Annotated in this window: 46 protein-coding genes and 1 riboswitch (1 of these 47 running past the window's edge); of the genes, 29 read left to right on the top strand and 17 right to left on the bottom strand. The window is 66.1% G+C overall.

What is annotated here, in order from left to right; genetic code table 11:
• A protein-coding gene (locus J8I26_RS10155; RefSeq protein WP_209606740.1) for a YggT family protein crosses the window boundary here: on the top strand, positions 1 to 165 show its 3' portion. 375 nt of this gene lie to the left of the window's left edge; 165 of the gene's 540 nt are visible here — the last part of the coding sequence; its start codon lies beyond the left edge, outside the window; its stop codon occupies positions 163 to 165.
• 113 nt (positions 166 to 278) lie between these two features.
• On the opposite strand, the gene J8I26_RS10150 is transcribed toward J8I26_RS10155, so the two are convergent.
• The 9 genes from J8I26_RS10150 to J8I26_RS10110 all read right to left on the bottom strand — a co-directional run bounded on the left by J8I26_RS10150 (position 279) and on the right by J8I26_RS10110 (position 8,121).
• Entirely contained in the window at positions 279 to 860 is a 582-nt protein-coding gene (locus tag J8I26_RS10150) for a peroxiredoxin (RefSeq protein ID WP_209606738.1), read from the bottom strand.
• 72 nt (positions 861 to 932) lie between these two features.
• Positions 933 to 1,868 carry a carbohydrate kinase family protein gene (locus J8I26_RS10145; RefSeq protein WP_209606736.1) on the bottom strand — a complete coding sequence of 312 codons (936 nt, stop codon included), beginning with the start codon at positions 1,866 to 1,868 and terminating at the stop codon, positions 933 to 935.
• A 107-nt stretch (positions 1,869 to 1,975) separates the two neighbouring features.
• The gene (locus tag J8I26_RS10140; protein ID WP_209606734.1) at positions 1,976 to 3,310 is read right to left on the bottom strand and encodes a DUF3426 domain-containing protein; all 1,335 of its coding nucleotides are present in this window, start codon (positions 3,308 to 3,310) and stop codon (positions 1,976 to 1,978) included.
• 5 nt (positions 3,311 to 3,315) lie between these two features.
• Positions 3,316 to 4,239, bottom strand: coding sequence for a 50S ribosomal protein L11 methyltransferase (gene prmA, locus J8I26_RS10135; RefSeq protein ID WP_209606732.1), 924 nt, complete (start codon positions 4,237 to 4,239; stop codon positions 3,316 to 3,318).
• Between the two features lie 16 nt (positions 4,240 to 4,255).
• Positions 4,256 to 5,632, bottom strand: coding sequence for an acetyl-CoA carboxylase biotin carboxylase subunit (gene accC / locus J8I26_RS10130; RefSeq protein WP_209606730.1), 1,377 nt, complete (start codon positions 5,630 to 5,632; stop codon positions 4,256 to 4,258).
• 186 nt (positions 5,633 to 5,818) lie between these two features.
• Entirely contained in the window at positions 5,819 to 6,289 is a 471-nt protein-coding gene (gene accB / locus J8I26_RS10125; RefSeq protein ID WP_209606728.1) for an acetyl-CoA carboxylase biotin carboxyl carrier protein, read from the bottom strand.
• A gap of 130 nt (positions 6,290 to 6,419) precedes the next feature.
• Entirely contained in the window at positions 6,420 to 6,857 is a 438-nt protein-coding gene (aroQ, locus tag J8I26_RS10120) for a type II 3-dehydroquinate dehydratase (protein WP_209606726.1), read from the bottom strand.
• A 98-nt stretch (positions 6,858 to 6,955) separates the two neighbouring features.
• Positions 6,956 to 7,477, bottom strand: a complete 522-nt coding sequence (locus J8I26_RS10115) for a TlpA disulfide reductase family protein (protein ID WP_209606724.1) — start codon at positions 7,475 to 7,477, stop codon at positions 6,956 to 6,958.
• On the bottom strand, positions 7,474 to 8,121 hold the full coding sequence (locus tag J8I26_RS10110; protein WP_209607000.1) for a hypothetical protein: 648 nt from the start codon (positions 8,119 to 8,121) through the stop codon (positions 7,474 to 7,476). The genes J8I26_RS10115 and J8I26_RS10110 overlap by 4 nt, the downstream gene beginning before the upstream one ends.
• A 98-nt stretch (positions 8,122 to 8,219) precedes the next feature.
• Between J8I26_RS10110 and mpl the strand changes: the two genes are divergently transcribed.
• The 9 genes from mpl (at position 8,220) to J8I26_RS10065 (ending at position 17,273) form a co-directional block, all read left to right on the top strand.
• On the top strand, positions 8,220 to 9,599 hold the full coding sequence (mpl, locus tag J8I26_RS10105; RefSeq protein ID WP_209606722.1) for a UDP-N-acetylmuramate:L-alanyl-gamma-D-glutamyl-meso-diaminopimelate ligase: 1,380 nt from the start codon (positions 8,220 to 8,222) through the stop codon (positions 9,597 to 9,599).
• Positions 9,596 to 10,195, top strand: coding sequence for a YqiA/YcfP family alpha/beta fold hydrolase (locus tag J8I26_RS10100; RefSeq protein ID WP_209606720.1), 600 nt, complete (start codon positions 9,596 to 9,598; stop codon positions 10,193 to 10,195). The genes mpl and J8I26_RS10100 overlap by 4 nt, the downstream gene beginning before the upstream one ends.
• Positions 10,195 to 10,803 carry a chorismate lyase gene (locus J8I26_RS10095; RefSeq protein ID WP_209606718.1) on the top strand — a complete coding sequence of 203 codons (609 nt, stop codon included), beginning with the start codon at positions 10,195 to 10,197 and terminating at the stop codon, positions 10,801 to 10,803. Before J8I26_RS10100 ends, J8I26_RS10095 begins: the two co-directional genes overlap by 1 nt.
• 24 nt (positions 10,804 to 10,827) lie before the next feature.
• On the top strand, positions 10,828 to 12,900 hold the full coding sequence (locus J8I26_RS10090) for an RNB domain-containing ribonuclease (protein WP_209606717.1): 2,073 nt from the start codon (positions 10,828 to 10,830) through the stop codon (positions 12,898 to 12,900).
• Positions 12,901 to 12,955: 55 nt separating this feature from the next.
• The gene (locus J8I26_RS10085) at positions 12,956 to 13,837 is read left to right on the top strand and encodes a TonB C-terminal domain-containing protein (RefSeq protein WP_209606715.1); all 882 of its coding nucleotides are present in this window, start codon (positions 12,956 to 12,958) and stop codon (positions 13,835 to 13,837) included.
• Positions 13,838 to 13,890: 53 nt separating this feature from the next.
• Positions 13,891 to 14,706 carry a shikimate dehydrogenase gene (gene aroE / locus J8I26_RS10080; RefSeq protein WP_209606714.1) on the top strand — a complete coding sequence of 272 codons (816 nt, stop codon included), beginning with the start codon at positions 13,891 to 13,893 and terminating at the stop codon, positions 14,704 to 14,706.
• A 35-nt stretch (positions 14,707 to 14,741) separates the two neighbouring features.
• Entirely contained in the window at positions 14,742 to 15,449 is a 708-nt protein-coding gene (mtgA, locus tag J8I26_RS10075; RefSeq protein WP_209606998.1) for a monofunctional biosynthetic peptidoglycan transglycosylase, read from the top strand.
• Between the two features lie 189 nt (positions 15,450 to 15,638).
• A complete protein-coding gene (gene corA / locus J8I26_RS10070) occupies positions 15,639 to 16,604 on the top strand; it encodes a magnesium/cobalt transporter CorA (protein ID WP_209606712.1) in 966 nt (321 codons plus the stop codon).
• Positions 16,605 to 16,805: 201 nt separating this feature from the next.
• Positions 16,806 to 17,273, top strand: coding sequence for a glycine zipper 2TM domain-containing protein (locus J8I26_RS10065; RefSeq protein ID WP_209606710.1), 468 nt, complete (start codon positions 16,806 to 16,808; stop codon positions 17,271 to 17,273).
• Between the two features lie 86 nt (positions 17,274 to 17,359).
• Here the strand turns inward: J8I26_RS10065 and J8I26_RS10060 are convergent, their stop codons facing one another.
• Together J8I26_RS10060 and J8I26_RS10055 are read right to left on the bottom strand one after the other, a co-directional pair.
• Positions 17,360 to 18,484 (bottom strand): anhydro-N-acetylmuramic acid kinase, encoded by a 1,125-nt coding sequence (locus J8I26_RS10060; protein ID WP_209606708.1) that lies wholly within the window; start codon positions 18,482 to 18,484, stop codon positions 17,360 to 17,362.
• 67 nt (positions 18,485 to 18,551) lie between these two features.
• On the bottom strand, positions 18,552 to 19,946 hold the full coding sequence (locus J8I26_RS10055) for a peptidoglycan DD-metalloendopeptidase family protein (RefSeq protein ID WP_209606706.1): 1,395 nt from the start codon (positions 19,944 to 19,946) through the stop codon (positions 18,552 to 18,554).
• Between the two features lie 234 nt (positions 19,947 to 20,180).
• Here J8I26_RS10055 and tyrS point away from each other — a divergent pair, with 234 nt between their 5' ends.
• The 9 genes from tyrS (at position 20,181) to ruvC (ending at position 28,252) form a co-directional block, all read left to right on the top strand.
• Complete coding sequence (gene tyrS / locus J8I26_RS10050; protein ID WP_209606704.1) at positions 20,181 to 21,464, top strand: tyrosine--tRNA ligase; 1,284 nt, start codon at positions 20,181 to 20,183, stop codon at positions 21,462 to 21,464.
• 12 nt (positions 21,465 to 21,476) lie between these two features.
• Entirely contained in the window at positions 21,477 to 21,938 is a 462-nt protein-coding gene (gene dtd, locus J8I26_RS10045; RefSeq protein ID WP_209606702.1) for a D-aminoacyl-tRNA deacylase, read from the top strand.
• A gap of 102 nt (positions 21,939 to 22,040) precedes the next feature.
• Entirely contained in the window at positions 22,041 to 22,682 is a 642-nt protein-coding gene (locus tag J8I26_RS10040; protein WP_209606701.1) for a YbhB/YbcL family Raf kinase inhibitor-like protein, read from the top strand.
• A 28-nt stretch (positions 22,683 to 22,710) separates the two neighbouring features.
• Entirely contained in the window at positions 22,711 to 23,364 is a 654-nt protein-coding gene (locus J8I26_RS10035) for a histidine phosphatase family protein (RefSeq protein ID WP_209606700.1), read from the top strand.
• Between the two features lie 370 nt (positions 23,365 to 23,734).
• The gene (gene dusB / locus J8I26_RS10030; protein ID WP_209606697.1) at positions 23,735 to 24,751 is read left to right on the top strand and encodes a tRNA dihydrouridine synthase DusB; all 1,017 of its coding nucleotides are present in this window, start codon (positions 23,735 to 23,737) and stop codon (positions 24,749 to 24,751) included.
• Between the two features lie 224 nt (positions 24,752 to 24,975).
• Entirely contained in the window at positions 24,976 to 25,209 is a 234-nt protein-coding gene (locus J8I26_RS10025; protein ID WP_209606695.1) for a Fis family transcriptional regulator, read from the top strand.
• Positions 25,210 to 25,303: 94 nt separating this feature from the next.
• Positions 25,304 to 26,875, top strand: coding sequence for a bifunctional phosphoribosylaminoimidazolecarboxamide formyltransferase/IMP cyclohydrolase (purH, locus tag J8I26_RS10020; protein ID WP_209606693.1), 1,572 nt, complete (start codon positions 25,304 to 25,306; stop codon positions 26,873 to 26,875).
• Between the two features lie 145 nt (positions 26,876 to 27,020).
• Positions 27,021 to 27,671: a glutathione transferase gene (yfcF, locus tag J8I26_RS10015; protein WP_209606691.1), complete on the top strand. Its 651-nt coding sequence runs from the start codon at positions 27,021 to 27,023 to the stop codon at positions 27,669 to 27,671.
• A gap of 38 nt (positions 27,672 to 27,709) precedes the next feature.
• The gene (gene ruvC, locus J8I26_RS10010; protein ID WP_209606690.1) at positions 27,710 to 28,252 is read left to right on the top strand and encodes a crossover junction endodeoxyribonuclease RuvC; all 543 of its coding nucleotides are present in this window, start codon (positions 27,710 to 27,712) and stop codon (positions 28,250 to 28,252) included.
• Between the two features lie 45 nt (positions 28,253 to 28,297).
• On the opposite strand, the gene J8I26_RS10005 is transcribed toward ruvC, so the two are convergent.
• Positions 28,298 to 29,236 (bottom strand): DUF808 domain-containing protein, encoded by a 939-nt coding sequence (locus J8I26_RS10005; protein WP_209606689.1) that lies wholly within the window; start codon positions 29,234 to 29,236, stop codon positions 28,298 to 28,300.
• 161 nt (positions 29,237 to 29,397) lie between these two features.
• On the opposite strand from J8I26_RS10005, the gene ruvA reads away from it, so the two are divergent.
• The 4 genes from ruvA to J8I26_RS09985 all read left to right on the top strand — a co-directional run bounded on the left by ruvA (position 29,398) and on the right by J8I26_RS09985 (position 32,668).
• Entirely contained in the window at positions 29,398 to 29,976 is a 579-nt protein-coding gene (ruvA, locus tag J8I26_RS10000) for a Holliday junction branch migration protein RuvA (RefSeq protein ID WP_209606687.1), read from the top strand.
• Between the two features lie 20 nt (positions 29,977 to 29,996).
• A complete protein-coding gene (gene ruvB / locus J8I26_RS09995; RefSeq protein ID WP_209606685.1) occupies positions 29,997 to 31,052 on the top strand; it encodes a Holliday junction branch migration DNA helicase RuvB in 1,056 nt (351 codons plus the stop codon).
• 263 nt (positions 31,053 to 31,315) lie between these two features.
• Positions 31,316 to 32,158 (top strand): fumarylacetoacetate hydrolase family protein, encoded by an 843-nt coding sequence (locus J8I26_RS09990; RefSeq protein WP_209606683.1) that lies wholly within the window; start codon positions 31,316 to 31,318, stop codon positions 32,156 to 32,158.
• Positions 32,159 to 32,212: 54 nt separating this feature from the next.
• A complete protein-coding gene (locus J8I26_RS09985; RefSeq protein ID WP_209606681.1) occupies positions 32,213 to 32,668 on the top strand; it encodes a YaiI/YqxD family protein in 456 nt (151 codons plus the stop codon).
• Positions 32,669 to 32,783: 115 nt separating this feature from the next.
• Here the strand turns inward: J8I26_RS09985 and J8I26_RS09980 are convergent, their stop codons facing one another.
• The 3 genes from J8I26_RS09980 to J8I26_RS09970 all read right to left on the bottom strand — a co-directional run bounded on the left by J8I26_RS09980 (position 32,784) and on the right by J8I26_RS09970 (position 37,719).
• The gene (locus tag J8I26_RS09980; protein WP_209606679.1) at positions 32,784 to 33,239 is read right to left on the bottom strand and encodes a DUF2147 domain-containing protein; all 456 of its coding nucleotides are present in this window, start codon (positions 33,237 to 33,239) and stop codon (positions 32,784 to 32,786) included.
• A 385-nt stretch (positions 33,240 to 33,624) separates the two neighbouring features.
• The gene (locus J8I26_RS09975; protein WP_209606677.1) at positions 33,625 to 36,435 is read right to left on the bottom strand and encodes a valine--tRNA ligase; all 2,811 of its coding nucleotides are present in this window, start codon (positions 36,433 to 36,435) and stop codon (positions 33,625 to 33,627) included.
• A 144-nt stretch (positions 36,436 to 36,579) separates the two neighbouring features.
• Entirely contained in the window at positions 36,580 to 37,719 is a 1,140-nt protein-coding gene (locus tag J8I26_RS09970; protein ID WP_209606675.1) for a branched-chain amino acid ABC transporter substrate-binding protein, read from the bottom strand.
• A 281-nt stretch (positions 37,720 to 38,000) separates the two neighbouring features.
• Positions 38,001 to 38,114, top strand: a riboswitch (TPP riboswitch).
• 88 nt (positions 38,115 to 38,202) lie between these two features.
• On the opposite strand from J8I26_RS09970, the gene thiC reads away from it, so the two are divergent.
• The 5 genes from thiC to thiE all read left to right on the top strand — a co-directional run bounded on the left by thiC (position 38,203) and on the right by thiE (position 43,196).
• The gene (gene thiC / locus J8I26_RS09965; protein ID WP_209606674.1) at positions 38,203 to 40,116 is read left to right on the top strand and encodes a phosphomethylpyrimidine synthase ThiC; all 1,914 of its coding nucleotides are present in this window, start codon (positions 38,203 to 38,205) and stop codon (positions 40,114 to 40,116) included.
• 8 nt (positions 40,117 to 40,124) lie between these two features.
• Complete coding sequence (gene thiS / locus J8I26_RS09960) at positions 40,125 to 40,325, top strand: sulfur carrier protein ThiS (RefSeq protein ID WP_209606672.1); 201 nt, start codon at positions 40,125 to 40,127, stop codon at positions 40,323 to 40,325.
• Positions 40,326 to 40,886: 561 nt separating this feature from the next.
• Positions 40,887 to 41,696: a thiazole synthase gene (locus J8I26_RS09955; RefSeq protein ID WP_209606670.1), complete on the top strand. Its 810-nt coding sequence runs from the start codon at positions 40,887 to 40,889 to the stop codon at positions 41,694 to 41,696.
• Positions 41,697 to 41,707: 11 nt separating this feature from the next.
• Entirely contained in the window at positions 41,708 to 42,547 is an 840-nt protein-coding gene (locus J8I26_RS09950; protein ID WP_209606668.1) for a hydroxymethylpyrimidine/phosphomethylpyrimidine kinase, read from the top strand.
• 16 nt (positions 42,548 to 42,563) lie between these two features.
• A complete protein-coding gene (gene thiE, locus J8I26_RS09945) occupies positions 42,564 to 43,196 on the top strand; it encodes a thiamine phosphate synthase (protein WP_209606666.1) in 633 nt (210 codons plus the stop codon).
• A 59-nt stretch (positions 43,197 to 43,255) separates the two neighbouring features.
• On the opposite strand, the gene J8I26_RS09940 is transcribed toward thiE, so the two are convergent.
• A complete protein-coding gene (locus tag J8I26_RS09940) occupies positions 43,256 to 43,735 on the bottom strand; it encodes a DUF4019 domain-containing protein (protein WP_209606664.1) in 480 nt (159 codons plus the stop codon).
• Between the two features lie 79 nt (positions 43,736 to 43,814).
• The gene (locus tag J8I26_RS09935) at positions 43,815 to 57,419 is read right to left on the bottom strand and encodes a hypothetical protein (protein WP_209606662.1); all 13,605 of its coding nucleotides are present in this window, start codon (positions 57,417 to 57,419) and stop codon (positions 43,815 to 43,817) included.
• Between the two features lie 34 nt (positions 57,420 to 57,453).
• On the opposite strand from J8I26_RS09935, the gene J8I26_RS09930 reads away from it, so the two are divergent.
• Entirely contained in the window at positions 57,454 to 57,669 is a 216-nt protein-coding gene (locus J8I26_RS09930) for a hypothetical protein (RefSeq protein WP_209606660.1), read from the top strand.
• Positions 57,670 to 57,671 lie beyond the last annotated feature (2 nt).

Here is a 57,671-nt window from a genome sequence, read left to right as displayed (position 1 = left end):
GCGCCGCTGGCGCCGTTCGTGCGCGCCTTGAATGAGCCGCTGCTGCGTCCCCTGCGCAAGGTGATTCCGCTGGTCGGCGGCGTTGACCTGTCGCCGCTGGCGGCGCTGATCCTGTTGCAGATCGCGGTGCGCGTGGTGACGACGCTGCTGCTGTCGGTGGCGTGATGTCGCTTTGATGTCGCGTCACTGGCGCCTGCCTGGCAGGCGCAAAGAAAAAGCCGGACATACGTCCGGCTTTTTTCATGGGGGGCGGGTTTCTCGCCGACGCTTGGCTGCGCTTACTGCTTCTTCTTCGCCGACCACTGCTCGAGCGCATGCATGGTGTTTTCCACATGCTTCTCCGGATTCATGTCGGTGTATTCATAGATGATCGTGCGGTCCGGCGCGATCACGTAAGAGGTGCGGCTGGCGCGCTCGGCGTTCTTGCCGAGCACGGCGTCGAAGGACTTCATGATCTTCTGGTCGCCGTCTGCCGCCACCGCGAACTTGCTGCGGCACTCGCTGACCGAGAACTTGTTGAGGGTCTCGATATTGTCGGCGGAGATCCCGATCACGGTCGCGCCCAACGCCTTGTAGCGATCGGTGGCTTCGGCGAACAGGTGGGCTTCGATGGTGCAGCCGGTGGTGAAGGCCGCCGGGAAGAAGTACAGCACCACCGGCCCCTTCTTCAGCGCCGCGTTAAGCGAGAAGGTGGAAACCTGGCCGCCCAGCGACGATGGCGCGGAAAACTCGGGGGCTTTCTCGCCGGGTTTGAGCACGGCGGCAGCCGGCAGCGCCAGCATTGCGGCAGCCAGCAGCAGCGAAGCGCCGACGCCGCGATGCAGGCGGCGCAGGACGGAGGCGGACGACGGGTTCTGCATGGCATATCTCCTTATGGTTGATCCTGCACTGGCAGCCCGGCGTCCGTCATTGGACGGCGCCGGCTGCGGGCCTTAAGCGAAACGGTAGCCGAAGGCCTTGTGGAAGCGTTCCTCGATCTCGGCCTTGGACGGCGCGTGGTTCTGCGGACCCTGCGAGGCAATCTTGATCGAGCCCAGCAGGCTGGCCAGGCGGCCGGTGGTTTCCCAGTCGTAGCCTTCGGTCAGGCCATGCAGCATGCCGGCGCGGAAGGCGTCGCCGCAGCCGGTCGGGTCTTCGATCTTGTCGGCCTGCACGCAGGGGATGTCGATCTTCTTGCCGCCGGTGTAGATTTCGGCGCCCAGTTCACCGCGGGTGACGATCAGCGCCGAGACGCGCTCGGCGATCTGCGCCGGCGTCAGGCCGGAGCGGGCGGTCAGCATCTCGGCTTCGTAGTCGTTGACGGCCACGTAGGTCGCCAGGTCGATGAAGTGCTTGAGATCGTCGCCGCCGAACATCGGCATGCCCTGGCCCGGGTCGAAGATCAGCGGGATCTTCAGTTCGGCCGCCTGTTCAGCGTGCTGCAGCATGCCATCGCGACCGTCCGGCGCAACGATGGCGAACTTCACGGCGCCGGCATCGGCCACCTTGTTCTCGTGCGACCAGGTCATCGCGCCCGGGTGGAAGGCGGTGATCTGGTTGCTGTCGGCGTCGGTGGTGATGAAGCATTGCGCGGTGAAGGAGGACTCGATCTGGCGCACGCACTTGGTGGAAATGCCCAGCTCGGCGAAGCGCTCCATGTAGGGCGCGCTATCCATGCCCACGGTCGCCATGATCATCGGCTCGCCGCCCAGCAGCTTCAGGTTGTAGGCGATGTTGCCGGCGCAGCCGCCGAACTCGCGGCGCATGGTCGGCACCAGGAAGGACACGTTGACCTTGTGCAACTGGTCGGCCAGCAGGGCTTCGGCGAAGCGGCCCTCGTATTGCATGATGTTGTCGTAGGCGAGAGAACCGCAGATCAGTGAGCTCATGGGAGTAGGGAGAAATTGGAAAAATGGCGATGAAAGCCGCATTGTAGAAGAAAGCGGCCCATCGTTGTGGTGCATCGTCGCGCCGGGCGCGCCCTGTCAGGCGCGGATCAGGGGTAGAACAGGTAGATGCGGTAGCCCGAGACCAGCGCGTCGTTGAGCTCGAAGGTCAGCTTGAGCTGCTGTTCGCTCTCGCCGGCGATGCCGGCGTCGATCATCTGCGATGCTTGCGGCGAGGGCAGATATTCGCGCGGGCGGAACACCCGGCGCACCACGGCCTTCTCGTCGTCATTGTTGAGCGTGAGCTCCACGTGCGGCCAGGCCTGGGCGCTCGTGCTGCGGTTGCGCAATACCAGCGAGAGGGCGTAGATGTTCTGGTTGGGCGGTACCACCTGCAGCTCGTTGGACTCCAGCGTCAGGCGCTCGATCTCGGCCGGCAGGCCGACACTGCAGTGGAAAGTGGCGCACATGCCGTTGAGCATGGGGCGCAGCGGCGGCGCGGCCACGGCCAGCTGGTTGCGCCAGTAATAAACGGATTGCAGCAGCAGCACCGGCACCATCACGCCGGCAGCCACCATCATCACCATCCTCATCATGTGGCCGATGCGCTCCTTGCGTTCGGCGCTCTTGACGAAGGCGGGCGCGTCTTCGTCCAGGGCGTCGTCGTCGGTGCTTTCATCCGTGTTTTCATCCTCGCCTTGGGCGTCGCGCTCGCGCCGGTCTTCATCCTCGTCAATACGGCGGGAGGCATCGTCGTCTTCGGTGTGTGTCGCAGCGGCATCCTTGTCCGCGCCCGGCTCGCCATGCATGGGGCCGTAGGCGCTGAACGGCTCGCTGTCGTCCAGGCGGGGCTCGCGCTCGTCGGCGGCGTCGGCCGAGATGTGTTCCTCATCGTCGGCTGACGAGCGGCGCAACAGGGCGGCGGTGGTGATTTCGTCATCGACTTCCGGCACATCCTGCGGGCTCAGGGCTTCGGCCGAAGGGGGCGGCTGTTCCGCTTCCTTCAGCGACACGTAGCCCGGGCTGGCCGGCGAACGGAATACCTTGGGTTCGGGGATGACGGGAATGGATGCAGCGGGCGTGACGGGCGTCACTGATGGCGCCGTCGCCGCTTCGGCCGGCGCCGTGGCGATGGTCGTGTTGACCTCGGGAATGGCGTCGGAAGGCGTCGCCTTGTTCAGGGCGGAGGTTTGTGCAGCGAGGGGAGCGGGGGGAACCAGGGCCGGCGTCGATGCCGTCGTGCCCGGCGTCACGCCGAAGCGCGCCTTGCTGCCCGGTGCGGGCTGGTAGTGGCCGTCGCTGATGCTGGCCTCGACCAGGAATTCCTGGCCGTTGAAGACTTGCCGGCAGCTACCGCAGCGGACCAGGCCGCCGCGCAGTTTGAGTTGGTCGCCGGCGACCCGGAAGATGGTGAAGCAATGCGGACATTGAGTCGCCAGCGCCATGCGGCTTACTCCGGCAGACGGCCTGCCAGGGCCACCCAGCCGTCATGCGAGGCCCACACCGTCAGCGGGATGTACGGGGCGTAGGCGGCGATCACCTCGTCGGCCTGGCGATCCAGCACGCCCGACAGCACCAACGAGCCGCCGGCGCGTACGCGTCCGGCCAGCATCGGCGCCATCAGTTGCAGCGGGCCGGCCAGGATGTTGGCAGCCACCACGTCGAAACGCTCGCCTTCCGGGTGCGCCTGGGCGAACGCTTCGGGCAGGTAGTACGTGGCTTCGCACTGGTTGCGGGTGGTGTTGTAGGCGGCCGCTTCCAGCGCCTGCGGGTCGATGTCCACGCCGATCACCTGGGGCACGCCGACCTTGGCCGCCACCAGCGCCAGGATGCCGGAGCCGCAGCCGTAATCCAGCAAGGTCTGCACCTTGGCCGGATCGGCGGCATTGGTTTCCAGCCATTCCATGCACAGGCGGGTGGTGGGGTGGCTGCCGGTGCCGAAGGCCAGGCCAGGATCGAGCTCCAGCACCAGCGCGTCGGCGTCGGCGGGGGCGTCGTGCCAGCTCGGCACGACCCAGATGCGGCGACCGATGTGGATGGGCTCGAACTGCGATTGCGTCAGGCGTACCCAGTCCTGCTCTTCCACCTCGCGGGTGGAGAAGGGCAGGGCGTAGTCCAGCCCGATCGCCTTGGCCGCATCGGTGACGATGGCGGCGTGGTCGGAATCCTTCCCGGCCAGCGCCACCACGCGGCTGCGGTCCCAGGCCGCCTGTTCCGGCTCCATGCCGGGTTCGCCGAACAGCGGACGTTCGGCATCGGTGCCTTCGTCCGCGTCCTCCACCGACACCGACAGGGCGCCAGCCTCCATCAGGGCGTCGGACAATGCCTCCGCCTGGTCTCGCGCTACTTCGATGACGATTTCTATCCAGCCCATCTGTCGCTACTTTCTCTTACTTCTTGGATTTGTCGAAGTCCGACGACGCCGGACGTTCCGCCAACTTATGTTCCAGATAATGGATATTGGTTCCGCCTTCGTAGAAGCGGGCGTCCACCATCAGCTCACGGTGCAGTGGGATGTTGGTCGAAATGCCCTCGACCACCATTTCCGACAGCGCGATCTGCATGCGGCGAATCGCCTGCTCGCGGGTGGCGCCGTAGGAGATCACCTTGCCGACCATCGAGTCGTAGTTGGGCGGCACGAAATAGCCCGAGTACGCGTGCGAGTCGACGCGAATGCCGGGGCCGCCGGGCACGTGCCAGGCGGTGATGCGGCCGGGCGACGGGATGAACTTGAACGGGTCTTCGGCGTTGATGCGGCACTCGATGGCGTGGCCCTTGAGCTCGATGTCGCGCTGGCGGTAACGCAGCTTTTCGCCGGCGGCGATGCGGATCTGCTCCTGCACGATGTCCACGCCGGTGATCATCTCGGTCACCGGGTGTTCCACCTGCACGCGGGTGTTCATCTCGATGAAGTAGAACTCTTCATTTTCGTACAGGAACTCGAAGGTGCCGGCGCCGCGGTAGTTCATCTTGCGGCAGGCTTCGGCGCAGCGTTCGCCGATCTTCTCGACGATCTTGCGCGGGATGCCCGGCGCAGGCGCTTCTTCGATCACCTTCTGGTGGCGGCGCTGCATGGAGCAGTCGCGCTCGCCCAGCCAGATGGCTTGCTTGTGCTCGTCGGCCAGGATCTGGATTTCCACGTGACGCGGATTCTCCAGGAACTTCTCCATATAGACTTCCGGGTTGCCGAAGGCCGCGCCCGCTTCCGTCTTGGTCATGGTCACGGCGTTGATCAGCGCAGCTTCGGTGTGCACCACGCGCATGCCGCGTCCGCCGCCGCCGCCGGCCGCCTTGATGATGACCGGATAGCCGATCTTGCGGGCGATCTGGACGATTTCCTTCGGATTGTCCGGCAGGGCGCCGTCCGAACCCGGCACGCAGGGCACGCCGGCGCGGATCATCGCCTGCTTGGCCGACACCTTGTCGCCCATCATGCGGATGTTTTCAGGACGCGGGCCGATGAAGACGAAGCCGGACTTTTCCACGCGCTCGGCAAAGTCGGCGTTCTCCGACAGGAAGCCGTAGCCCGGGTGGATCGCCTGGGCGTCGGTCACCTCGGCGGCGCTGATGATGGCCGGCATGTTCAGGTAGGACTGCGCCGACGGTGCGGGGCCGATGCAGACCGACTCGTCGGCCAGCTTCACGTATTTGGCTTCGCGGTCGGCCTCGGAGTGCACGACCACGGTCTTGATGCCCAATTCGCGGCAGGCGCGCTGGATACGCAGGGCAATTTCGCCACGGTTGGCGATCAGGATTTTTTCAAACATAACAGGAATGAGGCGTCGCTAAGATCAAGCGTTATAGGTTCCGGATGCCGGGCCGCGCCGCGCACGGCCGGCAGGTACACCGGCGGCGCAGCGGGCGCGGCCCGCATCGACAGTACAGCATTTCCACTTCGATTGCCGCCCGCAGGCGGCGTCATCCGGCCAAGGCCGGGAAAGCTTCTTTCGCGATCAGCCCAGCACGAACAGCGGCTGGCCGAATTCGACCGGCTGGCCGTTTTCCACCAGGATCTGCTTGACCACGCCGCCCTTGTCGGCGTCGATTTCGTTCAACAGCTTCATCGCTTCGATGATGCACAGGGTATCGCCTTCCTTGACTTCCTTGCCCACTTCCACGAAGGCCGGAGCGCCCGGCGCCGAGGAGCGGTAGAAGGTGCCGACCATCGGCGACTTCACGATGTGGCCTTCCGGCACGGCGGCGGCCGGGGCGGCGGCTGCGGGAGCGGCAGCCGGAGCTGCTGCTGCGACCGGAGCGGCGACCGGCGCGTAGGCCTGCTGCTGCGGCACCATCACGACCTGGTTTTGCGCGTTCGGGGAGGATTTGACGATCCTGACTTTGCTTTCGCCTTCGGTGACTTCCAGCTCTTCGATGGCCGATTCAGCAACCAGGTCGATCAGCGTCTTGAGTTTTCGTAAATCCATTTGAATCCCTCGGAATGTAGATGAGTAGTTAAAGAATCGCCGGCGGCCATTGCGCCGACAGTATTGGGGTGCTGCTATCTAAGGTATTGCGCTTGCCTGATGCGATGCGTGATCCGATGCGGATCCGGCCTCAGGACTGACGCAGCCAGAAGTCGATCGCCAGCCGATAGCCGTCGACTCCGAAGCCGCACATGACTGCCCGGGCGATGCCGGACAGGTATGAAAAATGCCGAAATTCCTCGCGTTGATGAATATTGGAAATATGCACTTCGACGAAGGGGATCGCCACGCCGGCCAGCGCATCGCGCAGCGCCACGCTGGTGTGGGTCAGTCCGCCCGGATTGATGACGATGGCATCCACGCCCTCTTGCCGGGCCTGGTGGATGCGGTCGATCAGCGCGCCTTCGTGATTGCTTTGGAAAGACTGCAGGTGGGCGCCGGCGGCGCAGGCCTGTTCCTGGGCGCGTTTTTCAACGTCGGCCAGTGTGGTCGATCCGTAGACTTCCGGCTCCCGGGTCCCGAGCAGATTCAGGTTCGGGCCATTGAGCAGGAGAAGCTGTTTTGCCATGGAGATTGAGCTCCGTTTGACGACGATGCGCGCATTTTGCCGTCAAATGGCGTCATTTGGCAAGAAAAACTTTCTTTCACGTTTTTCTTTAAGCAGATTTACAGTCGGGAGAGGTCTTGGCGCAGCTCGTCGAACTTCAAGCGGCCGAGATAGATCTTCTTGACTTTGCCGTCCTTGCCCACGAGCGCGGTGAAGGGGAGACCGCCTGCCTGATTGCCGAATTGCCTGAGCAAATCGGTGGCGCCGGTTCCGGCAACGAAGAGAGGATAGCGGATTTGGTACTTTTGCGCAAATTGGGCGATATTTTCCTGACTATCGACGCCAATTCCCAGAATTTGCACGGGGGCGATTTCCTGCTGCAACGCGGTCAGCTCGGGCATTTCCTCCACGCAGGGGCCGCACCAGGTGGCCCAGAAATTGACCACCAGCGGCTTGCCCTTCCATTGGGCCAGCGACTGCTGCTGCCCGGAGGCGTCCGGCATCGATTGCGACAGCAGGCGGTTCAAGGCCTGGGTCTCGGGCGAGTCGGCGGGCGTGTTGCGGTGGCTTGCATACATGCCGATGCCCACGCAAATGACCGCAACCACGGCGAGGACGATGGTATTGCGCAGCTTCTTCATTGATCTTCTTCCTTCGATGTCTCTTCGATCAGGCGCGCCAGCGCTGCCGCGTCGGCACGGTCCGGGCGTTTGCCGGGCGCCGTGCGCAGACTGCCGCGCAGGTCGTCGTCTTCATACAGGGCCAGATGGGCAAGTTCCGGGTCGGCTCCCTTTTGCGGCAGCAGGAAACTCAGGGTTTCCACCGGTTGGCCGGTGCGAAAGTGCGGCGTCTCCCCGACCTCAAAATTCACGTTCTTGTTGAGCAGGAAGATTTCCACGTCCTTGGCGCTGGGCGTAAACAATTGCAGATGGATATCAGAATGCTCGCCGGCGGTGCCGTTGAGCACTGCCCCGGTGATATACGGATTATAAGATTGCAAATCCTGCATCAGTTTCAGCGCCACCCGGCGCAGGTGAGCCAGGCGCGCCGGCTGCGTGTCGGCGAAGAAGAGCTCGTTATAGATGCGCACTTCCTCTTCGATCTGCTCGTTATCGGGCATGATTTCGCCGCGTACCTTCTGGTTGCCCAGGATCTGCCTGGCAGCCTTGCGCTTGGCGCTGCCGTAGTCGGCGCCATCCTCGGCGATCATGTGCGCGGCAGCGGCGGCGATCTCGGCGCGCAGCTGTTCGGTTTCCGATGTGTAGAAATCTGGCATGGGCGACATCATACCTGCTCGTGCCGGGCGCCGCTTTTTGCCCCGGCCGGCATCGGCGGATGCGGTCGGCTCAGGTAGAATCGCACGATTACCTCAGTCGATTTGTTATGCACATTCATATTCTCGGCATTTGCGGCACCTTCATGGGCGGCCTGGCCGTCCTGGCCAAGGAGGCCGGCCACAAGGTGACCGGTTGCGACGCCAACGTCTACCCGCCGATGAGCACCCAGCTGGAAGCCCAGGGCATCGAACTGATGCAGGGCTTCGATCCCTCCCAGGTCGACCTGAAGCCGGACCTGTTTGTGATCGGCAACGTGGTTTCGCGCGGCAACCCGCTGATGGAAGAAATTCTCAACCGCGGCTTGCCCTATGTTTCCGGCCCGGAATGGATCGGCCGCCAACTCCTGCAGGACAAATGGGTGCTGTCGGTGGCCGGCACGCACGGCAAGACCACCACCTCGGCCATGCTGGCCTGGGTGCTGGAGCATGCCGGCTACAAGCCGGGTTTCCTGATCGGCGGCGTGCCGATGAACTTCGGCATCTCGGCGCGGCTGGGCAGCGATGGCCATGGCGGCCCGTCGCCCTTCTTCGTGATCGAGGCCGACGAGTACGACACCGCCTTCTTCGACAAGCGCAGCAAGTTCGTGCACTACCGTTCGCGCACCGCGATCCTGAACAACCTGGAATACGATCACGCCGACATCTTCCCCGATCTGGGCGCCATCGAAACGCAATTCCATCACCTGGTGCGCACCGTACCGGGCATCGGCCGGCTGCTGGTGAACGGCCGCGAGCCGGCGCTGCAACGTGTGATCGCGCGCGGCTGCTGGAGCGAGCGCGAGGACTTCGGCGTGGCCGAGGGCGCCGGCTGGTCGCTGGTGAACCACGACGACGGTCGTTTCGACGTGCTCTTCGACGGCCAACCGCAAGGCACCGTGCAGTGGGAGTTGACCGGCGAACACAATCGCATGAACGCACTGGCGGCCATTGCCGCGGCGCGCCACGTCGGCGTGCCGCCGACGCAGGCGATCGAGGCGCTGGGCCTGTTCCAGAGCGTCAAGCGCCGCATGGAGCTGCGCGGCACCGCCAACGGCGTGGCCGTGTACGACGACTTCGCCCACCATCCGACCGCGATTGCCACCACCGTGGCCGGCCTGCGCAAGAAGGTCGGCGGCGCACGCATCCTGGCGGTGCTGGAGCCGCGCTCCAACACCATGAAGCTGGGCACCATGAAGGAAGCGCTGTCGGCCAGCCTGGCCGATGCCGACCTGGTGTTCGGCTACGGCGCCAAGGCCGGCAAGGACGCGCTGGGCTGGAACCTGGGCGAGGCGCTGGCGCCGCTGGGGGCCAAGGCCTCGGCCCATGACGACCTGGACGCATTGGTGCAGGCGGTCAAGGCCGTTGCGCGTCCCGGCGACCAGGTGCTGGTGATGAGCAACGGCGGCTTCGGCGGCGTGCACCAGAAGCTGCTGGACGCCCTGGCATGATCCTGTATCTGCACGGTTTTCGTTCTTCGCCGCAATCGTTCAAGGCGCGCCTGATGGGGCAGCGCATGGCCGAGCTGGGCTTGCAGGATCAGTACGTTTGTCCGCAGTTGCCGGCTTCGCCGGCCGGCGCCATCGCGCTGGTCGGGTCGCTGATTGCCGGCGCCGATCCGGCGCGCCTGACGGTGGTCGGATCCTCGCTGGGCGGCTTCTATGCCACCTGGCTGGCCGAGCGGACCGGTTGCCGCGCGGTATTGCTGAACCCGGCGGTCAAGCCGCCGCGCGAGCTGGAGTCCTACGTCGGCGTAACCACGCAATACCATTCCGACGAACCCTTTGAATTCAAGCGCGAGTATGTCGATGAGCTGCGCGCGCTGATGACGGAGCGCATCACGCAGCCCGAACGTTACTTCCTGATCGCCGCCACCGGTGACGAGGTGCTGGACTGGCGCGAGATGGTGGCGCATTACCCGGGCGCGCGCCAGACCGTGATCCAAGGCAGCGACCACGGTATCGCCGAGTTCGCCGATTACCTGGGTGATGTGTTGGCCTTTTGCGGCGTCAATGTTGCCGACGCCGCTGGCAAGGCGGTGTCCTGATGCCGCATTACCCGGGCCGCGCCAACTGGATGGCGCATCCGCAGGCGCTGGCGTCGCTGCTGGCCGGCGACGGCGACTTGGCGCGTCGCACCCGCGCCTGGCTGGCCGATGCCGGGTCGATGACCTTGAAGCTGAAGGCGCGCACCGACCATTTTTCGGTGCGCCTGCTGCGCCAGCGTCCAGGCCCCATCTTGACCGACGAGTATGCTGCGCTGGGTGTGCCGGCGCGCAGCCGGGTGGTGGAGCGCGATGTGATACTGCATTGCGACGGCCGGCCGGTGGTGTTCGGCCACACCGTGCTGTCGACCTCGTCGGTGAAATCGGACTGGCCCTTTTTCAGCAAGCTGGGAACGACGCCGCTGGGCGCCAACCTGTTTTTTGACCCGCTGGTGGAGCGCAGCCCGATCCACTATGCGCGCCTGCAAGCCGACCATCCGCTGATGCGCCGCATCGCGCGGGCTTTGCCGGCCGAGGCCATGCCTTCGACCCTGTTCGCCCGCCGTTCGCTGTTCAAGCGCCGCGGCGGCGTGCTGATGGTCACCGACGTATTCCTGCCGGCCCTGGCGGCGCTGATGCGCCCCGAGGCAAAACCCCGGCAAGAGATTTAAGAAATTTGGAAACAGAAGCAGACGATGAATTTATTGTTCGAAGAATCCGGCGACTTCAAGGCCGGCTCCATCATGACCCAGCAGGGCGAGTCCTACCAGGTCGAGATGGCCTCCGGCAAGCGCGCCAAGGTCAAATCCAAGGACGCGCTGCTGCAGTTCGCCCAGCCCTCGCCGCAAGACCTGCTGCAGCAGGCGCAGGCGATCGCCGACGACGTCGACCTCGATTTCCTATGGGAAGTGGCCGGTGAAGAAGAGTTCGGCTTTGCCGAGCTGGCCGCCGAATATTTCGGCCACGCGCCCACACCGCCGGAAGCGGCCGGCATGCTGCAGCGCCTGCACAGCGCGCCGATTTATTTCTACAAGAAGGGCCGCGGCCGCTACAAGGCGGCGCCGCACGCATCGCTGCAAGCCGCGCTGGCCGGCCTGGAAAAGAAGAAGTTGCAACTGGCGGCCCAGGCTGCCTACGTCGACGAGCTCAAGGCCCACCAGCTGCCCGAGGCCTTCAAGCCCATCGCGCTGCAGTTGCTGTTCAAGCCCGACAAGAACGGCATCGAGTTCAAGGCGCTGGACGCCGCCGCCAAGGAATTGCAGACCACCCCGCAACGCCTGATGCTGGCCGCCGGCGGCGTGGCCTCGCCCAAAGAACTGCACTACGCCAAGTTCCTGTACGAGTATTTCCCGCGCGGCACCGGCTTCCCGGCCATCACCATTCCGGCGCCGACGACCAACCTGCCGACCGCCGAGGTGCAGGCCTTCTCGATCGACGACGTCACCACCACCGAGATCGACGACGCGCTGTCGGTCACGCGCATGGCCGACGGCAAGCTGCGCGTGGGCATCCACATCGCCGCGCCCGGCCTGGCCATCAAGCGCGACGATGCGATCGACGCCATCGCCCGCGCGCGCATGTCCACCGTCTACATGCCCGGCGAAAAAATCACCATGCTGCCCGACGAACTGGTCGCGGCCTATACGCTGGACGCCGGCGCCGCGCGTCCGGCGCTGTCGCTGTACGCCACGCTGGATCCGGCCAGCTGGGAAGTGCTGGGCACCGAGACCCGTGCCGAGCTGGTGCCGATCACCGCCAACCTGCGTCACAACGACCTTGACGCGCTGGTCACCGAAGAGGCGCTGGCTGCCAACACCGGCGACTATCCGCACAAGGACGAGATCGCGCTGCTGTGGCAATGGGTGCAACTGCTGGAACAAGGCCGCATGGCCAAGCGCGAGAGCTTCGGCCTGCGTCCGGAACAGAATAATCGCGTCGACTTCAACTTCTACGTCGAGGACGACGTGGTCAGCATCGTGCGCCGCAAGCGCGGCGCGCCGCTGGACAAGATCGTGGCCGAGCTGATGATCTTCGCCAACAGCACCTGGGGCAAGCTGATGGCCGACCATGGCGTGCCGGGCATCTACCGCGCGCAGGGCGGCGGTGCCGGCGGCTGGGCCGCCAAGATGCAGGTGCGCATGGTGACCCACGCGGCGCCGCACCAGGGCCTGGGCGTGGACCAGTACGCGTGGAGCACCTCGCCGCTGCGTCGTTACACCGACCTGGTCAACCAATGGCAGATACTGGCCTGCATCGAGCATGGCGTGACTGCGCCGCTGGTGGCCCCCTTCAAGCCGCGCGATGCCGACTTGTTTGCCATCGTCTCCGGCTTCGATGCCGCGTACTCGGGCTACGCCGACTTCCAGTCCACCATGGAGCGCTACTGGTGCCTGCGCTGGCTGGCGCAGAAGGAGGCGCGCCAAGTCGACGCCGTGGTGCTGAAGGACGAGATCCTGCGCTTAGTCGAGATCCCGCTGGTGCTGCGCATGCCGGGCCTGCCGTCGCTGGCGCGCGGCCTGCAGGTCAGGCTCGACCTGCTGCGCTGGGACGAGGTCGACCTCTCCGTCGAGGCGCGCTTGCTGGAAGTGCCGGCTGCGGCTGCCCAGGCGCTGGACATGGATCTGGGCGACGAAGAGGAAGAATTGCTCGAAGGCATGGCCGGCACATCCGGCGACGAGCAGGCGGAGCCGGCCGGTGACGAGGGCGAATCCCCAACTGCGGATGCGGGCGAGGACGGCGAAAGCCGGCCCGCCGATGCGGCCCAATGATGTTGGCCTGGCGTAGAATTGCTGCTTTGACCACCGTCGGACATCGGTACGCGCTGTGAATCTGTTTTCCCAACATCGTCTGCTGAGCTTCGCGCTGGGCATCTCGCTGCTGGTGCACGGCGTGTTGCTGGCCGTGCATTTCGCCGCGCCCGACGCCTTCAAGTTGAAGCCGTCCGACCCGGAGCTGGAAGTGATCCTGGTCAACGCCAAGCACGACAAGAAACCGGTCAACGCCGAGGCGCTGGCACAGGCCAATCTGGACGGTGGCGGCAACGTCGACCAGGGGCGCGCCAAGTCGCCGCTGCCGGACATGAAGCGCCAGGAAACCGGCGACAGCGTCAAGGCTGCGCAGCGTCGCGTGGCCGAGCTGGAAGAGCAGCAGCGCAAGATGCTGGCGCAGGCCAAGGCCTCGCAGCAGAATGTGGCCAGCGCCGAGCAGCAAAAGCCCAAGGAGGCGCCGCAGCTCAATGCGCGCGACATGATCGAGACCGCCAAGGCGATGGCGCGCATGGAGGCCGAGGTCGCCAAGAACATCGAGGAATACAACAAGCGCCCCAAGAAGACCCAGATCACGCCGAGCACGCGTGAGGTCGGATACGCCCAGTATTACAAGGCGCTGCAGGACAAGATCGAAAAGGTCGGCACGCTCAATTTCCCGAGCAAGGACGGCCAGAAGCTGTACGGCGAGTTGCTGGTGATCATCCCGGTGTTCCAGGACGGCACCATCTACGAGCGCGACGGCGGGGTGGTGGTCAAGACCAGTTCCGGCAACCCGGCGCTGGATCGGGCGGCAGTGGCCATCGTGCGCCGCTCGGCGCCGTTCGGCCGCTTCCCTGAGAACATGCGCAGCACCGGCAAGGATGACGTCTGGGAGATCGTGACGCGCTTTCGCTTCACGCGCGACCAAGGGCTGCAGACGCAGATCGGCGCCGGCTGATACGCCGGGCGGCCAAGGACAACAAGACAGGCACACGGAACAGGCGGACCAACATGGATGCATACGTCGTCATCGGCAATCCGATTGCCCACAGCAAATCTCCCGAGATCCACGCGCAGTTCGCCGCCCAGACCGGCCAGACGCTGAGCTATGAGCGCCTGCTGGCGCCGCTGCACGGCTTCAAGGCCAGCGTGCAGGTGTTTCAGCGTCGCGGCGGACGCGGCGCCAACGTCACCGTGCCCTTCAAGCTGGAAGCGTTCGCGCTGGCCGACCACCTGTCCGAGCGCGCGCGCCTGGCCGGCGCGGTCAACACGCTTAGGTTCGACGGCGGCCGGGTCTACGGCGACAACACCGACGGCGCCGGCCTGGTGACCGACATCACCGTCAATGCCGGCGTGGCGTTGGGCGGGCGTCGCATCCTCCTGCTGGGCGCCGGCGGCGCGTCGCGCGGCGCGCTGTTGCCGCTGCTGGAGCAACAGCCGGCCGAGCTGGTGGTGGTCAACCGCACCCAATCCAAGGCCGCCGAGCTGGCCGCACAGTTCGCCGAGTACGGCCCGGTCAGGAGCGCCGCCTACGCCGACCTGGACGGCGCCTTCGACCTGATCGTCAACGCCACCTCGGCCAGCCTCTCTGACGACTTGCCGCCGTTGCCGACCAGCGTCTACGGTCGCGATACGCTGGCCTACGACATGATGTACGGCCGCCAGCCCACGGTGTTCATGCAGAGCGCGCAGCAGCACGGCGCCGTCGCCCGCGATGGCCTGGGCATGCTGGTGGAGCAGGCGGCAGAGGCCTTCTTCATCTGGCGCGGCGTGCGGCCCGACACCTCCGAGGTGTTCGCCAATCTGCGCCGCCAGCTCTCCGAATAAGTCGCGTCACGCCACAACAAGAACAACGGCACATGATGAAATCCGCCCGCAAGCTGCTCCTCTGGATCATCCTCGTTCCCATCGCCTGCGTGCTGTTGCTGCAGGCGTATTTCTTCCTGCAGATCTGGTGGTGGAAGGATCACAACCCGGACTCCACCAGCTTCATGCGCCAGCGTCTGTCCATCCTGCAGGAGCAAAATCCCAACGCGCAGCTGCAGTTCAAATGGGTGCCCTACGCGCGCATCTCCAACAATCTGAAGCGAGCCATCATCGCCTCCGAGGATTCCAATTTCTCCGAGCATGACGGCATCGACTGGGACGCTCTGCAAAAGGCCTACGAGAAGAACGAGAAGAAGGGCAAGGTGGTGGCCGGCGGCTCCACCATCACCCAGCAGCTGGCCAAGAACCTGTTCCTCTCGGGCGAACGCAGCTATCTGCGTAAGGCGCAGGAATTCGTGATCACTTACATGCTTGAATTCCTGATGGACAAGCAGCGCATCTTCGAGATCTACCTGAACGTGGTGGAGTGGGGCAACGGCGTGTTCGGCGCCGAGGCCGCTTCCCAGCACTATTACCGCACCACGGCCGCCAACCTCGGCGCCGAGCAGGCCGCGCGCCTGGCGGTGATGCTGCCGCGTCCGCGCTTCTACGACAAGAACCGCGGTTCCGGCTACCTGGCCGCGCGCACCGGCCTGATCTTGCGCCGCATGAATGCGGCGTCGCTGCCGCCGGCGCATAAATAACCCCGTCAATTCCCGTCGGCCGGCATGCGCCGCGCATGCGCGTGACAGGCGCATGACATATCGCCCGCAGTGCGCGCCGAGCTTGCCTGCGGCTATGGTTGAACGTACACTTGCGCACGTTCCGGGGCGTGCCCGGAGCCGAGCGTTCCGGCGCCTTCACCTTCCCCGCGTTCCAGCCAGCGAGAGCCCATGATCAATGTATTCGTGTTGCAAAACGGCCGACTCAGCCAGGTCAATATCGACAGCCGCGCCGACCTGGAACAGGCAACACCGGTATGGGTCGACCTGACTGAACCGAATGACGAAGAGCGCGCCTGGGTCAAGAGCATCTATGGCGTGACGCTGCCGGACGAAGACGAATTCAGCGACATCGAAGCCTCGGCGCGTTATTTCGAAGCCGAGAACGGCGACCTGCACCTGCGCACCGATTTCCTGTTCGAAGGCGACGACGACGCCTCGTCGACCATGACAGTAGCCTTCATCCTGGCCCGCAACATCCTGTTCTCGGTGCATGCCGAGGACTTGCCGGTATTCCGGCTGGTGCGCATGCGCGCGCGCTCGCGTCCCGGCTCCATCGGCGACTATCGCGACGTACTGCTGGACCTGTATGAGACCGACGCCGAATATTCCGCCGACGCGCTCGAAGGCATCTACCAGAAACTGGAAGCGGTCAGCACCAGCGTGCTGAAGAAAAGCCTGTCCGACCAGGCCGCGGCCGAGGTGCTTAACACCATCGCTCACGAAGAAGATTTGAACGGTCGCATCCGCCGCAACATGATGGACACGCGCCGCGCGGTCAGCTTCCTGATGCGCGGCCGCCTGCTGAGCTCCGAACAGTTCGAGGACGCGCGCCAGATCCTGCGCGACATCGAATCGCTGGACGGCCACACCGCCTTCCTGTTCGACAAGATCAACTTCCTGATGGACGCCACCGTCGGCTTCATCAACATCAACCAGAACAAGATCATCAAGATCTTCTCGGTGGCCTCGGTAGCCTTCCTGCCGCCGACGCTGATCGCCAGCATCTATGGCATGAACTTCAAGTGGATGCCGGAGCTGGAGTGGGCGGTCGGTTATCCGATCGCGATCATGATGATGATCGGCTCGGCGATCGCGCCGTTCTGGTATTTCCGTCGGCGCGGCTGGCTCAATTAAGCGGCACCGGGTGAGCCAAGCGCCACGCGCTTGTCGCGCCATCCCCGCAGTCGCTGCCAGTGGAGAAATCCTCCCTCCGCACAGATGATGCCGAATGGCGTCGTCGCTGTTTATCTGACAAGCATTATGGCGCTTCTCCGATGTCGCAGGCGGCGCGCGCGCGGCACACTGCAGCCATCAGAATGGATAGAGGAGTCCGTCATGTCGAGCAGACACCATTTCACTTCGCTGGCCGTGGTCAGCCTGAGCTTCGCCGGCATCCTGTTCGGTTGCGCCAGCCCGCAGCAGCCCTACGGCGCGGCGCCGCAGTCGCAGAGTTATGACCGCGTGGCTTCCTACAACGGCACCGGCGTGGTCGAGGCCATCGAAGTCACTCACAAGGAAAGCAGCGGCGTGGCCGGCGCCGTGGTCGGCGGTGTGGCCGGCGGCCTGTTGGGCAGCACCATCGGCGGCGGCACCGGCCAGGCGGTGGCCACAGTAGCGGGCGCGGCCGGCGGCGCCTACGCCGGCAACAAGATCCAGCGCAATAATTCGGCCGGCAAGCAGATCTACAACATCCGCGTGCGCATGAGCGACGGCTCGCTGCAGACCTTCGCCCAGGAAGACAACACTGACTTCCGCGTGGGTGACCGCGTGCGCCTGGATAACGGTCGCATTTCGCGCTACTGATCGCTTCGGGATCGCCATGTCGGTCCTGCGGTCGGCGCAATAAAAATCCCCGCCTTGGCGGGGATTTTTATTGGCGCACGCGCGGATCACGCCGGATACAGCGCCCCCAGTACACGCAGGCCCCGCGCGCCGGTCACGGCCGGCAGGTTGCCCGGCAGGCGACGGTCGAAGCGGCGCGCCAGCCAGGCGAAGGCCAGCGCTTCCACCCGGTTGGGCGCTACGCCCAGCAGCGCCGTCGATTGCACCTCGGCGCGCCCGTCCAGCGCCTGGCGCAGCAGGCGCATCAGGAACTCGTTCTCGGCGCCGCCGCCGCAGATGTAGACTTTGCGCGCGTCGGGCGCATGGCCGATGATGGCGTCGGCGATGGTGCCGGCGGTCAGCATGGTCAGCGAGGCCTGCACATCGGCCGGGGCCACGGCTTCGCCGGTGCGCTGCAGCGCCGCCTGCAGCCAGTCCAGGTTGAACAGGTCGCGGCCCGAACTCTTGGGCGGCGCCAGGCGGAAGAAGGCGGCGTCGCGCAGTTGCGCCAGCAGGCCGGCGTGCACCGTGCCCGAGGCGCCCCAGTCGCCGTTGGCATCGTACGGGCGGCCCTGATGCAGCAGGACCCAGCCGTCCATCAACGCATTGCCGGGGCCGGTATCGAAGCCGGTGGTGCCCTGTCCGGCGCCGGCCGGCAGGATGCTCAGGTTGGCGATGCCGCCGATGTTGACCACCACCCGCGACTCGCTGTCGTCGCCGAACACGGCGCGGTGGAAGGCCGGCACCAGCGGCGCGCCCTGGCCGCCGGCGGCGACGTCGCGGCTGCGGAAATCGGCCGCCACGTTGATCCCGGTCAGTTCGGCCAGCAGCGCCGGATTGTTGGTCTGGCGCGTGAAGCCCAGCTCGGGGCGATGGCGGATGGTCTGGCCGTGCACGCCCACCATGCGGATATCGGCGGCGCTCTTGCCGCTTTGGTGCAGCAGCTGCGCCACGCAGTCGGCGTAATGCACGGCCAGCGCATTGGCGGCCAGCGCTTCGCGCTCGATCTCGTTGGGGCCGGCGGCCTGCAGCGCCATCAGGTCGGCGCGCAGGTGGTCGGGGAAGGGTACATAAGCCGCCGCCAGCGTGGAGGTGATGGCATCGCCGGCGCCGAAGTCGGCCAGCACGCCGTCGACGCCGTCGAGGCTGGTGCCGGACATCAGGCCGATGTAAAGAGTGGAGGTATCTGGCATGGCGCGCAAAAAGAAAAAGGGCGGTCGCTGATTCTACAGCGACCGCCCCGATACAGGTGCCGGCGAATTACCTGGACGCCAGCTTCACGTCCGGTGCGCCCGGCACGCGCAGCATGGCCATGCGGTGCTGCATGTCGTCGGCCACGGCGCGGAAGCTCTTCATCTGCGGGCCGGTCAGCGCCTGGTTGTTGGGCACATCGACCGACAGCGGATTGCGCGGCTGGTTGTTGACGCGGAACTCGTAGTGCAGGTGCGGGCCGGTGGCCCAGCCGGTCATGCCGACGAAGCCGATCACGTCGTTCTGGCTGATCTTCATGCCCTTCTTTATGCCCGAGGCGAAGCGGCTCATGTGGCCGTAGGCGGTCGAGTAGCCGCTCCAGTGCTTGATCACGACGATATTGCCGTAGCCGTTTTGCTGGCCGACGAAGTCGACCACGCCGTCGGCGGCTGCATGGATCGGGGTGCCGGTGGGCGCGGCGAAGTCGACGCCGGTGTGCTGCTTCCACTTGCCCAGGATCGGGTGCAGGCGCATCGAGAATCCGGAGGAAATCCGGGTGAAGGCCAGCGGCGACTTCAGGAAGGCTTTCTTGAGCGACTTGCCGTCGAAGGCGTAGTAACCGCCGCCGCCGGTCTTGCTGGCCGGGTCGTTGAACCACACGGCCTGGTAGCGGTTGCCGGCGTTGTCGAATTCGCCCGCCAGTACGCGGCCGGTACGCACCAGGTCGCCGTTTTGCCAGAATGTCTCGTAGACCACGTTGAAGCGGTCGCCGCGGCGCAGGTCGGAGGCGAAATTGATGTTGGTGGCGAACATGTCGACCAGTTGCATGGCCACGGTGTCGGGGATCTGCGCCGAATCGGTGGCGGCGAACAGCGAGGAGAAGATGGTGCCGGCGCGCATCTCGACGCGGCGCTCCAGCACGGCGGGCACGGCGTCGGCCTTCAGGTGGCCGCCTTCGCGCGAGACCACCAGGTTGCGCGGCGCGTCGCCGCCGTCGTCCAGGGTGGCCGACAGCTTGATCAGCTCGCCGTTCTCGTCGGTCTGGGCCACCACGCGCTTGCCGGCGCGCAGCTGCATCACCGAACGCGCCAGCGTATCGGACTTGATGAAGCTGGCGGCTTCGTCGTCGTCCACGCCCAGGCGGTTCAGCAGCGCGGCCAGGGTGTCGCCGGTGCGCACCTTCTCTTCATTGACGTAATACTGCGAATTCTCTTCCAGCGAGGCGATCTGCGACTGCAGGTCGGGCAGGGCCAGATCCTTGGAAATCGGGTTGACCGGGGCGTCCTTCATGTCCGGCTCGGCCGGCGCAAAACCCGCGGCGCCGATGGTGAACGCGGCCAGGAACAGGGCGCTCGCGCCGACGATGCGGGTCTTAGGCGAGGAGCCGGCGATTTTGTGGTGCGTGGACTGGAGGACGGAGATGCATCGGGACGTGACGCGCTTGAATTTATCTTGTGGGAACATGCAATACGTTAAAATCTGACGTTTCCGCAGCGGATGACGCGTCTATTGGCAATACGGCGTTACTGTCCCCCCGCCGTGTTGCACCCGCGAAACGTCCGCCTGGATGTGAATGCACTCTCTGCTGGTGAGCTTCTAAGGCCGCGTCCAGGCGCTCAGCAGAAAAACGAAAGTCGGAATTATAGCAACACGCATTCGCGGCACTGTCCTACAAATGCCTATTTTTTAGTTATATCGATGAACGCAGACCAGTCTTCTACCCCCGCCAACGCGGCCCCAAGCTCATCCGTTAACGCGTCGGCCAACGCGCCCTTGCCGTTGAGCGACAAAGTTCAGGAGGCGATGGCCATCGCCCGCCGCGGCGTGGATGAGCTGCTCATCGAAAGCGAATTCGCCCAGAAGCTGGCGCGCTCCGAGCAGAGCGGCCAGCCGCTGCGCATCAAGCTGGGACTGGATCCGACCGCGCCCGACCTGCATCTGGGTCACACCGTGGTGCTCAACAAGATGCGCCAGCTGCAAAACCTGGGCCATCAGGTGATCTTCCTGATCGGCGACTTCACCTCGATGATCGGCGACCCGTCCGGCCGCAACGCCACCCGTCCGCCGTTGACGCGCGAGCAGATCGAAGTCAATGCCAAGACTTACTTCGCCCAGGCCAGCCTGGTGCTGGATCCGAGCAAGACCGAGATCCGCTACAACTCCGAATGGTGCGACCCGCTGGGCAGCCGCGGCATGATCCAGCTGGCCTCGCGCTACACCGTGGCGCGCATGATGGAGCGCGACGATTTCACCAAGCGCTTCAAGGAAGGCACGCCGATCTCGGTGCATGAGTTCCTCTACCCGCTGATGCAGGGTTACGACTCGGTGGCGCTGAAGTCCGACCTGGAACTGGGCGGCACCGACCAGAAGTTCAACCTGCTGGTGGGGCGCGAACTGCAGAAGGACTGGGGCCAGGAGCCGCAGTGCATCCTGACCATGCCGCTCTTGGAAGGCCTGGACGGCGTGGAAAAGATGTCCAAGTCCAAGGGCAACTACATCGGCATCACCGAGCCGGCCAACACCATGTTCGCCAAGGTGATGAGCATTTCCGACGTGATGATGTGGCGCTACTACGACCTGCTGTCGTTCCGCTCCATCGCCGAGATCGCCGCCTTCAAGGCTGAGGTCGGGGCCGGCAAGAACCCGCGTGACATCAAGGTCGCGCTGGCGCAGGAAATCGTCGCGCGCTTCCACTCGCAGCAGGCCGCTGAGGACGCGCTGGCCGACTTTGTCAACCGCTCCAAGGGCGGCATCCCTGACGACATTCCGGAAGTTGCGCTGTCGGGCGCGCCGCTGGGCATCGGCCAGCTGCTGAAGCAGGCCAACCTGTGCGCCTCCACCTCGGAAGCGCTGCGCATGGTCGAGCAGGGCGGCGTGCGCATCGACGGCGCGGTCATCAGCGACAAGGGTCTGAAGGTCGAGGCCGGCCAGTTCGTGGTCCAGGTCGGCAAGCGCAAGTTCGCGCGCGTCACGCTGGCGTAAGCGCGTTCGGCGATGATCGCGCTGCTGCAACGAGTCAGCCATGCGGCTGTCGTAGTGGATGGGGAAACCGTCGGCGCCATCGATGCCGGCCTGATGGTGCTGGTCTGCGCCGAGCGCAACGACACCCCGGCCGACGCCGATGCGCTGCTGACCAAGCTGCTGGCCTATCGCGTGTTCGCCGATGAGGCCGGCAAGATGAACCGCAGCGTTGCCGACCTGCAAGGTGGCCTGTTGCTTGTGCCGCAATTTACGTTGGCGGCCGACACCAATTCCGGCACGCGGCCCTCGTTCACGCCGGCCGCAGCCCCCGAGCTGGGCCGCCAGCTGTTCGACCACTTCGTGGCGCAGGCGCGCGTGCGTCATGGCGACGCCTGGGTCGGCACCGGCCGCTTCGGCGCCGACATGAAGGTGTCGCTGACCAACGACGGCCCGGTCACCTTCTGGCTGCAGGTCAAGCCCAAGGTTCCGGCCTGAGGGGGCAACCGGCAGTTGAGGACGACGGTTGAAGGCGGCCCGGCCATCCCCATCTGGTTTGTCAAAGCGTTTGAATTCGGTTCATTCTTCTGAGGAGGCGACATGAAATTCTGGAGCGATTCTTTCAAGGACGGCGACACCATCCCGGGCGAGTTCGCATTCGCCGTGGCGGATCCCAAGACCCATGTCGCCTTATCTTCCAACCGCAATCCGCACTTCGCCTGGAGCGAGCTGCCGGCCGGCACCAAATCGCTGGCGCTGGTGGTGCATGACCCCGACGTGCCTTCGCGCGGCGACGACGTCAACCAGGAAGGCAAGACCGTGCCGCTGGAGCTGCCCCGCGTGGACTTCTATCACTGGGCGCTGGTGGACATCCCTCCGTCGGTATCGCAGATCAAGGCCGGCCAGTTCAGCAACGGCGTGACCGCGCGCGGCAAGCCGGGGCCGGCGGTGCTGGGCGACACCATGCCGGGCGCGCGCCAGGGCATCAACGACTACACCGGCTGGTTCGCCGGCGACGGCGACATGCGCGGCGACTATTTCGGTTACGACGGCCCTTGCCCGCCGTGGAACGACGCGCTGGTGCATCGCTACATCTTCACGCTTTACGCGCTGGACGTAGAGCAGTTGCCGGTGGTCGGTAATCTGGAAGGCTCGGTGGTGGTGACCGCCTTGCGCGACCACGTGCTGGAACACGCCGCCATCACCGGCCTATACACGCTCAATCCCAAGGCCACGCGTTGAGCGCGCGCCGACACAAGCATCGCAACGCATGACTGACATACTGCTGATTCGCCACGGCGAAACCGCCTGGAACGTGGACAAGCGCATCCAGGGCCACATCGACATCCCGCTCAACGAAGCCGGCGAGCGTCAGGTACAGGCGCTGGGCGCGGCGCTGGCCGAGGAGGGCATCGACGCCATCTTCGCCAGCGACCTGCAGCGCGCCCGCGCCACCGCGCAGGCGGTGGCCGACGCCACCGGCCTGCAGGTGGGCATCGACGCCGGCCTGCGCGAGCGCTGTTACGGCGCTTTTGAGGGTCTGCGTCACGTCGACATCGAGGCCAAATACCCCGAGGCCTTCAAGCTCTGGAAGGCGCGCGCGCCGGATGTGCGCTACCCGGCCGGCGAGGAGCGTGAAGCCGAGACCATGCGCGAGTTCTATCAGCGCTCGGTCGACGCCGTGCGGCGCGTGCTAGACGGCGGCGGCAAGAGCTACCGCAAGGTGGCCATCGTCACCCATGGCGGCGTCCTGGAGTGCCTGCACCACTGGGCCAGCGGCACCGGCTTTGAGCAGCCGCGCACCTTCGACATCTTCAACGCCAGCGTCAACCGCCTGCACTGGGACGGCGAGCGCGCGCAGATCCGCTCCTGGGGCGAGATCGGTCACCTCAACCGCGAGACCCTGGACGAAGTCGACCGCTGAGGCGATATCCAGCGCCGTTTGCTGTCATCACGAGGCCGCCGTGTTCCTGTCCGGGCACGGCGGCCTTGTTGTTTTCGATGGATTCCCGTGAAATGGGAGAGTGTTGTTGCGTGCCTAATATTTAGGCGACGTTGGACGACATTTGGAGGCCGAAAAGGGCTGTTGCCCACGTCGCCGAAAATATTCACAAAAACTTTTACGCAACGCCGCAGCCGCTTGTCTTGATACATGTGCAAGAAGTTGAATCTGCTCAATAAATAATCACTCCAAAACGCGGCACAAAGATGTAACCACGCCCGATTCTAGTTGGGCGTGGCCCGCAATCGCGCTAAAATAGCGCCCTTTCCCCGCACTCCCCCTGATTTCCGTCGTGAACATTGGACCGTATTCCTTGCGAAACAACGTGTTCGTCGCCCCCATGGCGGGCGTGACCGACCGTCCGTTCCGCCAGCTGTGCAAGCAGCTGGGCGCAGGCTATGCCGTGTCCGAAATGGCGGCGTCCGATCCGCGCCTGTGGCATAGCGAGAAAACTTCGCGCCGCATCAACCACGACGGCGAGATGGAGCCCAAGGCGGTGCAGATCGCCGGGGCCGATCCGGAGATGCTGGCGCAAAGCGCGAAGTACAACGTCGAACGCGGCGCGCAGATCATCGACATCAACATGGGCTGCCCGGCCAAGAAGGTCTGCAACAGCTGGTGCGGCTCGGCCCTGTTGCAGGACGAAGACCTGGTGGCGCGCATCCTTGATGCGGTGGTGGGCGCGGTCGACGTGCCGGTGACGCTGAAGTTTCGCACCGGCTGGAACCGCGCCAACAAGAACGCGCTGAAGATCGCTGCGCTGGCCGAACAGGCCGGCATCGCCATGCTCACGCTGCACGGCCGCACGCGCGCCGACGGCTACAGCGGCGATGCCGAGTACGAGACCATTGCCGCGGTCAAGGCCGCGGTGAAGATCCCGGTGGTCGCCAACGGCGACGTCACCACGCCCGAGAAGGCGCGCGAGGTGTTGCGCGTCACCGGCGCCGACGCCGTCATGGTCGGTCGCGCCGCCCAGGGGCGGCCGTGGATCTTCCGCGAGATCGACCACTTCCTGCGCACCGGCGAGTATTTACCGGCGCCGCTGGTGACCGAGGTCGAGGAGCTGATGGCCGAGCACCTGCAGGCGCACTATGCGTTCTACGGCGACTACCTCGGCGTGCGCACCGCGCGCAAGCACATTGGCTGGTACGTGCGCGACCTGCCGGGCGGCGAACAATTCCGCCGCGGCATGAACCGCATCGAGGATTGCGCCGAGCAGCTGGCGGCGGTGCGCGGATTCTTCGCAGGACAGGCAGCCTATGGCGAGCGCTTGCAGTACGGCCTCGCGGACGTAGCGCTGGCGGCCTGAGTTTTCTGGATCGACCAAGCACAGGGATGCCGCGCAGGCGGGCGCATCATTGGCAGCAGCATTGCATGAGCCCGTCCGGCCAAGGCGGACAAGACGAATCGGATGCGCACAAGCGCAATTGATCAACAGCACGGCGACGTCGCAAACAAACCAGTCCACGGGGGACGCAACATCAGATTGCGTACGGCCGCGGCGGCGCCGATAAAAACAGAAGCAGCAAAGCAATGAGCAAAGAAAGCATTGAGGATGTCGTCAAGAAGAGCCTGGAGAAATACTTCCGGGATCTGGGCGAGCAACTGCCCACCAACGTCTACGAGATGGTCTTGTCGACCGTCGAGAAGCCGGTCTTCGAGACCGTGATGGCGCGCGCCGAGGGCAACCAGTCCCAGGCCGCCGAGATTCTCGGCATCAACCGCAACACGCTGCGCAAGAAATTGCAGCAGCACGGCCTGCTGTAGCCGGCGTGCCGGCAGGCGCCGGCGCGCTCGACTGTACGGGTTTCATTCCAACGGTTTTTCAGGTTTTTATCTTCCTTACCTAGTCTTGCCTACCATGATCAAACAAGCACTCATTTCCGTATCCGACAAGGCCGGCGTGCTCGACTTCGCTCGCGCGTTGTCGGCCATGGGCGTCAACATCCTGTCCACCGGCGGCACTGCCAAGCTGCTGGCCGACAACGGCGTTCCCGTCACCGAAGTGGCCGACTACACCGGCTTCCCGGAAATGCTGGATGGCCGCGTCAAGACGCTGCATCCCAAGGTGCACGGCGGCATCCTGGCGCGTCGCGATTTCCCCGAGCATGTCGCCGCGCTGGAAAAGCACGCCATCCCGACCATCGACATGGTGGTGGTGAACCTGTACCCGTTCCAGCAGACCGTGGCCAAGCAAGAGTGCTCGCTGGAAGACGCGATCGAGAACATCGACATCGGCGGCCCGGCCATGCTGCGTTCCTCGGCCAAGAACCACAAGGACGTGATCGTGATCTGCGATCCGACCGACTACGAAGGCGTGCTGGCCGACCTGAAGGGCAGCGGCGACCTGCCGTACGAAAAGCGCTTCGCGCTGGCCAAGAAGGTGTTCGCCCACACCGCGCAATACGACGGCGCCATCACCAACTACTTCACCTCGCTGGGCGAAGACAAGCAGCACGCCACCCGCAGCGCCTATCCGGCCACGCTGAACGTGCACTTCGAGAAGGTGCAGGACATGCGCTACGGCGAGAACCCGCACCAGACCGCCGCCTTCTACCGCGACATCAAGAAGGTCGACGGCGCGCTGGCCAACTACACCCAGCTGCAGGGCAAGGAACTGTCCTTCAACAACATCGCCGACGCCGACGCCGCGTGGGAATGCGTGAAGAGCTTCGACCCGGTCGCTGAAGCCGCCTGCGTGATCATCAAGCACGCCAACCCCTGCGGCGTGGCGATCGGCGCCAATCCGCTGGAAGCCTACAGCAAGGCCCTGCAGACCGACCCGACCTCGGCCTTCGGCGGCATCATCGCCTTCAACCGCGAAGTCGACGGCGCAGCCGCCGAAGCGGTGGCCAAGCAATTCCTGGAAGTGCTGATCGCGCCGTCTTTCAGCGCCGAAGCCAAGGCGATCTTCGCCGCCAAGCAGAACGTGCGCCTGCTGGAAATCCCGCTGGGCGGCGGTCTGAACGGCTACGACTTCAAGCGCGTCGGCGGCGGCCTGCTGGTGCAGTCGCCGGACGCCAAGAACGTGCTGCTGGCTGACGTCAAGGTGGTCAGCAAGAAGCAGCCGACCCCGCAACAGCTGCAAGACCTGATGTTCGCCTGGCGCGTGGCCAAGTTCGTGAAGTCCAACGCCATCGTGTTCTGCGGCAACGGCATGACCTTGGGCGTCGGCGCCGGCCAGATGAGCCGTATCGACTCCGCCCGCATCGCCTCGATCAAGGCGCAGAACGCCGGCCTGACCCTGGCCGGTTCGGCCGTGGCGTCGGACGCGTTCTTCCCGTTCCGCGACGGCCTGGACGTGGTGGTCGACGCGGGTGCTACCTGCGTGATTCACCCGGGCGGCTCCATGCGCGACCAGGAGGTGATCGACGCCGCCAACGAGCGCGACGTGGTGATGCTGCTGACCGGCACCCGCCACTTCCGTCACTGATCGCAGCCGCCGTCGCGCGGCGCGAGAGGAAAGACGCAAAATACAAAACGCCCGGCATGTCCGGGCGTTTTGCTTTAATGTGTCGACTCCAAACGCGCCTGCGTGAATCCAGCCGCAGGCGTCACACATATACAGGGAGAAACCTTTGGATACGCCACCGTTCAAGCTCTACGTCGACGCCCAGTTCATCAGCCCCTACGCCATGTCGGCCTTCGTCACGCTGACCGAGAAGGGCCTGCCGTTCGAGCTGCTGGCCATCGACCTGGCGTCGCGCCAGAACCAGGCGCCGGGTTACGCCAGCGTGTCGCTGACGCGGCGCGTGCCGGCCTTGTCCGAAGGCGACTTCCATCTGGCCGAGTCGACCGCGATTTCTGAATACCTGGAAGAGCGCTTCCCGGCGCCGGCCCATCGCGCGGTGTATCCGGCCGACCTGCAACAGCGCGCCAAGGCGCGCGAAATCCAGGCCTGGCTGCGCAGCGACCTGCTGGCGATCCGCCAGGAACGCCCGACCGAGGTGGTGTTCTACGGCGAAGGCTTTGCGCCCTTGTCGGACGCCGGCAAGGCGGCTGTCGCCAAGCTGGTGTCGGCGGTGCAGACGGTGCTGGCCGGCAAGGACAACCTGTTCGGCGAGTGGTGCATCGCCGACACCGACCTGGCCGTGATGCTCAACCGCTTGGCCCTGCACGGCGACGCCTTGCCGGAAGAGTTGCAGCGCTATGCCAAGGCACAATGGCAGCGCCCGTCGGTACAGCAGTGGGTGCGCCAGGCGCAGGCAATGAAGGCGGCCACGCCGTAAGCCGCGAAAGCGCGGTGCGATCGGTTAGACTTGCGGGCATGAAAATCATCGGCATCGACCCCGGCCTGCGCACCACCGGCTTCGGGGTCATCCACAAGCAGGGCAACAAGCTTGCCTACGTCGCTTCCGGCACCATCAAGACGCCGGACGGCGATCTTCCTTCGCGCCTGAAGGTGATCCTGGCCAGCGTCTCCGAAGTGGTGCGCACCTACACGCCCGACTGCGCGGCCATCGAGAAGGTGTTCGTCAACGTCAATCCGCAATCTACGCTGCTGCTGGGCCAGGCGCGCGGCGCGGCGATCTGCGCGCTGGTCAACGCCGACCTTGCAGTGGCCGAGTACACCGCGCTGCAGGTCAAGCAAGCCGTGGCCGGCCACGGCAAGGCGCAAAAAGCCCAGGTGCAGGAGATGGTGGCGCGGCTGCTGCAGTTGCCCGGCCTGCCCGGCACCGATGCGGCCGATGCGCTGGGCGTGGCGATCTGCCACGCGCATGGCGGCGACGTGCTGGCCAACCTCGGCGCACTGGCGCCGGCGCTGGCGAAGAAGGGCATCCGCATGCGCGGCGGCCGCCTGGTCGGTTGAGCCGGATGATGCGGGACGCCGTGCAACGCGGCGCCCCCGGAGGTGTTACGCAGATTTCCTGAACAGGCCGGCGATCCGCCGGGCCGCTTCCACCACCAGCAACACCACACCGCCGGCGACGATGCCGAAGATCGCATTGAGCAGCGCCGGCGCCAGTGCGCCGAGCACGCCGCCGACGACAGGCGCCGTTGCGATGGTTGCGGCGGCGGCTTCGATGGCGTGGTGCGCGAACGGCAGGCCGTGCGTCAGGATGCCGCCGCCCACCATGAACATGGCGATGGTGCCGATCACCGACAGGCTGCGCATCATCTTCGGCGCCGCTGCGAGGATGGTGCGCCCGAGGCCGGCCTTGGCGCGTCCCAAGGCGCCGGCGCCGGCTGTGCGCAGCAGATAAAGCCCGCCGTCGTCGAGCTTGACGATGGCCGCGACGATGCCGTACACCCCCGCGGTCATGATCAGCGCGATGCCCACCAGCACCGTGATCTGCTGCTGCAGCGGCGCGCCGGCGACGGTGCCCAGCGTGATGGCGATGATCTCGGCCGAGAGGATGAAGTCGGTGCGCACCGCGCCCTTGATCTTGTCCTGCTCGTAGGCCACCGGATCGACGTCGCCGGCGGTGGCGGCAGTGTCGTGATGTTCTTCGCCGTGCGGCAGGTACTTGTGCGCCAGTTTCTCGAAGCCTTCAAAGCACAGGAAGGCGCCGCCCAGCATCAACAGCGGCGTCACCGCCCACGGGATGAAGGCGCTGATGGCCAGCGCCGCCGGCACCAGGATCGCCTTGTTCTTCAGCGAGCCCTTGGCCACCGCCCACACCACCGGCAGTTCGCGCTCGGCCTTCACGCCGGTGACCTGCTGGGCGTTGAGCGCGAGGTCGTCGCCCAGCACGCCGGCGGTTTTCTTGGCGGCCAGCTTGGTCATCACGGACACGTCGTCCAGGACCGAGGCGATGTCGTCGATCAGTGCGAAGAAGGCGCTGCCTGCCATGTTGTTCCCTTGTTATGTTGTTGTCGTTTCCGCCGCGCGCGAGGCGGCGGGTTGTCGCCGGTCCGGCCGCCGAGGTCGGCCGGAAGATACTGTTTATCCGAACAGTGCTGTATCATCCCGGGATTATCCCCGAAGCTGCATTTGAGCACACCAACCACGCCATGATCGGTCGCCTCTCCGGAATCCTGTTCGAAAAAAATCCCCCGAATCTACTGGTCGACTGCAACGGCGTCGGCTACGAAGTGGCGGTGCCGATGAGCACCTTCTACAACCTGCCGGGCCTGGGCGAGAAGGTCACGCTGCTGACCCACCTGGCGATCCGCGAGGATGCCCACATCCTGTTCGGGTTTGGGACTACCGAAGAGCGCAATACGTTCAAGGAGCTGATCAAGATTTCCGGCGTCGGCGCGCGCACCGCGCTGGCAATCCTGTCGGGCATGTCGGTGGCCGACCTGGCGCAGGCGGTGACGCTGCAGGAAGCCGGCCGCCTGACGCGCGTGCCCGGCATCGGCAAGAAGACCGCCGAGCGGCTGCTGCTGGAATTGAAGGGCAAGCTCGGCGCCGACCTCGGCGCTGCCGGCGGCGTGGTGCATACCGACGCCTCGGCCGATGTGCTCAACGCGCTGCTGGCGCTGGGCTACTCCGACAAGGAAGCCACGCTGGCCATGAAGCAGGTGCCCAAGGACGCCAGCGTCTCGGACGGCATCAAGCACGCGCTCAAGGCTCTGTCCAAGGGCTGAGTGAAAACCGGGATTAACGCATGAGCATCCAGACCGACGATTTCTCCGAACAGCGCATCATCTCCGCCACGCCGGCTTCGGCCAACGAGGAGGCGATCGAGCGCGCCCTGCGGCCCAAGCAGCTCGACGAATACGTCGGCCAAGAAAAGGTGCGCAGCCAGCTGGAAATCTTCATCGCCGCCGCCCGCGGCCGCGGCGAGCCGCTCGACCACACCCTGTTGTTCGGCCCGCCGGGCCTGGGCAAGACCACCATGGCCCACATCATCGCGCGCGAGATGGGCGTGAACCTGCGCCAGACCTCCGGTCCGGTGCTGGAGCGCGCGGGCGACCTGGCGGCGCTGCTGACGAACCTGGAAGCCAACGACGTCCTGTTCATCGACGAGATCCACCGCATGTCGCCGGTGGTGGAGGAAATTCTCTACCCGGCGCTGGAGGACTACCAGATCGACATCATGATCGGCGAAGGCCCGGCCGCGCGCTCGGTGCGCCTGGACCTGCAACCCTTTACCCTGGTCGGCGCCACCACCCGCGCCGGCATGCTGACCAATCCGCTGCGCGACCGCTTCGGCATCGTCGCGCGGCTGGAGTTCTATACGCCGCCCGAGCTGGCGCGCATCGTCACCCGCAGCGCCGGTCTGCTCAATGCGCCTATCGTGGAAGAGGGCGCCTTGGAAATCGCCCGCCGCAGCCGCGGCACGCCGCGTATCGCCAACCGACTGCTGCGCCGCGTGCGTGACTACGCCGAGGTCAAGGGCCGCGGCGAGATCACGCGCGAGATGGCCGATGCGGCGCTGGTGATGCTGGACGTGGATCCGGTCGGCTTCGACCTGATGGACCGCAAGCTGCTGGAGGCGGTGCTGTTCAAGTTCAGCGGCGGCCCGGTCGGGCTGGACAACCTGGCGGCTGCCATCGGCGAGGAGCGCGACACCATCGAAGACGTGCTGGAGCCCTACCTGATCCAGCAAGGCTACCTGCAGCGCACCCCGCGCGGGCGCATCGCCACCCCGGCTGCCTACCAGCACTTCGGCGTGACCGCGCCGCGCACCAGCCCCAACGGCGATCTCTGGGGCGGTTGAACCGGGCAGCTCGGGCCGGCGCGACAGCATCGGTTGGGCGACGTCCCTGCGCTGAACGTCGAGCCGGGAAAGCGCTGCAATTCCCGCATGTTGCGAGCGATTGTTGCAAGGCAGGAAAAGGCGCCTTGCACGAAACAAACCAATCGTATGAATTTCTTGCCTGAACTCGCACAAAGACCAATAAAGGCGAGTTTTTGCTTGTGCAAAAACTAATCGTCATCGACAATGCATAGCTATTCACTATCTTTCGATGTGAGCCTGTCATGCTAATGTCGAGCCAAGCCAGCCGTTACGCGCATCAATTGCTCGATGCGCGGGCCCACTCCCGTCTGATTCCCCTCATTTCCGAGTCTGAAACGTTGTCGGTCGAAGACGCCTACGACATCGCCTACAGCATCCGCAATATCCGCGTCGCCCAGGGCGAGCAGCCGATCGGCCGCAAGATCGGGTTTGTGGTGCACAAGGAATGGTCGCGTTACGGCGTGATCGACGACACCCGCATCCCGACCTGGGCGCCGATGTATGACAGCACCGTGCGTTTTGCCGAAGACAACCATGGCAAGCAGTCGCTGACGGGCGCGATCCAGCCGCGCATCGAACCCGAGATCGTGTTCAAGCTGGGCAAGACGCCCCAGCCCAATGCCACCCTGGATGAGCTGGCCGACTGCCTGGAATGGATGGCGCACGGCTTCGAGATCGTCGATTGCCCGTTCGCCAACTGGGAGTTCACGGTGGCCGACTCGATCGCCGCCTTCGGCCTGCACGGCACGCTGATCATCGGCGAGCCGCACGTGCTGTCTTCCGCCACCAAGCACCATCTGCCGCAAATTCTCTCCAGCGCCAGCGTTTCGCTGTCGTGCAATACCGAGACCTCCAGCGTGCTGCGCGCGGCGGGTTTCTGCAACGACGAGATGGACAGTCCGCTGCATGCGCTGTGGCACATGCACCAGCTGGTGCAAAAGCAGTCGCAGTTCCGCCAGCTGCAGGCCGGCGAGATCATCACCACCGGCACCTGGACCGACGCCTTGCCGATCAAGGCCGGGCAGACCTGGGTCACGGCGTTTTCCGGCGTCACGCTGCCGGGCCTGACGGTGTCCTTCGTTTGATGTCCAAGCTTCACTTCTTATGCATCGCCGCCTTCATGGCGGCGATTTCGCTTCATGCAGATCTGGGTTGATGCCGACGCCTGCCCGGGCGTGATCAAGGACATGCTGTTCCGGGTGGCCGAACGCACCATGGTCAGGGTGACGCTGGTGGCCAACCGCGCGCTGCGCACGCCGCCGTCGCGCTACGTCAAATCGATGGTGGTGCCGCAGGGCTTCGACGTGGCCGACCGCGAGATCGTCAAACTGTGCGTGGCCGGCGACCTGGTCATCACCGCCGACATCCCGCTGGCCGCCGAGGTGGTCGCCAAGGGCGCGGTGGCGCTGAACCCGCGCGGCGAGCTCTATACCGCCGCCAACATCGGCCAGGCGCTGAACATGCGCAACTTCATGGAAGAGCTGCGCAGCAGCGGCGTGGAAACCGGCGGCCCGCCGGCCTTCAGCCAAAGCGACGGCCGCGCCTTTGCGCGCGAACTGGACCGCTACATGCAAAAGAACAAGCCGGCGCCCTGATCGTCGCAAGGCTGTGGATAAAACAAAAACGGCAACGTGATGCGTTGCCGTTTTTTCGTTTGCGATCCTCGATGGCAGCGATTGCCGATCAAGGAAGGATCACGCCGGCCGGCGCTTACTCTTCGCGCACCCAGGTCTGCGTGCGACCCAGCATCGGCATGCCGATGTAGCCACGCACGTTGAGCTTCTTGCCGTCCTCGATCACGGTGAGCTTGCTCTTGTAGAGCTTGCCGTTGGCCGGGTCGAGGATCTGGCCGCCGCTGTATTCCTCGCCGTCCTTCTTCAGGCCGGAGAGGATGGTCATGCCGACGATGGGCTTGCCCTTCAGGTCGCCCTCGCACTTCTCGCAGACCGGGTTCTGGTCTTCCTCGGGAGCGCGGAACAGCTTCTCGATCTTGCCTGACAGCTCGCCGTTGTTCTCGGTGATGCGGATCAGCGCCTTGGGCTTGCCGGTGGCGTCGTCGATGTTCTTCCACAGGCCGACCGGCGAACCGTCGGCCCAGGCGCAGGCAGCGGCCGACAGCAGGGCGGCAAGAAGGCCCAGGCGGGCGAGGGTGGGGCGTGCGGTCATGGTTGTCTCCTGTCAATATCGTTGGGGGATAAAAGCACGATTGTTCTAATTTTTGTTGTCCAGTGTAGAGCACGGTGAGCGGGTCGGCAAGGGCCTTGGCGACTGCCGTTCAACGACGCTGGGCCCCTGCTTTTGCAGGAACGACCGGCAATCTGCAACATCATCTCCGTGGCTCTTGGCGTCGGCAAAGGGTTGGCGGCCGACGTTGAACGACGCTGGGTTCCTGCTTTCGCAGGAACGACAGGCAAACTGGACCATCATCTCCGTCGCCCCTGCGAAAGCAGGGGCCCAGCGTCGTTTGTCGTGCTCCGTGAAACAGCCGGCAAATAAAAAACGCCGCCGCCCCAACGGGACGGCGGCGCTTCAGGAACAAGCGGCGAAAAGCTTACTTCAGCTTGGCCAGCTGCTCCTTCACCTTCTCCAGCGTTGCGCCGAAGTTGGCCACGCGCTCCTTCTCCTGCGCCACGACGGCTTCCGGCGCGCGCGCCACGAAGCTTTCGTTGGACAGCTTGGCGTTGGCCTTGGCGATTTCGCCGGTCAGGCGCGTGACTTCCTTGCCCAGGCGCTCACGCTCGGCGGCGACGTCGATCTCCACCTTCAGCATCAGCTTGACCTGGCCGACGATGGCCACCGGTGCCGGCGACTCCGGCAGCTGGCTGACCACCTGGGTTTCCGACAGACGCACCAGGCCCTGCAGGTACGGCAGGAAGGATTCGATGGCGGCGCCGTCGGCGGCCTCCACGATCAGCGGCACGCGCAGCGACGGCGCCAGTTGCATCTCGCCGCGCAGGTTGCGGCAGGCGTCGGTGTAGGCCTTGAACTGGGCCACCCAGGCTTCGGCTTCAGCGTCGATCTTTTCCAGGTCGGGCTGCGGATACGGCTGGCGCATGATGGAGTCGCCGGCCGGATCGAGCTTCTTGTCGGTCATCGGCGCCACGGTCTGCCACAGCTGTTCGGTGATGAACGGCAGCACCGGATGGGCCAGTCGCAGGATCACTTCCAGCACGCGCAACAGGGTGCGGCGGGTAGCGCGCTGCTGCGCTTCGTTGCCGCTCTGGATCTGTGCCTTGGCCATTTCCAGGTACCAGTCGCAATACTCGTCCCACACGAACTTGTAGATCGCGGTGGCGATGTTGTCGAAGCGGTAGTCGGCGAAGCCCTTTTCGACTTCGGCCTCGGTACGCTGCAGCAGCGACACGATCCAGCGGTCGGCCTGCGAGAACTGCAGGTAGGTCTTGTCGCACACGCCCTTTTCATGACCGTCGAAGCCGCAGTCCTGGCCTTCGGTGTTCATCAGCACGAAGCGGGTGGCGTTCCACAGCTTGTTGCAGAAGTTGCGGTAGCCTTCGCAGCGGTTCAGGTCGAAGTTGATGTTGCGGCCCAGCGTCGCCAGCGAGGCGAAGGTGAAGCGCAGCGCATCGGTGCCGAAGGCCGCAATGCCGTCGGCGAACTCCTTGCGGGTGGCCTTCTCGATGCTGGTCGCCTGCTTCGGGTTCATCAGGCCGACGGTGCGCTTGGCCACCAGTTCGTCCACGCCGATGCCGTCGATCAGGTCGATCGGGTCCAGCGTGTTGCCCTTGGACTTGGACATCTTCTGGCCCGAGGCGTCGCGCACCAGGCCGTGCACGTACACGGTGTCGAACGGCACGCGGCCGGTGAAGTGCGTGGTCATCATGACCATGCGCGCCACCCAGAAGAAGATGATGTCGAAGCCGGTCACCAGCACCGAAGAGGGCAGGAACAGCTTGTAGTCCGGCGTTTCTTCCGGCCAGCCCAGGGTCGAGAACGGCACCAGCGCCGAGGAGAACCAGGTGTCCAGCACGTCTTCGTCACGCTTGACCGACTTGCCGCCGGCTTGCGCGCGGGCTTCTTCCTCGGTGCGCGCGACGTAGATGCCGCCGTCCTCGTCGTACCAGGCCGGGATCTGGTGGCCCCACCACAGCTGGCGGGAGATGCACCAGTCCTGGATGTTGTTCAACCACTGGTTGTAGGTGTTGGTCCAGTTTTCCGGGACGAACTTGATCTCGCCCGAAGAGACCTTTTCCAGCGCGGTCTCGGCGATCGACTTGCCGGGGAAGTAGGTGCCTTCCGGCGCCGGCTTGCTCATCGCGACGAACCACTGGTCGGTCAGCATCGGTTCGATGACCACGCCGGTGCGGTCGCCGCGCGGCACCATCAGCTTGTGCGGCTTGACGGACTCCAGCGCGCCCAGCGCGTCGAGGTCGGCCACGATCTGCTTGCGCGCCTCGAAGCGGTCCAGGCCGCGGTATTTCTCGGGGGCGTTCTCGTTGATCTTGGCGTCCAGCGTGAAGACGTTGATCTTTTCCAGGTTGTGGCGCGCGCCGACCTGGTAGTCGTTGAAGTCGTGCGCCGGCGTGATCTTCACGCAGCCGGTGCCGAATTCCTTGTCGACGTATTCGTCCTTGATGATGGGGATCTCGCGGCCCACCAGCGGCAGCTTCAGCATCTTGCCCACCAGCGCGGCGTAGCGCTCGTCGGTCGGATCCACCGCCACGGCGACGTCGCCCAGCATGGTTTCCGGACGGGTGGTGGCGACCGTGATGGTGCCGCTGCCGTCAGCCAGCGGGTACTGGATGTGCCACATGGAGCCGTCTTCTTCTTCCGACACCACTTCCAGGTCCGACACCGCGGTGCCCAGCACCGGATCCCAGTTGACCAGGCGCTTGCCGCGATAAATCAGGCCCTGCTCATACAGGCGCACGAAGACTTCAGTGACGGCCTTGGACATCTTCGGGTCCATCGTGAAGTATTCACGGTCCCAGTCGGTCGAGGCGCCCATGCGGCGCATCTGGCCGGTGATGGTGGAGCCGGATTTTTCCTTCCACTCCCACACCTTCTCGATGAACTTCTCGCGGCCGAGGTCATGGCGCGACACCTTTTGCGCGTCCAGCTGGCGCTCCACCACGATCTGGGTGGCGATGCCGGCGTGGTCGGTGCCGGGAATCCAGGCGGTGTTGTAGCCGCGCATGCGGTAGTAGCGCGTCAGGCCGTCCATGATGGTCTGGTTGAACGCGTGGCCCATGTGCAGCGTGCCGGTCACGTTCGGCGGCGGCAGCTGGATCGAGAACGACGGTTTTTCGGCGTCGGTGGTGGCGGCGAAGTAACCGCGCTTTTCCCATTCCTCGCGCCAGAATTTTTCAATCTCGGCGGGCTCGAACGATTTGGCTAATTCCATGATTTGACGTGTGTTTTTGCGAAACTTCCCATTATATAAGGGAGCGGGTGGTCGCGCGAAAAAACCGTCTGGAGTGGCCGTCGGGAAACGCCATTGCCGGAGTGACCCAGGCGGCGGTCAGTCATGCCCGCCGGGCCGGCGGGTTTATTTGAAATCGTGCAGCAGTACCCACTTTTGCTGCCTGGACTGGTACAGCGAATAGGTCGGCTTGAGCAAGGTGCCGTCGGCGCCGAAGGCGATCGGACCGCTCACGCCGTTGTAGTGGGTTGCATGCAAGGCATCGATGATCTTGCCACGTTCCAGGGAGCCGGACTTGCGCACCGCTTCGATGATTACCTTGACGCTGTCGTAGGCGTAGATTGACAGCGGTTCCATCGGCTCGCCGAAGCGCGCCTGATAGCGTGCCTGCAGTTGCTGCAAAGGCTGCGAGTTGGCCGCCGGCATGCGCGTCTTGATGGCCAGCAGCATGTCCTGGACGTCGCCGGCCTTGGTCAGGAAATCGTCGCTGGTGATGCTGCCGGTCAGGAACAGCTTGCTCGACAAGCGCAGGCGCACCATGCTGCGCGCCACCACGTCGCTTTGCACCGGGCGGCCGCTGAAGAAGATGACGTCTGGATTGAGGCTGCGTGCGGCCATCAGCGCCGCGTTGAAATCGGACGTGTTGGGACTGACCCGCTGCCGACCCAGCACCTGCGCACCCAGCGCGGTGACGCGCGCGATGAAGGTGTCGCCCAGGCTGGAGCCCAGCAGCCCGCCGTCGTCGATGACGTAGAACGACGTCATCTTCATGGTCTTGACGAGATAGTTGGTGGTCGCCGCCAGTCCGTTTTCGTCGTTGCCGACCATCTGGAAGGCGCCACGATAGCCGGGCGCGGTGAACAGCTTGCTCCAGGCGAACGGTGTCACCTGGGCCACGCCGGCGCGATCGTAGATGGGGGCGGCGCTGATGCTGTTGGCGCTGGTCCAGTGTCCGACCACGGCGATCACCTCGCTCTGGCCCAGGTACTTGGCCACGAATTCGGCGGTGCGTGGGTTGGCCTTGTCGTCCTGCAGCAGCAAACTGAACACCACCTTGCGCCCGCCCACCCGCAAGCCTTCGCGATTGGCCTCTTCCACGGCCAATTGCGCGGCGCTGGCGGACTTGCCCGCGAGATGCTCCTTCAGTGGTCCGGCATAGCCGATGGTGGCGACGATCTCGTCGGCGCCACCGGATTGTTGCGCCTGGCAATGCGCCGACAGCAGCAACAGCCCGGCAAGTACTCCCCGCAAAACTTGAGTGCGCATGTTATTTCTTTCACGCATGAAACCCGGTGTCTTGGTACGCAGCCCCCTGGCCATCCGGCAAGCAGGCGCATGCCGGAAAGTTGAAAGGTAGTTTATCTGACAATGAATTTGAATTTCAGAAAAAAATAGAAAAAATTTGTGCCGACGCTGCGCCGGGCGCGCCTGTGCAGGCGCCGCCGCGGGCTCATCGGTTTGCATGCATAGACGGTATTGATGCGGTGCAAGTGTTGCGGGCATCGGGGATCGGTGTAGAATCCGGCCCACGGTTTCCACAGCGGGAACCGTAACGCTAGGGGTCCTGGCCGCCAGTGCAACAACACAACGGCAGCCGGGTGAGAAATACCCTTGAACCTGATCTGGATAATGCCAGCGAAGGGAAGCAACCGGCAGCAAGACGCACCCGCAACACCCAAGGCCCGCAGGGCCGCGTCCTCTTCCGCAACCCTCCTTTGCTGGCTCCGAGCCAACCGCAGAGGAGCCAAAATGAATGCCAACCCGAAGTTCCTGTCCGCGACCGCCACCGTCGACGAGGCAGCAGTCCAACCCCTCCCGAATTCCCGCAAGATCTATGTGACCGGCTCGCGCCCGGACATCCGCGTGCCCATGCGCGAGATCAGCCAGGCTGATACCCCGGCCATGTTCGGCTCCGAGAAGAACCCGCCGATTTATGTCTATGACACCTCCGGCCCCTACACCGATCCGGAGGTCAAGATCGACATCCGCGCCGGCCTGGCCACGCCGCGCACGCCCTGGATCCTGGAGCGCGACGATACGGAAGAACTGCCCGGTCCCACCTCGGAATACGGCCAGCAGCGCTTAAACGATCCCAAGCTGGAAGAACTGCGCTTCAACCTGCACCGCAAGCCGCGCCGCGCCAAGGCCGGCGGCAATGTCTCGCAAATGCACTACGCCCGCCGCGGCATCGTCACGCCCGAGATGGAGTTCGTGGCGATCCGCGAAAACATGCGCCGCAAGGAATATCTTGAGCAGCTGAAGGCCTCCGGTCCGATGGGCGCCAAGCTGTCCGACCTGATGGGCCGCCAGCATCCGGGCCAGTCGTTCGGCGCGGCCATCCCGGCCGAGATCACGCCCGAGTTCGTGCGCGACGAAATCGCGCGCGGCCGCGCCATCATCCCCGCCAACATCAACCACCCCGAGATCGAGCCGATGATCATCGGCCGCAACTTCCTGGTGAAGATCAACGCCAACATCGGCAACTCGGCCGTGACCTCGTCCATCGGCGAGGAAGTCGAGAAGATGACCTGGGCCATCCGCTGGGGTGGCGACAACGTGATGGACCTGTCCACCGGCAAGAACATCCACGAGACGCGCGAGTGGATCATCCGCAATTCGCCGGTGCCCATCGGCACCGTGCCGATCTACCAGGCGCTGGAGAAAGTCAACGGCAAAGCTGAAGACCTGACCTGGGAAATCTTCCGCGACACCCTGATCGAACAGGCCGAGCAGGGCGTGGATTACTTCACCATCCACGCCGGCGTGCGCCTGCAATACGTGCCGCTGACCGCCAAGCGCATGACCGGCATCGTCTCGCGCGGCGGCTCCATCATGGCCAAGTGGTGCCTGGCGCACCATCGCGAATCCTTCCTCTATGAGCACTTCGAGGACATCTGCGAAATCATGAAAGCCTACGACGTCAGCTTCAGCCTGGGCGACGGCTTGCGCCCCGGCTCCATCTACGACGCCAACGACGAGGCGCAACTGGGTGAGCTCAAGACCCTGGGCGAGCTCACGCAAATCGCCTGGAAGCACGACGTGCAGGTGATGATCGAAGGCCCCGGCCACGTGCCCATGCACCTGATCAAGGAAAACATGGATCTGCAGCTGGAGCACTGCCACGAAGCGCCGTTCTACACGCTGGGCCCGCTGACCACCGACATCGCCCCCGGCTACGACCACATCACCTCCGGCATCGGCGCCGCGCAGATCGGCTGGTACGGCACGGCGATGCTCTGCTACGTGACCCCCAAGGAACACCTGGGCCTGCCCAACAAGGTGGATGTGAAGGACGGCATCATCACCTACAAGATCGCCGCGCACGCCGCCGATCTCGCCAAGGGCCATCCGGGCGCGCAGATCCGCGACAACGCGCTGTCCAAGGCGCGCTTCGAGTTTCGCTGGGAAGACCAGTTCAACCTCGGCCTGGATCCGGACAAGGCGCGCGAATTCCACGACGAGACCCTGCCCAAGGATTCGGCCAAGGTGGCGCACTTCTGCTCCATGTGCGGCCCGCATTTCTGCTCGATGAAGATCACTCAGGAAGTGCGCGACTACGCGGCCAAGGAGGGCATCTCTGAAATCGCCGCGCTGAAGAAGGGCATGGAAGTGAAATCGGTCGAGTTCGTGAAGATGGGCGCCGAGATCTACGCCAAGACTTGAGCGCGGCCATGCAGATCGAACTGAACGGAAAGCCGCATCCGCTGCCGGACGGAGCCACGCTGGAGCAACTGATCGCCGCGCTGGAGTTGACCGGCAAGGCGGTCGCGGTGGCGGTCAACCGGCAGGTGGTGCCGTCGCAGCAATGGGCGGTGCGGGTGCTGGCTGGGACTGACAAGGTGGATGTGGTGCGGGCGATTGGTGGTGGTTGAGATCTGATTGCTTAGGCTTGCGTGGCCGTGGTGGCTGATCTGGTTGGGTAGTCTGCTTAATAGGTGGTCTGCCTGGGTAGTCTGGACTTGCTGCTTTCCTGCGCGCTGGCTGGATGCTGATCTTTCTTCGGTCAGAGGTGAGCGCCGGGGGCGGCCCGGCAGCCGCTCACTTTTCTTGCTCCGCCAAGAAAAGTAAGCAAAAGAAGGCGGCCCCTAACTGCCAGCCCCTGCGGGGTTCCCACCGGAGCACGGCAAAAAATGGGCAAGACAGAGTCGCTTCGCTCGACTGTCTTGCTGATCCATTTTTCACCGCACTCCGGCGGCTGGCCCACAAGGGGAAACCGGTCCGGCTCGCCTGCGGCCTCGCGGTGCTTGCACCTCGCTTGCGCTTCGATGTTCAGGCTCGCTACCTTCCATCTCCGTCATCCCGGCGAAGGCCGGGATCCAGCGTCTTTCGTCGCGCTTCACAGAACTTCATTCGGACTGAGTAGCACGAAGTCCGACCATCGGTTGCAACGCTTTCCTCTTCGCGCTATCGCAAGAGACATGAAAGGATTTGAAATGAATATGAACGACACCCCCGCGCTCAAAGAAGACGCGGGCCTGACCATCGCCGGTAAAACCTATCGCTCGCGCCTGCTGGTGGGTAGCGGCAAGTACAAAGACCTGAACGAAACCCGCGCGGCGACGGTTGCCAGCGGCGCCGACATCATCACGGTGGCGATCCGCCGCGTGAACATCGGCCAGGATCCGAACGCGCCCAGCTTGCTGGATGCGGTGCCGCCGTCGGAATTCACCATCCTGCCCAACACCGCCGGCTGCTACAACGCCGCCGACGCGGTCTATACGCTGCAGCTGGCGCGCGAGCTGCTGGGCGGGCACAAGCTGGTGAAGCTGGAAGTGCTGGGCGACGAGAAGACCCTGTTCCCCAACATGCCCGAGACGCTCAAGGCGGCCGAGACCCTGGTCAAGGACGGCTTCGACGTCATGGTCTATTGCAGCGACGATCCGATCCAGGCGCGCATGCTGGAAGACATCGGCGTGGCCGCGGTGATGCCGCTGGCCTCGCTGATCGGCTCCGGCATGGGCATCCTCAATCCGTGGAACCTGTCGCTGATCATCGAGCAGGCGCGCGTGCCGGTGCTGGTGGACGCCGGCGTGGGCACCGCGTCGGACGCGGCCATCGCCATGGAGCTGGGCTGCGACGGCGTGCTGATGAACAGCGCCATCGCCGGCGCGCGCGATCCCGTTCGCATGGCGCGCGCGATGAAGCTGGCGGTGGAGGCCGGCCGCGAGGCGTTCCTGTCCGGCCGCATCCCGCGCAAGTTCACCGCCTCGCCATCCTCGCCGATGGCCGGCCGCGTGGCGTGAGCGGCGTGCGCATGAACGCCGCCTATCGCGCCACACCGCCTTGCGTGCTGGTGTTCTCCGGTTCTGACCCGAGCGGCGGCGCCGGCATGCAGGCCGACATTCCGGCTATTACCGCGCTGGGCTGTCACCCGCTGTCGGTGCCGACCGCACTGACGGTGCAGGACAACGTCAGCGTGTTTGCGGTGCACCCGCTCGCGCCTGAACTGGTGCGCCACCAGGCGCAGGTGCTGATCGACCGCTTCGACATCGCCGCAGTCAAGCTCGGCATCGCCGGCAGCCGCGCCAACGCCGAGGCCATCGCCGCGCTGATCGACCAGTTGCGCACGAAGCATCCGGCGCTGCCGGTGGTGCTCGATCCCGTGTTGGCGAACGGCAAGGGCGACAATCTTTCCAGCGATGACGCCGCGCGCGTGATCGAGCCGCTGTACGCACTGGCCACCGTCATCACGCCCAACCTTAATGAGGCGCGTCGTCTGTGCGGCGACGTGGCGCCGGCGCGCCAGGCGGCCGAATTGATGCGGCGCGGCTGCGCGCATGTGCTGCTCAAGGGCGGTCACGGGCCGCAGGAGCAGGACGTGGTCAACCGCTGGTACGGGCAGTCATCAGGCGCGGATGAATCTGGGGATGCAGTCGAGAGCGCGCGCTGGAGCTGGCCGCGTCTGCCGGACGAATTCCACGGCAGCGGCTGCACGCTGGCCGCCGCCTTGTCCGCCTGCCTGGCGCGCGGCCTGCCGATGCGCCAGGCGATCGATCTGGCGCAGCGCTACACGCAGCACGCTCTTTCCACCTCTTACGCGATCGCGGCGGGGCAACGCATCCCCAACCGCGTCATCACCTTCGACGCCGCATGAGCGGCAGGAGCATGCAATGAAAACCGATTACGCAACCCGCCTGCGCGGCCTCTACATCGTCACCCCCGACTGGGACGACACCGCCCAGCTGCTGGCCGCCACCGAGCTGGCGCTGCAAAACGGCGCGGCGCTGGTGCAGTACCGCCACAAGACCGCCACGCCGGTCCAGCGCCAGGCCCAGGCCGAGGCGCTGCTGGCGCTATGCCGGCAATACGACACGCCGCTGGTGATCAACGACCACGTCGAGCTGTGCCTGGCCATCGGCGCCGACGGCGTCCACGTCGGCGGCACCGACGCCTCGATCGCCGCGGTGCGCAAGACGGTGGGGTCGGAGCTGATCGTCGGCGCTTCCTGCTACGGCACGCTGGAGCTGGCCCACGCGGCGCACCGCGACGGCGCCAGCTACGTCGCCTTCGGCGGCTTCTATCCCTCGCGCGTGAAGAAGTACGACTTCCGCACCGCGCCCGAGATCATCGCGCAGTCCAAGCGCGAGATTCCGCTGCCGGTGGTGGTGATCGGCGGCATCACGCTGGACAACGCGCCGCCGCTGGTGGCGCAGGGCGCCGACATGGTGGCGGTGATCAGCAGCGTCTATTTGGTGCCGCCGGCTGAGCGCAAGACGCGCGAGCTGGCGGCTTTGTACGCCTAAACCCAGGCGTTGGCCGGGCAGGCGCGCACCGCGCCCGCCGCCGACGGGACGCCGTGCAGTCAGCGCTGGGCGGGCGTGGCCGGAGCCGACGCCGCCTGCGGCGGATCAACCCGATTGACCACATAGCCGACCGGAATCCAGCGGCCGCCCGATTGCGTCAGGGATATTTTCTCCACCGTGGCCAGCTTGCTGAAATTGCTGGTGAAGATGACGTTGATGTATTCACCCGGCGGCAGGCCGGCAGGGTTCACCACCCGGGCGACTTGCGCCCACTGGCGCGACTGCAATGGCCCCAGCTCGGTGCGCAGATTGCTCAGGTAACGGCCCCAATCCTGTTTGGGCATGTTGGTCTGCATGATCGGACCGCTGGTGTCCCACATGCGCTCGGCCTGGCCGGCATCGGCCAGGGACGCCCATTGGGTCGCGCTTTTCAGCAAGCTGTCTAGCGGCGCGGTCTGCGCCCGCACGTTGGCGGCCGACAGGGACAGAACCATGGCGCAGGCGGCGCCGGCAATTTGAAGCTTCTTGATCGAATACATACTGCTCTCCTTTCAGGTGGTGGTAAGTGACTTCGTTGCGCTGCTGAGAAACTGAAATGCATCCATCCACGATGGCGCGCTACCAGGAAAATCCCGCGCCCATCGCCGCGCCGGTGCGCCCGCGGCTGTTGGTCGTGGCCGCTCCCTTGATCACCCAGTTGCCGCGGCTGTGCGACAGGCCGAGCGCCATCGCGCTTTGTCCTTCATACGTGCTGCCGGAAAAACTCATCATGCTTTGGCCGGGCATTGCCTGGGGCAGGGAGGCCAACGCCATGGCCGAGGCCGCCGCGGCGTTTGCGTCGCGCGTGACTTGCTCGATCTTGCGATCGGTGTATTGATTGGCGCCGGCGATGGCGCCGTTGAGCTGGTTGACGTTGACCGCGTCGGTGCCGGCAACGCCCGGCGCCACGTTGTGAATGGCTACCGGCGCCGAGCCGGCATTGCCCAATGTGACGCTGTTGTTGGCCGCGCTGTCGTAGGCCAGGCCATCTCCGCAGGTGTTGCCGCCGCAAGCGACGTTGCCGGTGCTGCCGCCGCCCGATCCGCCGCCGCCATGGCCGGGGATGGACGGGGTCACGGTGGCGATGGCGGCACGCAGCTGGGCGACGTTGACGCCATCGTTGTCGGCGCTGCCGGCGGCCATGCCTGTGAGCTGCCGGTTGCCGATATTGACCTCGCCCACCGACGATTGCAGCGCAGTGAGCGCGTAGGCGGTGTAGTTGCTCAGCGCGCCCACGGCGGTCACCGAACCCGCGCCCAAGGCCACGCTGTTGGCCTGCGTCGCCTGTGCGTTGGATCCCAATGCCAGGCTGTCCGCGGCACTGGCGGCAACGCTGGCATTGAAGCCGATGGCCATGGAGCGCGCGGCGCCGGCAACGGTCGAGGTGCCCATGGCGATGGCGTCGTTTTGCTGCGCGGTGGCGCTGCGCCCGATGGCGATGCCGTTGGTGGCTGTGCTCAGCGTGGTCGCGCCGTCACCCATGGCAACGCTGGAGTCAGCGGCGCTGATGCTGACCGGGCCGATGGCAACCGATTGCGTGCCGCTGGCCAAGGCGTCCGTGCTGGTGCTGTTGACGTGGAAGTACATGGTGCCGGTTACCGCAAACGAGCTCAGTGCATTGGTCAGCTGATGCACCGTCACTGCCGATTGCGCGGTGGTGCCGTCGGCCACGTTGACGATCTGCGCGCGTGTCGTGGCGCCGTGGGAGGCGTCATAGGCGCCAGCGCCCGACAGTTCGCCGGCATTCCACGTCACCATGTTGCCGGCCAGGCTGCCCAGGGAGGTCGCCACCGCCTGCAACTGGTTGACGTTCACGGCGTCAGTGCCGGCGCTGCCCGGTGCTACGCCGCTGATCGTGCGATTGCCCACATTGAGCTCGCCTGCCGAGGTCTGTGTGGCGGACAGGCCATAAGCGCTGTAGTTGGTCTGTGCGCCCACGGTGGTGACTGAGCCCGCGCCCAACGCGATGCTGTTGGCCTTATTGGCGCTGGCGCCGCGACCCAATGCCAAGGCGTCGACGGCCGTGGCGCCGGCGCCGTTGCCCAGCGCAATCGCGTAAGTCTGGTTGGCGCTGGCGCCGTCGCCCATTGCGAGCGCGCCGGCGGCGGAGGCCGTCGTCAGATTGCCGATGGCGACTGCGCCCTGCGCCGTGGCGCTGTTGGTGTTGCCCAGCGCGACCGCACCGTTGCCGGTGGCGGTGTTGTCCTTGCCGATGGCCAATGCACCGCTGCCGGTGGCATTGTTAGGATCGCCGACGGCAACGGCGCCGTCACCGCTGGCGGTATTGAGGTTGCCGATCGACACCGCCTTGCCGCCTGTCGTCTGGGAGCCCTGGCCGATCGCTACGCTGCCGTTGCTTTGCGCCTGCGCAAGGTTACCGATCGACACCGCGTTGTCGCCGGTCGCGACGGCGTTGTAGCCCACCGCGGTCGAACCCTGGCCGATGGCCGACACGTCCGACGCCGCGAGGCCGGTATCGTTGGTGCGCACATACTTGATGCCTTGCCCGTTGGTGGTGTTGTAAGCAGGATTGCTGAAGCTGCCCAGGGAGGCGAACAACTGCGCGCCATTGACGGCATCGGTGCTGGTGGCGCTGATGTCGCCGGCGGCCACATTGGTGATCTTGGTGGGCGAGCCGGCACGCGCGGCGCTGTAGGCGCCGGCACCGCCGTTGAGCGTGGCGTCGAACTGCAGGCTCTTGCCGGCAAGACCGGTGATGCGGTCATCCAGGTCGAGCAACTGGCTCACGTTGACCGCATCGGTGCTGGCGCTGCCCGGCGCCACATTGGTGATCTTGCGCTCGTTGCCGGCCGAGCCGACCGACACTTCGCCCACCGAGGTCTGCGGCGCGGCGCGTCCATAGGCGATGTAACTGCTCTGGGCGCCGACGGACGTCGTCGCTCCCGCGCCCAGGGCCACGCTATTGGCCTGGTTGGCAATGCTGTTGGCGCCGAGGGACAAGGCATTCAACGCCGAGGCCGTCGCGCCATAACCGACCGCGCTCGCGCCTGCACCCGAGGCGGTGGCGTCAGAGACAGGCAAGCCGTTGGCATTGGTTCTGGCGTAGCGGACGCCTGAACCGTTCGCGTTGGTAAAGGTGCTGCTGACATCGCCGGTCACTGCAAAGAGCTGCGCGCCATTGATGGCGTCCGTACTCGCCGCGCCCACATCCCCATTGGCCACATTGGTGATCTTGTTGGCGACAACGCTGCCGTGACTCGCGCTGAAGGCGCCGGCGCCGCCGTTGGCTGCGGCGTCCCACTTCAGCATGTCAGTGTTCTGGGCGGCCAGATTGTTCGTCGCCGCGCGCAACTGCGCCACGTTGACCGCATCGTTGTCGCCAGCGCCCGGCGCAATGCCCGTCACCGTACGGTTGCCGACATTCACTTCGCCCGACGAGGTTTGCGTGGCCGACAAAGCGTACGCGGCGTAATTGGTCTGCGCCCCCACCGTGGTCACCGAACCGGCGCCCAGCGCAACGCTGTTGGCGAAGTTGGCGACGCTGCCGCGTCCCAGCGCCAGGGCGTTGCTTGCACTTGCAGCGGCGTTGTATCCCACTGCAGTCGCCCCTTGCGCGGAAGCGACAGCGTCGGCTGCGGCCAGGCCGGTTGCGTTGGTGCGCGCATACAGCACGCCCACGCCGTTGGCATTGGTGAACGTGCTGCCGGTGTCGCCCGCCACCGCAAACAACTGGGCGCCGTTGACGGCGTCGGTGCTGCCTGCGCTGACCGCGCCCGCGCTCACGTTGGTGATCTTGTTGGTCGTGGCGGCGCCATGGCTGGCGCTGTAGGCGCCGGCGCCGCCGTTGGCGGCCGGGTCCCACTTGAGGGCGTTGTTGTTCAGGTTGGTGAAGTTGGCATCGTCTGCGCGCAGCTGCGCCACGGTCACCACATCGTTGTCGTTGATGCCAGGCGCCACGCCGGTGATGGTGCGATTGCCGACGTTGACTTCACCCGAAGAGGTTTGCGCAACCGAGAGCGCATACGCCGCGTAGTTGGTCTGGGCACCCACCGTGGTTGCCGAGCCGGCGCCCAGAGCCACGCTGTTGCCATTGACGGCACTGGCGCCATTGCCAAGCGCCAGGGTATTGGGCGCGCTGGCGAGCGCGTTGTAGCCCATCGCCGTGGCGCCCTGGCCCGATGCCGTGGCGTCGCCCGCGCTCAAGCCCACATCGTTGGTGCGCGCATACTTGATGCCGGTGCCATGGCCGGTGATATAGGCCGGCGTCGTATTGCCCGCGATGGTGGAGATCAAGGTGCTGGCCTGGGTCACCTGGTCATTGGTTGCCTTCAGCTGAGCGCCGTTGATGGCATCCGTGCTGGCCGCGGAGATGTCGCCTGCCGCCACGTTGGTGACCTTGTTGTTCAAACTGGCGCCGTGGCTGGCGCTGAACGCCCCCAGCCCGCCATTGGCGGCGGCGTTCCATTGCATGGCGTTACCCACCGCGGTGGTCAGCGTGGTATTGACCGCAGTCAATTGCGCCACATTGACCGCATCGGTATTGTTGCTGCCCGCTGCCACGTTGGTGAGCTTGCGCTCAGCGCCTCCCGCCCCGATGGACACCTCGCCGACCGCGTTTTGCGGATTCACCAAGGCGTAGGCGATATAGTTGCTCTGCGCGCCCGTTCCCGTGACCGAGCCCGCGCCAAGGGCCACGCTATTGCTCTTGTTGGCATTGCTGGCATTGCCCAGCGCCACGGCGTTGACCGCGCTCGCGGCGGCGTTGTATCCGATGGCAGTCGCCCCTTGGGCGGAAGCGACGGCATCGGCCGCGGCCAGGCCGCTCACGTTGGTGCGCGCATACAACACGCCCAGGCCGTTGGCGTTGGTGAAGGTGCTGCCGGTGTCGCCCGCCACCGCAAACAACTGCGCGCCGTTGAGGGCGTCGGTGCTCGTGGCGCTGACCGCGCCGGCCGCTACATTGGTGATCTTGTTGGTCGTGGCGGCGCCATGGCTGGCGCTGTAGGCACCGGCGCCGCCGTTGGCGGCCGGATCCCATTTGAGGGCGTTGTTGTTCAGCGCAGCGAAGTTGGCATCGTCCGCGCGCAGCTGCGCCACGGTCACCACATCGTTGTCGTTGATGCCAGGCGCCACGCCGGTGATGGTGCGATTGCCGACGTTGACTTCACCTGATGAGGTTTGCGCCACCGAGAGCGCATACGCTGCGTAGTTGGTCTGGGCGCCCACCGTGGTGGCCGAGCCGGCGCCCAGGGCCACGCTGTTGGCCTTGTCGGCCGTGCTGTCGCGACCGATCGCCAGCGCATTGCCGGCGCTGGCGACGGCGTTGTATCCGAGCGCCGTCGCTCCCGCGGCGGACGCTTGCGAGTCGGCCGCGGTCAGGCCGTTTTCATTGGTGCGGGCGTAACGCACGCTCACGCCATGGGCATTGGTGTAGGTGCTGCTGGTGTCGCCCGTCACGCCGAACAGCTGGCTGCCGTTGACCGCATCCGTGCTGCCGGCGCTGACGTCGCCGTTGGCCACATTCACGATCTTGCTGGCGCTGTTGGCGCCGTGCTTGGCGTTATAGGCGCCCAGGCCGCCATTGGCGCTGGCGTCCCATTGCAAGGCATCGCTGCCGACGGCCGCGATCTGGTTGCCGATCGCGCGCAGCTGCGCCACCGTGACGGCGTCGCTGTCGCCAATACCTGCGGCCAGGCCTGTCAGCGTGCGGTTGCCGATGTTGACTTCGCCCGCCGATGTCTGCGGCGTGCCCAGGCCGTAGGCGGAGTAGTCGGTCTGCGCGCCTACGGTCGTTGCCGATCCCGCGCCCAGCGCTACGCTGTTGACCTTATCGGCCACGCTGCCGCGACCCATGGCCAGCGCGTTGCCGGCGCTGGCGGTGGCGTTGTAGCCCAGCGCGGTGGCGCCGGCTGCCGCCGCTTGCGAATCGGCGGTGGCCAGGCCGTTTTCATTGGTGCGCACATAGCGCGAACCGACGCCATTGGCATTGGTGAAGGTGGCGCTGATATCGCCCGCCAGCGAATACAACTGGCTGCCGTTGATCGCATCGGTGCTGCCGGCGCTCAGCGTTCCCGCTGCGACGTTGGTGATCTTATTGGTGAGGCCGGCGCCATGGCTGGCCGAGAACGCGCCGGTTCCGCCGTTTGCGCTCGGGTCCCACTGCAGCGCGTTGCCGGTCAAGGTGGTCGCCACCGCCGTCAGCTGCGCCACATTGACCGCGTCCGTGCTGCTGCTGCCGGCGGCCACGTTGGTCAGCTTGCGCGTCGAGCCGGCGCTGCCCACCGACACTTCGCCCACCGAGGTTTGTGGTGCGGATAAGCCGTAGGCCGTGTAGTTGCTCTGCGCGCCGACCGAGGTGGCCGCATTGGCGCCCAAAGCGACGCTGGAGGCATTGCCGGCGCTGGCGTTGTTGCCGATGGCAACGGCGTTCGCTGCCGTGGCTTGCGCGTTTGCCGCCAGCGCCAGCGTACCGGCGCCGTTGGCGCTCGCCGCTGCGCCCAGCGCTACCGCGTTGCCGCCTTGCGCGGCGGCGGCGCGACCGATCGCGATGGCGTCGGTGCTGGTGGCTTGCGCATTGCTGCCCTGTGCGATGCTGGTGTTGCCCGATGCCAGCGCCTGGGGGCCGATCGCAATCGCATCGGCGCCGGTCGCGCTGCCGTCGGTTGCCGTGGAGTTGGCATGGAAGTACTTGCTGACGCCCGCGCTGACACCGGCAATCTGCGCGCTCAGCGTGTTGTTGACCGCAGTCAGCTGGGCCACGTTGACCGCATCCTGGTTACCCACCCCGGCGGCCACGCCGGTGATTGTGCGATTGCCCACATTCACTTCGCCCGCCGAGCTCTGCTGGGCCGACAAGCCATAGGCGGTGTAATTGGTTTGCGCGCCCACCGTGGTGGCCGATCCCGCGCCCAGGGCGATGCTGTTGGCCTGACCGGCCGTTGCGCCGTCGCCCAGCGCCAGCGCGCCCGTCGCGCTGGCCGTGGCGGCCCGCCCCAACGCCAGGGACTGAGCACCGCCGGCGTTGGCGTTGGTGCCGATGGCCAGGCCGTTCTGACCGCTGGCCTGTGCTCCCAGACCCATGCCAATCGCCTGTTGGCCGTTGACTACCGTATTGGGGCCGATGGCGATCGAATCCGTGCCGGTCGACAAGGAGTCCGGCTGCGTCGAGTTGGCGTGGAAATATTGGGTGGTTGAACTGGAGACCGACGCAACCGCCGCCTGCAATTGCCCCAGGTTGACGGCGTCGTGGGCCTGCGTGCCGTCCGCCACGTTGATGATCTGGCGATAGGTATTGGTGCTGCTGTCGCCGACCGACACCGCTCCCAGGATGGTCTGGCCGGACACCGGCGTGATGGCGCGGTTCGAGATCGAACCCGCGCCCAGCGCCACGCCCTGATTGACCGTGGCCGAGGCGCCGTCGCCCAGGGCGATCCCGCCTGCGGCCGATGCGCTGGCATTGCGGCCGAAGGCCATCGACGCCTGTCCTATTGCGCTGTTGTTGCTGCCGATGGCCAGCGCGCCGGTGCCGGTGGCGGTATTGTCTTCGCCCAGCGCCACCGCGCCGGCTCCGGTGGCGTTGTTGGGGTCGCCAATGGCCACTGCACCGTTGCCGCTGGCCGTATTGCCCACGCCAATGGACACCGCTTTACCGCCGTTGGCCGTTGCACCCTTGCCGATCGCCACCGCGCCCGCCGTGGCGGCGCTGGCGGAGTCGCCCAGCGCCACCGAGGACAGCCCGGCAGCGCTTGCGCCCACGCCGCCGGCCAGCGCGCGACCGCCGGTGGCGCTGCTGTTCATGCCCAGGGCGGTGTCGCTCACCACCGATCCCGAGCCGGACACGCCCGCTACTGCATGTTGACCTAGGGCCAGCGAGCCGCTGTTGTACGCCCGGGCATCGTTGCCCCCCGCAAATGCGCCGTCGCCGGCGGCGTTTGCGCTGTCGCCCAGGCCGACTGCGGCCACGCCCGCCGCCGCCGCCGAAACGCCCGCCGCCAGCGCATGGCTGCCCGACGCCACCGCCGAACTGCCTAGGGCCAGTGCGCTGCCGCCGGTGGCGCGCGCGTTGATGCCCAGTGCAGTATCATTGGTCACCGTGCCGGAACCCGATACCCCGGCCACGGCATTGCTGCCCACCGCCACCGCCCCGCTGTTGTAGGCATTGGACGATGCGCCCGTCGCCACCGCATTGGCGCCGGCCGCATTGGCGCTTGCGCCTGCCGCCAATGACGCGCCGCCGGTGGCGTGCGCGCCATTGCCCAGCGCCATGTCATTGGTCACCGTGCCGGAACCCGATACCCCCGCCACCGACGCATTGCCCAATGCCACGCTGCCTGTGTTGTAGGCAGTGGCGGCATTGCCGCCGGCAAATGAGGAAGCTCCCGCGGCATTGGCGCCGGCGCCCACGGCCGCAGCATTGGCCGCTGCGGCGCTGCTGTTCAAGCCCAGCGCCGCCGCGCCTGCGCCGGATGCAGTTGCCGTGTCTCCAAGCGCCACGGCAGACGCGCCCGACGCTGTGCTGGACACGCCGCCCGCCATGCTGCGCGCAGCGCTGGCTTGCGCACCCGCGCCCGCGGCCAGCGACGAACCGCCGGTGGCGCGCGCATTCATGCCCAGGGCAGCGTCATTGGTCACCGTGCCGGAACCGGAGATGCCCGCGACCGCACCATTGCCCACCGCCACCGCGCCGCTGTTGTACGCATTGGCCGATGCACCGGCCGCCACCGCGTTGGCGCCCACTGCATTCGCGCCGGTACCGGCTGCGAGTGCATTGCCGCCGGTGGCGCGGGCGTTGTTGCCCAGCGCCGTGTCGTTGGTCACCGTGCCGGAGCCCGAGACGCCGGCCACCGCCGTATTACCCAGCGCCACGCTGCCGGTGTTGTAGGCATTGGCGCTGTTGCCACCGGCGAACGACGATGCGCCTGCCGCGTTGGCACTGGCGCCAACCGCCGCGGCATTGGCGGCCGAGGCCGCGCTGCCGCTACCCAGTGCCAGCGCGGAGATAGCCGAGGCGTTGGCCGCATTGCCGCCGGCGAATGCGCCGCTGCCGGAAGAGACGCTGTTGGTGCCCAGGGCGATGCTGTTGGTGTTAGAGGCATTCGCCGTGTTGCCCAGCGCGACGGAAGAGGTGCCGGACGCAGTGGACAACACGCCGGTGGCCACCGCATTGACGCCGCCGGCGGTGGCGCTGCTGCCGGCCGCGAGAGCGTTGCCGCCGGTGGCGCGGGCGTTGTTGCCCAGCGCGGTGTCGTTGGTCACTGTTCCGGAGCCCGAGACGCCGGCCACCGCCGTATTACCCAGCGCCACACTGCCGGTGTTGTAGGCATTGGCGCTGTTGCCGCCGGCGAACGACGATGCTCCCGCCGCGTTGGCGCTGGCGCCAACCGCTGCGGCATTGGCAGCCGAGGCGGTGCTGCTGCTGCCCAGCGCCAGCGCGGCGATAGCCGAGGCGTTGGCCGCATTGCCGCCGGCGAATGCGCCGCTGCCGGAGGAGACGCTGTTGGTGCCCAGGGCGATGCTGTTGGTGTTGGAGGCATTCGCCGTGTTGCCCAGCGCGACGGAAGATGTGCCGGAGGCTGTCGACGATACGCCGGTGGCTACCGCATTGGCGCCGCCGGCGGTGGCGCTGCTGCCGGCTGCGAGGGCATTGCCGCCGGTGGCGCGGGCGTTGTTGCCCAGCGCGGTATCGTTGGTCACCGTGCCCGAGCCCGATACCCCGGCCACTGCAATGTTACCTAGGGCCACGCTGCCGCTGTTGTAGGCATTGGCGCTGTTGCCGCCGGCGAACGACGATGCGCCCGCCGCATTGGCGCTCTTGCCGACAGCGACTGCATTGGCCGCGCCGGCGCTACTGCTCTGACCTAATGCCGATGCGCCTGCACCCGTGGCGCTGGCCGTGTCGCCCACGGCTAGCGCCGAGACGCCGGAGGCCGTGCTGGATACGCCGGCCGCCGTGCTGCGATTCGCGTTGGCGACGCTGCTCTTGCCCAGCGCCACGGTATTGAGCGCGCTGGCCTGTGCGCTGTCGCCCAGCGCGGTCGATGATGCGCCCGACGCCGCGGCCGAAGAACCACCCGCAAACGCATTCGCGGCCGACGCATTGGCCGATGCGCCCAGCGCCAGTGAGCTGCCGCCCGTGGCGCTGGCGCTCTTGCCGACGGCGGTATCGTTGACCAGCGTGGACGCGCCAAACACTCCCGCGACCGCGCTTTGCCCCAACGCGACGCCGCCGCTGTTGAAGGTGCTGGCGCTGTCGCCGCCGGCAAACGAAGAAGCGCCGCCCGCATTGGCGCCTTGTCCCACCGCCGCAGCATTGGTCGCGCCGGCGCTGGCGTTGGCGCCCAGGGCCAGCGCCGAGGCGCCGGCGCTGTTTGCGGAAACGCCGAGCGCGGCCGCATTCACGCCGGTGGTGTTGCTGTTCAGGCCGATGGCAATGCCGCCGGTGCTGCCTGCCGTGGCGGTGTTGCCCAAGGCAATCGAATCCTGCCCCGACGCCGTGCTGTAGTAGGCGCCGGCAAACGACATCGCGCCGGTGGCGTAGGCGTTGTCCCCGAGGGCAACCGAACTGCCGCCGGTGGCGCGCGAGTTGTAGCCCACGGCGGTGTCGTAGCCGGCCCCGCCGCCGTTGATCCCGGCAATCGACTGCGCCCCCAGCGCCACGCCGTTGACGCTATAGGAATTGGCTTGCTGCCCGGCGGCCAGCGTGCCGTCTGCTGCTGCATTGGCCGACGAGCCTAACGCCAGGGAATCGTTTCCTGACGCCGTCGTGTTGTAGCCGAAGGCACTGGCGCGTGCGCCGCTTGCTTCGGCCACTGAACCCGAGGCGATGCTGTCGGCCGCCGTCGCCTGGCTGCTCTGTCCCAGTGCGATGGCTCGGCTAGCCGAAGCGATGGAGGCCTCGCCCAAGGCCACCGCTGAATCGCTTGATGCGGTGGCCGACAAGCCCGCCGCAAAGGCGCCGGCGCCGGTTGCCTGCGCATCATGTCCCAAGGCCACCGAGTCGCCGCCGGTCGCTTTCGCGACGTTGCCCAGCGCGATGTCATTCTTGATGGTCGCCGAGCCGGATACACCCGCCTGCGCCGTGTCGCCGATCGAGATCGCGCCATCGTTGTAGGCGTTGGTCAGGTGACCTGCGGCGACGCTTCCCTCTCCGGCTGCGTTGCTTTGCGCGCCCAACGCCACCGCGCTCTCTCCCGATGCGGCAGCGCTGTTGCCCAGCGCCGCAGAAGCGATACCCGAGGCCGTTGCGCTATTACCCAGCGCCGTCGTATTCAAGGCCGAGGCCACGCTGGATACGCCCAATGCGGTGCTGCTGGCGCCGCTTGCTTGCGCACTGTCGCCCAGCGCAGTAGCCGATGTGCCTGTCGCGCTGCCCGATACGCCCAAGGCTGTTGCGCGGCTGCCCGAGGCCGCGCTGCCGGCGCCGCCGGCAAAGGAATTGCCGCCGGTCGCCGCCGCCGCATTGCCCAGCGCAACGTCATTGGTCAGGCCGGGCTGGCCCGAGGCACCGGTCACGGCATTGTTGCCCAGCGCCACGCCATTGGCGCCGTACGCCGTGGCGTTGCGTCCGCCGGCCAGGGTATTGGCCCCGGCGGCATTGCTGCCCGTTCCCAAGGCGGCGCTGCTTGCGCCTGCCGCCTGACTGGACAAACCGATCGCCACACTGGCGTTGCCGGTGACCGAGGTGGAACGGCCAATCGCAATGCCATCGGCCACACCGGCATTGGCGGCGCTGCCGATGCCGATTGCGTTGGCGGCCGACGCCACGCCCGCATTGCCGATCGCCACCCCGGATGCCCCCGCGGCCGATGCCTGGAAGCCGGCCGCAAACGCATTGCCGCCGGCAGCCTGGGCTTGCATGCCCACTGCGGTGCTGGCGCTACCGGAAGCGGAAGCGGAGTTACCCAATGCCGCGGCCCCCGCAGCGGACGCCGTCGCTGCCGAGCCTGCCGCCAACGCGTTGGCGGCACTGGCGTTCGCATTCAAACCGAAGGCGCTGGACTGGCCTCCGGTTGCGTGTGCGCCCGCGCCCACCGCGGTGTCATACTGCTGGCTGCCGGCGTTGACGCCGGCCACCGAGCCGTTGCCCAGCGCGACCGAGCTCAGTCCGTAGGCCAGCGCCCCCGAACCGGCCGCCAGTGCTCCCCCGCCCGAAGCCTGGCTGCCGGGGCCCACTGCCGTGGCCGAATTGCCGGAGGCTGTCGCACCGTTGCCGACAGCGACCGTGCTCGTCCCGCTGGCCACCGTATTCAGACCGAAGGCACTTGAGGCGTTGCCGGTGGCTTGCGCGCTGGCGCCCACAGCGATCGTGTTGCTCACCGTGCCGGAGCCGGACACGCCGGAGACCGCGCTGCTGCCGATGGCGATGCTGCCGCTGTTGTAGGCCGCGGCGCTGCTGCCGCCGGCGAAGGAATTGTTGCCCACGGCAGATGCATTGCTGCCCAGTGCGGTCTGGTTGACATTGCCGGAGGCGCCGCTGACACCGGCGACCGCGTTGCTGCCCAGCGCCAGCGAGCCGCTGTTGTAGGCCGTCGCCCCTGCCGCGCCTGCAAAGGCGCTGTCGCCCACGGCCGTGGCGGCGTTGCCGATGGCGACCTGATTGACCGTTGCCGCACCCGATGCGCCGGCTATCGCGCCGGTGCCAAATGCCAGCGCGTTCTGGGTGTAGGCGGTGCTGCCGACTCCTAACGCAGCGGCATTGGTTTTGAGCGCTTGTGCGTTCTGCCCGATCGCCATCGTCCCCACGTCCTGCGCATGCGCGGTGGCGCCCACGGCGACGCTGAAATTGGCCGATGCGATCGTGCTGGCGCCCAGCGCCGTCGCATTTTGTCCGGCGGCGGAGGCCTGCTTGCCGAAGGCTGCGGCATTGGCATTGCTCGCCGCGGCGCTGTCGCCCACGGCGCTGGCCGATGCTCCCGACGCCAGCGCCGCGTTGCCGGCCGCAACCGCATTGGCGGCGGTGGCCTGCGCCCCTGCGCCCGCCGCCAGCGAACTGCCGCCGATGGCCTGCGTGTTGATCCCCAGCGCGGTGTCGTTGGTAATGGTGCCCGAGCCCGAGACCCCGGACACCGATGATTTGCCCAGGGCCACCGAGCCGCTGTTGTAGGCATTGGCCAACTGGCCGCCGGCCACCGCTCCCGCGCCTGCGGCGGTCGTGGAATGGCCGAACGCCACGGCGTCGCTGGCCGCGGCCGAACTGTTGTTGCCCATCGCCAGCGCGCTGCTGCCGGCCGCATTCGCGCTCAGGCCCAGGGCCACCGCCGATGCTCCGGCCGCGGACGATGACGCGCCGAGGGAGGCGGCGCCATTGCCGGACGCAGTGCTGCCGAAGCCCAGTGCGATCGCATTGGTGTTGGAGGCCGCCGCGTTCTCGCCCAGCGCCACGGCGGACGCGCCCGAGGCCGTGGCGGACAAGCCGCCGGCCACGGCGTGATTGCCGGAGGCCACGGCAAAGCTGCCCAGGGCGGCCGAGAATCCCCCCGTCGCTCTGGCGTTTGCGCCAAGCGCGGTGTCGCCGGTGATGGTGCCGGAGCCGGACACCCCGGCCACTGCGCTGGCGCCCAGGGCGACGCTGGTGCTGTTATATGCGTTGGCGCCCGAACCCAAGGCCGCCGCATTGGCGCCCGCCGCATTGGCGGTGTTGCCCACCGCGGTGCTGGCGCTGCCGGCTGCGGAAGCCGACGCACCCAAGGCCGTGGCCCCCGCGGCGGACGCCGTCGCTGTTGAGCCTGCCGCCAACGCGTTGGCGGCGCTGGCGTTCGCATTCAAGCCGAAGGCGCTGGACTGGCCGCCCGTTGCACGTGAGCCGGGACCCACCGAGGTATCGTACTGCTGGCCGCCGGCATTGACGCCGGCCACCGCGCCGTTGCCCAGCGCGACCGAGCTCAATCCGTAAGCCAGGGCACCCGCGCCGGAAGCCAATGCTGCTCCGCCCGAGGCCTGCGCGCCGGTGCCCACTGCCGTGGCCGAATTACCGGTGGCCGTCGCGCCATTGCCCACGGCGACGGTACTGGTCGCGCTGGCAACCGAATTCAGACCGAAGGCGCTTGAGGCGTTGCCGGTGGCCTGCGCGCCCGCGCCCACCGCAGTTGTATTGGTGACCGTGCCTGAGCCGGAGACGCCGGAGACCGCGCTGCTGCCGATGGCGATGCTGCCGCTGTTGTAGGCGTTGGCGCTGGCGCCAAGCGCTGCGGCATTCGCGCCCGCCGCGTTGGCGGCGGAGCCCACCGCAGTGCCGGCGCTGCCGGCGGCGGACGCTGACGTGCCTAATGCCGTCGCACCCGTGGAGGAAGCCGTTGCCGCAGCGCCGGACGCCAGTGCATTGGCGCCGCTGGCCGTGGCATTCAAGCCGAAGGCGCTGGCCGAGTTGCCCGTGGCCTGCGCGCTCGCACCCACTGCGGTCGTATTGGTGACCGTGCCTGAGCCGGAGACGCCGGAGACCGCGCTGCTGCCGATGGCGATGCTGCCGCTGTTGTAGGC

Source organism: Herbaspirillum sp. LeCh32-8 (genome assembly GCF_017814915.1).
In the GTDB taxonomy this organism is placed as follows: domain Bacteria; phylum Pseudomonadota; class Gammaproteobacteria; order Burkholderiales; family Burkholderiaceae_D; genus Herbaspirillum.
The sequence above is the reverse complement of the archived record's forward strand: the minus strand, read 5'-3'. Positions and strand labels throughout refer to the sequence as shown.

Excerpts from the sequence above, each read along its gene's own strand:
- J8I26_RS10140 (WP_209606734.1), bottom strand. The coding sequence starts at position 3,310 with ATGGCGCTGGCGACTCAATGTCCGCATTGCTTCACCATCTTCCGGGTC.
- J8I26_RS10090 (WP_209606717.1), top strand. The coding sequence starts at position 10,828 with ATGAATTTATTGTTCGAAGAATCCGGCGACTTCAAGGCCGGCTCCATC.
- J8I26_RS10115 (WP_209606724.1), bottom strand. The coding sequence starts at position 7,477 with ATGAAGAAGCTGCGCAATACCATCGTCCTCGCCGTGGTTGCGGTCATT.
- ruvC (WP_209606690.1), top strand. The coding sequence starts at position 27,710 with ATGAAAATCATCGGCATCGACCCCGGCCTGCGCACCACCGGCTTCGGG.
- aroE (WP_209606714.1), top strand. The coding sequence starts at position 13,891 with ATGGATGCATACGTCGTCATCGGCAATCCGATTGCCCACAGCAAATCT.
- J8I26_RS10060 (WP_209606708.1), bottom strand. The coding sequence starts at position 18,484 with ATGCCAGATACCTCCACTCTTTACATCGGCCTGATGTCCGGCACCAGC.
- purH (WP_209606693.1), top strand. The coding sequence starts at position 25,304 with ATGATCAAACAAGCACTCATTTCCGTATCCGACAAGGCCGGCGTGCTC.
- J8I26_RS09955 (WP_209606670.1), top strand. The coding sequence starts at position 40,887 with ATGAATATGAACGACACCCCCGCGCTCAAAGAAGACGCGGGCCTGACC.
- ruvB (WP_209606685.1), top strand. The coding sequence starts at position 29,997 with ATGAGCATCCAGACCGACGATTTCTCCGAACAGCGCATCATCTCCGCC.
- J8I26_RS10055 (WP_209606706.1), bottom strand. The coding sequence starts at position 19,946 with ATGTTCCCACAAGATAAATTCAAGCGCGTCACGTCCCGATGCATCTCC.
- J8I26_RS09940 (WP_209606664.1), bottom strand. The coding sequence starts at position 43,735 with ATGTATTCGATCAAGAAGCTTCAAATTGCCGGCGCCGCCTGCGCCATG.
- J8I26_RS09975 (WP_209606677.1), bottom strand. The coding sequence starts at position 36,435 with ATGGAATTAGCCAAATCGTTCGAGCCCGCCGAGATTGAAAAATTCTGG.
- J8I26_RS09985 (WP_209606681.1), top strand. The coding sequence starts at position 32,213 with ATGCAGATCTGGGTTGATGCCGACGCCTGCCCGGGCGTGATCAAGGAC.
- J8I26_RS10040 (WP_209606701.1), top strand. The coding sequence starts at position 22,041 with ATGAAATTCTGGAGCGATTCTTTCAAGGACGGCGACACCATCCCGGGC.
- J8I26_RS10145 (WP_209606736.1), bottom strand. The coding sequence starts at position 1,868 with ATGAGCTCACTGATCTGCGGTTCTCTCGCCTACGACAACATCATGCAA.
- mpl (WP_209606722.1), top strand. The coding sequence starts at position 8,220 with ATGCACATTCATATTCTCGGCATTTGCGGCACCTTCATGGGCGGCCTG.
- J8I26_RS09990 (WP_209606683.1), top strand. The coding sequence starts at position 31,316 with ATGCTAATGTCGAGCCAAGCCAGCCGTTACGCGCATCAATTGCTCGAT.
- J8I26_RS10025 (WP_209606695.1), top strand. The coding sequence starts at position 24,976 with ATGAGCAAAGAAAGCATTGAGGATGTCGTCAAGAAGAGCCTGGAGAAA.
- J8I26_RS10095 (WP_209606718.1), top strand. The coding sequence starts at position 10,195 with ATGCCGCATTACCCGGGCCGCGCCAACTGGATGGCGCATCCGCAGGCG.
- accC (WP_209606730.1), bottom strand. The coding sequence starts at position 5,632 with ATGTTTGAAAAAATCCTGATCGCCAACCGTGGCGAAATTGCCCTGCGT.
- mtgA (WP_209606998.1), top strand. The coding sequence starts at position 14,742 with ATGAAATCCGCCCGCAAGCTGCTCCTCTGGATCATCCTCGTTCCCATC.
- J8I26_RS09980 (WP_209606679.1), bottom strand. The coding sequence starts at position 33,239 with ATGACCGCACGCCCCACCCTCGCCCGCCTGGGCCTTCTTGCCGCCCTG.
- J8I26_RS10035 (WP_209606700.1), top strand. The coding sequence starts at position 22,711 with ATGACTGACATACTGCTGATTCGCCACGGCGAAACCGCCTGGAACGTG.
- tyrS (WP_209606704.1), top strand. The coding sequence starts at position 20,181 with ATGAACGCAGACCAGTCTTCTACCCCCGCCAACGCGGCCCCAAGCTCA.
- J8I26_RS09950 (WP_209606668.1), top strand. The coding sequence starts at position 41,708 with ATGAACGCCGCCTATCGCGCCACACCGCCTTGCGTGCTGGTGTTCTCC.
- thiE (WP_209606666.1), top strand. The coding sequence starts at position 42,564 with ATGAAAACCGATTACGCAACCCGCCTGCGCGGCCTCTACATCGTCACC.
- prmA (WP_209606732.1), bottom strand. The coding sequence starts at position 4,239 with ATGGGCTGGATAGAAATCGTCATCGAAGTAGCGCGAGACCAGGCGGAG.
- thiC (WP_209606674.1), top strand. The coding sequence starts at position 38,203 with ATGAATGCCAACCCGAAGTTCCTGTCCGCGACCGCCACCGTCGACGAG.
- corA (WP_209606712.1), top strand. The coding sequence starts at position 15,639 with ATGATCAATGTATTCGTGTTGCAAAACGGCCGACTCAGCCAGGTCAAT.
- J8I26_RS10065 (WP_209606710.1), top strand. The coding sequence starts at position 16,806 with ATGTCGAGCAGACACCATTTCACTTCGCTGGCCGTGGTCAGCCTGAGC.
- thiS (WP_209606672.1), top strand. The coding sequence starts at position 40,125 with ATGCAGATCGAACTGAACGGAAAGCCGCATCCGCTGCCGGACGGAGCC.
- J8I26_RS10005 (WP_209606689.1), bottom strand. The coding sequence starts at position 29,236 with ATGGCAGGCAGCGCCTTCTTCGCACTGATCGACGACATCGCCTCGGTC.
- J8I26_RS10150 (WP_209606738.1), bottom strand. The coding sequence starts at position 860 with ATGCAGAACCCGTCGTCCGCCTCCGTCCTGCGCCGCCTGCATCGCGGC.
- J8I26_RS10110 (WP_209607000.1), bottom strand. The coding sequence starts at position 8,121 with ATGTCGCCCATGCCAGATTTCTACACATCGGAAACCGAACAGCTGCGC.
- aroQ (WP_209606726.1), bottom strand. The coding sequence starts at position 6,857 with ATGGCAAAACAGCTTCTCCTGCTCAATGGCCCGAACCTGAATCTGCTC.
- ruvA (WP_209606687.1), top strand. The coding sequence starts at position 29,398 with ATGATCGGTCGCCTCTCCGGAATCCTGTTCGAAAAAAATCCCCCGAAT.
- dtd (WP_209606702.1), top strand. The coding sequence starts at position 21,477 with ATGATCGCGCTGCTGCAACGAGTCAGCCATGCGGCTGTCGTAGTGGAT.
- accB (WP_209606728.1), bottom strand. The coding sequence starts at position 6,289 with ATGGATTTACGAAAACTCAAGACGCTGATCGACCTGGTTGCTGAATCG.
- J8I26_RS09970 (WP_209606675.1), bottom strand. The coding sequence starts at position 37,719 with ATGCGCACTCAAGTTTTGCGGGGAGTACTTGCCGGGCTGTTGCTGCTG.
- J8I26_RS10100 (WP_209606720.1), top strand. The coding sequence starts at position 9,596 with ATGATCCTGTATCTGCACGGTTTTCGTTCTTCGCCGCAATCGTTCAAG.